Source organism: Vibrio sp. AND4 (genome assembly GCF_000171815.1).
In the GTDB taxonomy this organism is placed as follows: Bacteria; Pseudomonadota; Gammaproteobacteria; order Enterobacterales; family Vibrionaceae; genus Vibrio.
The window spans coordinates 1-57671 of the sequence record NZ_ABGR01000013.1 but is presented as its reverse complement, the minus strand read 5'-3'; the positions used below and the strand labels follow the sequence as shown (position 1 = coordinate 57671).

53 protein-coding genes, 2 tRNA genes, 1 pseudogene and 1 riboswitch (1 of these 57 running past the window's edge) are annotated in these 57671 nt (G+C 44.2%); of the genes and pseudogenes, 24 read left to right on the top strand and 32 right to left on the bottom strand.

Features of this window, described 5'->3' with window-relative positions; all coding sequences use genetic code 11:
- The 9 genes from AND4_RS13340 to moaA all read right to left on the bottom strand — a co-directional run.
- Positions 1–244: the beginning of an ABC transporter ATP-binding protein gene (locus AND4_RS13340; RefSeq protein WP_009843504.1), read on the bottom strand. It extends 728 nt beyond the left edge of the window; only the first 244 of its 972 coding nucleotides appear in the window; the start codon lies at positions 242–244; the stop codon falls past the left edge of the window.
- A 30-nt stretch (positions 245–274) separates the two neighbouring features.
- Positions 275–1177: an oligopeptide ABC transporter permease OppC gene (gene oppC, locus AND4_RS13335; protein WP_009843503.1), complete on the bottom strand. Its 903-nt coding sequence runs from the start codon at positions 1175–1177 to the stop codon at positions 275–277.
- 15 nt (positions 1178–1192) lie between these two features.
- Positions 1193–2113, bottom strand: coding sequence for an oligopeptide ABC transporter permease OppB (gene oppB, locus AND4_RS13330; protein WP_009843502.1), 921 nt, complete (start codon positions 2111–2113; stop codon positions 1193–1195).
- A 104-nt stretch (positions 2114–2217) separates the two neighbouring features.
- A complete protein-coding gene (locus tag AND4_RS13325) occupies positions 2218–3849 on the bottom strand; it encodes an ABC transporter substrate-binding protein (protein WP_043991670.1) in 1632 nt (543 codons plus the stop codon).
- A gap of 569 nt (positions 3850–4418) precedes the next feature.
- On the bottom strand, positions 4419–4874 hold the full coding sequence (gene moaE / locus AND4_RS13320) for a molybdopterin synthase catalytic subunit MoaE (RefSeq protein WP_009843500.1): 456 nt from the start codon (positions 4872–4874) through the stop codon (positions 4419–4421).
- Position 4875: 1 nt separating this feature from the next.
- Entirely contained in the window at positions 4876–5133 is a 258-nt protein-coding gene (gene moaD / locus AND4_RS13315; RefSeq protein ID WP_009843499.1) for a molybdopterin synthase sulfur carrier subunit, read from the bottom strand.
- Complete coding sequence (gene moaC / locus AND4_RS13310) at positions 5133–5609, bottom strand: cyclic pyranopterin monophosphate synthase MoaC (protein ID WP_009843498.1); 477 nt, start codon at positions 5607–5609, stop codon at positions 5133–5135. Before moaC ends, moaD begins: the two co-directional genes overlap by 1 nt.
- A gap of 25 nt (positions 5610–5634) precedes the next feature.
- Positions 5635–6147 (bottom strand): molybdenum cofactor biosynthesis protein B, encoded by a 513-nt coding sequence (gene moaB / locus AND4_RS13305; RefSeq protein WP_009843497.1) that lies wholly within the window; start codon positions 6145–6147, stop codon positions 5635–5637.
- A 99-nt stretch (positions 6148–6246) separates the two neighbouring features.
- Complete coding sequence (gene moaA / locus AND4_RS13300; protein WP_009843496.1) at positions 6247–7236, bottom strand: GTP 3',8-cyclase MoaA; 990 nt, start codon at positions 7234–7236, stop codon at positions 6247–6249.
- Positions 7225–7358: riboswitch (molybdenum cofactor riboswitch) on the bottom strand. It overlaps the preceding gene by 12 nt.
- A 174-nt stretch (positions 7359–7532) precedes the next feature.
- On the opposite strand from moaA, the gene AND4_RS13295 reads away from it, so the two are divergent.
- Complete coding sequence (locus AND4_RS13295; protein WP_009843495.1) at positions 7533–8426, top strand: YvcK family protein; 894 nt, start codon at positions 7533–7535, stop codon at positions 8424–8426.
- 83 nt (positions 8427–8509) lie between these two features.
- On the opposite strand, the gene luxU is transcribed toward AND4_RS13295, so the two are convergent.
- From luxU to uvrB, 3 genes are all read right to left on the bottom strand, one after another.
- Positions 8510–8860 carry a quorum-sensing phosphorelay protein LuxU gene (luxU, locus tag AND4_RS13290; protein ID WP_009843494.1) on the bottom strand — a complete coding sequence of 117 codons (351 nt, stop codon included), beginning with the start codon at positions 8858–8860 and terminating at the stop codon, positions 8510–8512.
- On the bottom strand, positions 8857–10260 hold the full coding sequence (gene luxO / locus AND4_RS13285; protein WP_043991669.1) for a quorum-sensing sigma-54 dependent transcriptional regulator LuxO: 1404 nt from the start codon (positions 10258–10260) through the stop codon (positions 8857–8859). The genes luxU and luxO overlap by 4 nt, the downstream gene beginning before the upstream one ends.
- A gap of 288 nt (positions 10261–10548) precedes the next feature.
- On the bottom strand, positions 10549–12579 hold the full coding sequence (gene uvrB / locus AND4_RS13280; protein ID WP_009843492.1) for an excinuclease ABC subunit UvrB: 2031 nt from the start codon (positions 12577–12579) through the stop codon (positions 10549–10551).
- 558 nt (positions 12580–13137) lie between these two features.
- Here uvrB and AND4_RS13275 point away from each other — a divergent pair.
- Positions 13138–13213: transfer RNA gene (locus AND4_RS13275), tRNA-Asn, on the top strand.
- A 326-nt stretch (positions 13214–13539) separates the two neighbouring features.
- On the opposite strand, the gene AND4_RS13270 is transcribed toward AND4_RS13275, so the two are convergent.
- The 6 genes from AND4_RS13270 to AND4_RS20545 all read right to left on the bottom strand — a co-directional run bounded on the left by AND4_RS13270 (position 13540) and on the right by AND4_RS20545 (position 19721).
- On the bottom strand, positions 13540–13980 hold the full coding sequence (locus AND4_RS13270) for a hypothetical protein (RefSeq protein ID WP_009843490.1): 441 nt from the start codon (positions 13978–13980) through the stop codon (positions 13540–13542).
- A gap of 19 nt (positions 13981–13999) precedes the next feature.
- Positions 14000–15331, bottom strand: a complete 1332-nt coding sequence (locus tag AND4_RS13265; RefSeq protein WP_009843489.1) for a hypothetical protein — start codon at positions 15329–15331, stop codon at positions 14000–14002.
- A gap of 796 nt (positions 15332–16127) precedes the next feature.
- Complete coding sequence (sph, locus tag AND4_RS13260; RefSeq protein ID WP_043991665.1) at positions 16128–17615, bottom strand: sphingomyelin phosphodiesterase; 1488 nt, start codon at positions 17613–17615, stop codon at positions 16128–16130.
- 266 nt (positions 17616–17881) lie between these two features.
- Positions 17882–18403 carry a hypothetical protein gene (locus AND4_RS13255; RefSeq protein ID WP_009843487.1) on the bottom strand — a complete coding sequence of 174 codons (522 nt, stop codon included), beginning with the start codon at positions 18401–18403 and terminating at the stop codon, positions 17882–17884.
- Positions 18393–19250: a winged helix-turn-helix domain-containing protein gene (locus tag AND4_RS13250; RefSeq protein WP_009843486.1), complete on the bottom strand. Its 858-nt coding sequence runs from the start codon at positions 19248–19250 to the stop codon at positions 18393–18395. The genes AND4_RS13255 and AND4_RS13250 overlap by 11 nt, the downstream gene beginning before the upstream one ends.
- Positions 19251–19586: 336 nt before the next feature.
- The gene (locus AND4_RS20545; RefSeq protein WP_009843485.1) at positions 19587–19721 is read right to left on the bottom strand and encodes a hypothetical protein; all 135 of its coding nucleotides are present in this window, start codon (positions 19719–19721) and stop codon (positions 19587–19589) included.
- A gap of 123 nt (positions 19722–19844) precedes the next feature.
- Here AND4_RS20545 and rsxA point away from each other — a divergent pair, with 123 nt between their 5' ends.
- The 9 genes from rsxA to AND4_RS13205 all read left to right on the top strand — a co-directional run bounded on the left by rsxA (position 19845) and on the right by AND4_RS13205 (position 27883).
- A complete protein-coding gene (gene rsxA / locus AND4_RS13245; RefSeq protein WP_005425202.1) occupies positions 19845–20423 on the top strand; it encodes an electron transport complex subunit RsxA in 579 nt (192 codons plus the stop codon).
- Between the two features lie 3 nt (positions 20424–20426).
- Positions 20427–21020 (top strand): electron transport complex subunit RsxB, encoded by a 594-nt coding sequence (rsxB, locus tag AND4_RS13240; protein ID WP_009843484.1) that lies wholly within the window; start codon positions 20427–20429, stop codon positions 21018–21020.
- An 8-nt stretch (positions 21021–21028) separates the two neighbouring features.
- Positions 21029–23764, top strand: a complete 2736-nt coding sequence (rsxC, locus tag AND4_RS13235) for an electron transport complex subunit RsxC (RefSeq protein ID WP_009843483.1) — start codon at positions 21029–21031, stop codon at positions 23762–23764.
- Positions 23764–24810, top strand: a complete 1047-nt coding sequence (rsxD, locus tag AND4_RS13230) for an electron transport complex subunit RsxD (protein WP_009843482.1) — start codon at positions 23764–23766, stop codon at positions 24808–24810. Before rsxC ends, rsxD begins: the two co-directional genes overlap by 1 nt.
- Before the next feature lie 7 nt (positions 24811–24817).
- Complete coding sequence (gene rsxG / locus AND4_RS13225; RefSeq protein WP_009843481.1) at positions 24818–25456, top strand: electron transport complex subunit RsxG; 639 nt, start codon at positions 24818–24820, stop codon at positions 25454–25456.
- A complete protein-coding gene (locus tag AND4_RS13220) occupies positions 25449–26141 on the top strand; it encodes an electron transport complex subunit E (RefSeq protein ID WP_009843480.1) in 693 nt (230 codons plus the stop codon). Before rsxG ends, AND4_RS13220 begins: the two co-directional genes overlap by 8 nt.
- An 81-nt stretch (positions 26142–26222) precedes the next feature.
- Positions 26223–26864, top strand: coding sequence for an endonuclease III (nth, locus tag AND4_RS13215; RefSeq protein WP_009843479.1), 642 nt, complete (start codon positions 26223–26225; stop codon positions 26862–26864).
- A 31-nt stretch (positions 26865–26895) separates the two neighbouring features.
- A complete protein-coding gene (gloA, locus tag AND4_RS13210; protein ID WP_009843478.1) occupies positions 26896–27312 on the top strand; it encodes a lactoylglutathione lyase in 417 nt (138 codons plus the stop codon).
- 136 nt (positions 27313–27448) lie between these two features.
- Positions 27449–27883: a DUF2753 domain-containing protein gene (locus AND4_RS13205; protein WP_009843477.1), complete on the top strand. Its 435-nt coding sequence runs from the start codon at positions 27449–27451 to the stop codon at positions 27881–27883.
- Between the two features lie 133 nt (positions 27884–28016).
- On the opposite strand, the gene AND4_RS13200 is transcribed toward AND4_RS13205, so the two are convergent.
- Entirely contained in the window at positions 28017–28898 is an 882-nt protein-coding gene (locus AND4_RS13200) for an OmpA family protein (RefSeq protein ID WP_009843475.1), read from the bottom strand.
- A gap of 306 nt (positions 28899–29204) precedes the next feature.
- Here AND4_RS13200 and rnt point away from each other — a divergent pair, with 306 nt between their 5' ends.
- Both rnt and AND4_RS13190 read left to right on the top strand, forming a co-directional pair.
- Complete coding sequence (gene rnt, locus AND4_RS13195; protein WP_009843474.1) at positions 29205–29849, top strand: ribonuclease T; 645 nt, start codon at positions 29205–29207, stop codon at positions 29847–29849.
- Positions 29850–29877: 28 nt separating this feature from the next.
- Complete coding sequence (locus tag AND4_RS13190; RefSeq protein ID WP_009843473.1) at positions 29878–31203, top strand: Na+/H+ antiporter family protein; 1326 nt, start codon at positions 29878–29880, stop codon at positions 31201–31203.
- An 89-nt stretch (positions 31204–31292) separates the two neighbouring features.
- Here AND4_RS13190 and AND4_RS13185 read toward each other — a convergent pair whose 3' ends face one another.
- Together AND4_RS13185 and AND4_RS13180 are read right to left on the bottom strand one after the other, a co-directional pair.
- Entirely contained in the window at positions 31293–31922 is a 630-nt protein-coding gene (locus tag AND4_RS13185; RefSeq protein WP_009843472.1) for a DsbA family protein, read from the bottom strand.
- Positions 31923–31997: 75 nt separating this feature from the next.
- Entirely contained in the window at positions 31998–32333 is a 336-nt protein-coding gene (locus AND4_RS13180) for a Grx4 family monothiol glutaredoxin (protein ID WP_009843471.1), read from the bottom strand.
- A 244-nt stretch (positions 32334–32577) separates the two neighbouring features.
- Here AND4_RS13180 and sodB point away from each other — a divergent pair, with 244 nt between their 5' ends.
- From sodB to AND4_RS13165, 3 genes are all read left to right on the top strand, one after another.
- Positions 32578–33162 carry a superoxide dismutase [Fe] gene (sodB, locus tag AND4_RS13175; protein ID WP_009843470.1) on the top strand — a complete coding sequence of 195 codons (585 nt, stop codon included), beginning with the start codon at positions 32578–32580 and terminating at the stop codon, positions 33160–33162.
- A gap of 148 nt (positions 33163–33310) precedes the next feature.
- Positions 33311–33814 (top strand): VC2046/SO_2500 family protein, encoded by a 504-nt coding sequence (locus tag AND4_RS13170; protein ID WP_009843469.1) that lies wholly within the window; start codon positions 33311–33313, stop codon positions 33812–33814.
- 194 nt (positions 33815–34008) lie between these two features.
- Positions 34009–34692, top strand: coding sequence for an SDR family oxidoreductase (locus AND4_RS13165; protein WP_083796291.1), 684 nt, complete (start codon positions 34009–34011; stop codon positions 34690–34692).
- Between the two features lie 147 nt (positions 34693–34839).
- Here the strand turns inward: AND4_RS13165 and adhE are convergent, their stop codons facing one another.
- Positions 34840–37563 carry a bifunctional acetaldehyde-CoA/alcohol dehydrogenase gene (gene adhE, locus AND4_RS13160; protein WP_009843467.1) on the bottom strand — a complete coding sequence of 908 codons (2724 nt, stop codon included), beginning with the start codon at positions 37561–37563 and terminating at the stop codon, positions 34840–34842.
- 645 nt (positions 37564–38208) lie between these two features.
- Here adhE and AND4_RS13155 point away from each other — a divergent pair.
- Both AND4_RS13155 and AND4_RS13150 read left to right on the top strand, forming a co-directional pair.
- Positions 38209–38847 (top strand): YchE family NAAT transporter, encoded by a 639-nt coding sequence (locus AND4_RS13155; protein ID WP_009843466.1) that lies wholly within the window; start codon positions 38209–38211, stop codon positions 38845–38847.
- 62 nt (positions 38848–38909) lie between these two features.
- Positions 38910–39758: an ion transporter gene (locus AND4_RS13150; protein WP_009843465.1), complete on the top strand. Its 849-nt coding sequence runs from the start codon at positions 38910–38912 to the stop codon at positions 39756–39758.
- 274 nt (positions 39759–40032) lie between these two features.
- On the opposite strand, the gene asd is transcribed toward AND4_RS13150, so the two are convergent.
- Entirely contained in the window at positions 40033–41163 is a 1131-nt protein-coding gene (asd, locus tag AND4_RS13145; protein WP_009843464.1) for an aspartate-semialdehyde dehydrogenase, read from the bottom strand.
- A gap of 434 nt (positions 41164–41597) precedes the next feature.
- On the opposite strand from asd, the gene nhaC reads away from it, so the two are divergent.
- Positions 41598–43034, top strand: coding sequence for a Na+/H+ antiporter NhaC (nhaC, locus tag AND4_RS13140; RefSeq protein WP_009843463.1), 1437 nt, complete (start codon positions 41598–41600; stop codon positions 43032–43034).
- A gap of 84 nt (positions 43035–43118) precedes the next feature.
- Here the strand turns inward: nhaC and AND4_RS13135 are convergent, their stop codons facing one another.
- From AND4_RS13135 to yejK, 3 genes are all read right to left on the bottom strand, one after another.
- On the bottom strand, positions 43119–44282 hold the full coding sequence (locus tag AND4_RS13135; protein WP_043991663.1) for a hypothetical protein: 1164 nt from the start codon (positions 44280–44282) through the stop codon (positions 43119–43121).
- Between the two features lie 111 nt (positions 44283–44393).
- Positions 44394–45686 (bottom strand): Hpt domain-containing protein, encoded by a 1293-nt coding sequence (locus AND4_RS13130; protein WP_009843461.1) that lies wholly within the window; start codon positions 45684–45686, stop codon positions 44394–44396.
- 159 nt (positions 45687–45845) lie between these two features.
- Positions 45846–46844, bottom strand: coding sequence for a nucleoid-associated protein YejK (gene yejK, locus AND4_RS13125; protein WP_009843460.1), 999 nt, complete (start codon positions 46842–46844; stop codon positions 45846–45848).
- An 85-nt stretch (positions 46845–46929) separates the two neighbouring features.
- Between yejK and AND4_RS13120 the strand changes: the two genes are divergently transcribed.
- The 3 genes from AND4_RS13120 (at position 46930) to AND4_RS13110 (ending at position 49217) form a co-directional block, all read left to right on the top strand.
- Positions 46930–47157, top strand: coding sequence for a YejL family protein (locus AND4_RS13120; RefSeq protein ID WP_009843459.1), 228 nt, complete (start codon positions 46930–46932; stop codon positions 47155–47157).
- A gap of 21 nt (positions 47158–47178) precedes the next feature.
- Positions 47179–48987: a DUF3413 domain-containing protein gene (locus AND4_RS13115; protein WP_009843458.1), complete on the top strand. Its 1809-nt coding sequence runs from the start codon at positions 47179–47181 to the stop codon at positions 48985–48987.
- A 139-nt stretch (positions 48988–49126) separates the two neighbouring features.
- Positions 49127–49217, top strand: a tRNA-Ser gene (locus tag AND4_RS13110).
- 280 nt (positions 49218–49497) lie between these two features.
- Here AND4_RS13110 and AND4_RS13105 read toward each other — a convergent pair.
- The 3 genes from AND4_RS13105 to AND4_RS13095 all read right to left on the bottom strand — a co-directional run bounded on the left by AND4_RS13105 (position 49498) and on the right by AND4_RS13095 (position 52922).
- Positions 49498–50493 carry a M48 family metallopeptidase gene (locus AND4_RS13105; protein ID WP_009843457.1) on the bottom strand — a complete coding sequence of 332 codons (996 nt, stop codon included), beginning with the start codon at positions 50491–50493 and terminating at the stop codon, positions 49498–49500.
- Positions 50493–51659, bottom strand: coding sequence for a YjgN family protein (locus AND4_RS13100; RefSeq protein ID WP_009843456.1), 1167 nt, complete (start codon positions 51657–51659; stop codon positions 50493–50495). Before AND4_RS13100 ends, AND4_RS13105 begins: the two co-directional genes overlap by 1 nt.
- Positions 51660–51998: 339 nt before the next feature.
- On the bottom strand, positions 51999–52922 hold the full coding sequence (locus AND4_RS13095; protein ID WP_009843455.1) for a histone deacetylase: 924 nt from the start codon (positions 52920–52922) through the stop codon (positions 51999–52001).
- 239 nt (positions 52923–53161) lie between these two features.
- Here AND4_RS13095 and AND4_RS13090 point away from each other — a divergent pair, with 239 nt between their 5' ends.
- Positions 53162–53851, top strand: a complete 690-nt coding sequence (locus AND4_RS13090) for an SDR family oxidoreductase (protein ID WP_009843454.1) — start codon at positions 53162–53164, stop codon at positions 53849–53851.
- A gap of 148 nt (positions 53852–53999) precedes the next feature.
- On the top strand, positions 54000–54206 hold the full coding sequence (locus tag AND4_RS13085; protein ID WP_009843453.1) for a hypothetical protein: 207 nt from the start codon (positions 54000–54002) through the stop codon (positions 54204–54206).
- Between the two features lie 72 nt (positions 54207–54278).
- On the opposite strand, the gene AND4_RS13080 is transcribed toward AND4_RS13085, so the two are convergent.
- From AND4_RS13080 to AND4_RS13070, 3 genes and pseudogenes are all read right to left on the bottom strand, one after another.
- On the bottom strand, positions 54279–56255 hold the full coding sequence (locus tag AND4_RS13080) for a DNA topoisomerase III (RefSeq protein WP_009843452.1): 1977 nt from the start codon (positions 56253–56255) through the stop codon (positions 54279–54281).
- A gap of 101 nt (positions 56256–56356) precedes the next feature.
- On the bottom strand, positions 56357–56905 hold the full coding sequence (locus tag AND4_RS13075) for an NAD(P)H nitroreductase (protein ID WP_009843451.1): 549 nt from the start codon (positions 56903–56905) through the stop codon (positions 56357–56359).
- 165 nt (positions 56906–57070) lie between these two features.
- Positions 57071–57671: pseudogene (locus AND4_RS13070) on the bottom strand (FAD-dependent oxidoreductase); the annotation flags it as partial.

Here is a 57671-nt window from a genome sequence, read left to right as displayed (position 1 = left end):
GCTCTTTCTCTTTAAGGTTGAGGATTTCTCGACCTTCGAACTTCGCGCTACCAGAGATAATACCGTTCTTTGCCAGTAAACCCATAAGTGCGAATACCGTTTGTGACTTACCTGAACCAGACTCCCCTACAATACCCAGGGTTTCCCCTTGATTTAAGGAGAAGTTTAAATCGTTTACTGCGGTCACGATACCATCTTGCGTGGTAAATTCGACGCGCAGATCTTTGACATCTAATAAACTCATCATTGCTTCCTTTATTCTTTCTATTTTTAATTATCTGTCTTTTGGATCCAACGCATCGCGCAGGCCGTCACCAACGTAGTTGAAGCAGAATAGAGTCACAACCATGAATGCTGCTGGAAACGCCAACTGCCAGATTGCGACTTCCATTGTTTGCGAACCTTCTTGTAGAAGTGCGCCCCAACTTGTCATTGGTTCCTGTACACCAAGACCAAGGAATGAAAGAAATGATTCAGTCAGAATCATGCTTGGGATAAGTAGCGTTGAGTATACCGCTACAATACCTAGTACGTTTGGTACGATATGGCGGGTGATGATCTTCCACTTGCTCACACCACAGACGTGTGCCGCTTCAATAAATTCTTTACTGCGTAAGCTTAGTGTTTGACCACGAACGATACGTGCCATATCTAGCCATGCAATCGCACCGATAGCGACGAAGATAAGAACAATGTTACGGCCGAAGAAGGTAACCAATACAATCACTAAAAACATGAAAGGGACTGCGTATAAGATTTCAAGAATACGCATCATGATACGGTCTACTCTGCCGCCGAGAAAGCCAGAAGTAGCGCCGTAAAGCGTACCAATAACAACCGCCACTAACGCACCTAACACACCGACCATCAGAGAAATACGGCCACCAATAAGCGTACGTACGTAAATATCACGACCTAAACTATCCGTTCCGAACCAGTGCTCAGCACTCGGACCAACGTGCATTGAATACCAATCGGTATCGTCAAAAGCATAGGGAGCTATCATTGGCAGGAAAATTACCGCAAGAGTCATCAATGTGAGTATGAATAAACTCACCATCGCTGCTTTATTGCGCATAAAGCGGATTCGGGCGTCTTGCCACAAACTACGGCCTTCAACTTCCAGGTTCTCTGCAAATTTCTCGACCGCTTCAAGGTTCTCTTTTTTCGTTAACATAACCATACTTCCCTGTTAGTAGCGAATTTTTGGGTCAATCATTGCCAGCAGAATATCAACAATCGCGTTAAACAAGATGAATAGGAAACCAATCAAAATGGTGACCCCCATGACTAGCGAGTAGTCACGGTTAAAGGCTGCGTTGACAAACAACTTGCCGATACCGGGCAAACCAAAAATAGTTTCAACCACCACTGACCCGGTAATAATGCCAACAAATGCGGGCCCCATGTAGGAAACAACAGGAAGTAAAGCTGGTTTTAATGCGTGTTTGACAATGATGTAGCGGTAACTCAGACCTTTAGCTCGAGCGGTACGGATAAAGTTACTGTTCAATGTTTCAATCATTGAGCCACGAGTAATACGGGCAAAGGTAGCAACATAAAGCAGTGACATAGCAATGACTGGCAGCACCAAATATTGCCACGAGCCATCATGCCATCCCCCCGCTGGGAATAAATTCCAGTGGAGTGAGAACAGGTAAATCAAAGCTGGCGCTAACACGAAGGATGGCATAACCACCCCGAGCATCGCCGTTGACATAATGGTGTAATCAAGCCATGAATTTTGTTTGAGCGCAGCTATGGTCCCGATCGTGACCCCTAGTATCACAGTGAAGATAAAGGCAATGAAACCCACCTTCGCCGATACCGGCAGTGCTACCGAGATTAGCTCGTTTACTGTGTAGTCTAAGTATTTGAATGAAGGGCCAAAATCGCCTTGAATGACGTTAGTCAAGTACGTGGTATACTGCTCAAATACTGGCTTGTCTAGGCCATATTTGGCTTCAATATTCGCCATAACCTCTGGCGGTAATGGACGCTCGCTCGAGAATGGGTTACCCGGTGCGAAACGCATAAGAAAGAAAGATACGGTGATCAAAACCAACATAGTTGGGATCGCCTCAAATATCCTTTTTGCGATGAATTTGAGCATAAACTCACTCTTTCAGTCTGTTACAGTTAAAATTTGACGATAAGCCCCACACGTACATGTATTAGACGAGTGGGCCTTATTCTATGGTTTTGAACTGACTTTAATTAGTCTGCTTTAATGTAAAGATCTTTTGAGTAGATCTTCTCTTCCGCGTTATTTACGGGGAAACCACCAACGCGCGGATTTAGTAGACGAGGTTTGACATACTGATAAATAGGCGCAATAGGCATGTCTTTTGCCATTAGTTTTTCAGCGTCTAAATAAAGCTTGGTACGCTCTTGTTCTGAAGTTGATTTTATCGCTTTATCGATAAGAGAATCGTATTCTTTGTTGCCCCAGTGCTGGCCACCTGTCGTGTTCGAGCTCACCATAAGGTTTAGGAAAGAAGATGCCTCATTGTAGTCACCACACCATCCAGCACGTGCTACTTCAAAATCACCTTGGTCTTTAGTAGATAAGTAAGTTTTCCATTCTTGGTTTTCTAACGTTACATCCAGACCCAGAGTTTTCTTCCACATAGAGCCGAGCGCTACTGCCAGCTTTTTATGATTCTCATCTGTATTGTAAAGAAGAGAGAACTTGAGTGGATTGTCTTTACCGAACCCCGCTTCTGCTAGCAGGCGTGCCGCCTCTTTATTGCGCTCTTTTTGCGACATCTTGCCGTAATTTGGAAGTTCAGGATCAAAGTGAGCTGTGATCTCTGGTGTTAAGAAGTAAGCGGGCTTCTGGCCTTGACCAAGGATTGCATTGGCGACGATGTTTCGATCAATAGCATAAGATATTGCCTTGCGAACACGAACGTCGTTGAATGGCTCTTTCTTGGTGTTGAATGAGTAGTAGTAAGTGCAAAGATTACCAACAACCGAGAGGGACTCAGGGTGCTCTTTCTTCAGACGCTTATAGTGCTCCACTGGCAGTTGATAACTGATATCAATTTCCCCAGATAAGAATCGGTTCATCTCTGAAACTGCGTTTTCTATCGGTAAAAAAGTCACCTTGCCAATAACTGTTTTGGCGTCATCCCAGTATTCGTTGTTGCGTACAAGCTCGAGACGTTCATTTACGACCCATTTGCTCAGTTTATATGCGCCATTACCTACAAAGTTTTCCGGTTTCGTCCATTGATCACCAAACTTCTCGACTGTTGCTTTGTGAACAGGTTTCATTGTTGTGTGGCCGACCATCATCACAAAATAAGGAACCGCTGTATCTAGCTCAACGACAAGTGTGTGATCGTCAATCGCTTTGACGCCTAGTTCGCTTTTGTTTTTCTTACCTGCAATGATGTCTTTCGCATTTTTCATCTTGGTATATTTCATGTACCAAGAGTATGGTGAAGCGGTACCAGGATCGACAGCACGCTGCCAACTGTACACGAAGTCTTCAGCGGTAACAGGGTCACCGTTGGACCATTTCGCATCTTTGCGTAAGTGGAAAGTAAAAGTTTTGTTATCTGTGGTTTCCCAGCTTTCTGCTACCCCTGGAATGGTGTTGCCATCACTGTCTTGATTGACAAGGCCTTCAAGAAGATCACGAATAACATGCGACTCTGGAACACCTTGAGATTTATGCGGGTCAATGGTCGCAACTTCAGTACCGTTACCACGAACAAGTTCTTGCTTCTCTGCGAGTTTAGTGCCCGCTGGAACGTCTGCAGCGAAAGTGGAAGTAGAAGAGGCAGCCACTGCCAGACCAGCGCCTAGAAGAAGGGCTTTGGTGATTTTGTTCTTATACATGCGTAAAACTCCAAGTTTTTTCATTAGCATCCATGACTTCTTTGTAAAGGGCTGGAATAATCAGCATTTTAGAATTATTTAGCACATTTTTTGAGCAGAAAATTCTAAAACCTTACAAAGACTGCGTCACACACTAGCAACCATTGAAGTAATTTGCCATAAAAGAGCCAGCAAAAAACTTATAATTTTGTAAATAGCACGCTTATTCAGCAGTAAATATCGCAATAAAAGAATTAAATAGAAGAATACTTACTCACTCGTTTATTTGGCGGGTGAAACTTTCGATAAACCTAATTTTAAACTTATAAATAGCATCTTACACTATTAGACCGCAACGAAATTAACATTTATGAAACACTTCGTCTAACAAATAATTGCATATATTTCGTTCGATATTTTTTATTGTGAACAAGGTCACCGAGAGGATGAAGAAAGGAAAGTGGTGATTTTTTTGGGCAAAAAAGCAAAAAACCAGATGCTATTCGCATCTGGTTTTGGAGTATTGATCTCAAGCACAGTCATACCGATCACGGAAAACAGTTTATCGAAATTAGCGTGGAAAAACCTTCCTACTTTTCCCAACGCTGCGCTGCTTGATGATCGGTATCACGCGACTCAATCCAGCGGTTTTCAGTGGTCGTGCGTTCTTTTTTCCAGAATGGCGCTTTGGTCTTTAGGAAGTCCATGATGAACTCGCAAGCGTCAAATGCCGCGCCACGGTGTGCACTGGAAACGCCAACAAACACAATCTGGTCACCCGTATCGAGATCACCAACACGGTGAATGACACGAACACCTAGTAAAGGCCAGCGTGATTCAGCTTCATCACAAATATCGATTAAGCTTTTCTCTGTCATACCTGGATAATGTTCTAGGTGAAGGCCAATCACGTTATCGCCGAGGTTCATATCACGAACTTTGCCAATAAATGTGACTACCGCGCCAGAAGAGGTTCCTTCTGATAAGCGTTGGTATTCTTGATCAACCGAAAAATCTTCTGCTTGTACAGAAACACGAGGATCCATATTAGCCCCCTGTGACAGGTGGGAAGAAGGCAACCTCATCGCCTGCTTTCAATTCCGTCTCTAGAGGGACGATTGACTGGTTTACCGCGGCCAGTAATTTCCCTGGTTCTAACGCTAGATCCCACTTCCCTGTCGTACCGACACCAATGTCGACCAAGTGAGCGCGAATCGCTTCAACATTGTCAAACTGACCATCTAACTCAAGCGCATCAACACCAACTAGTTCACGTGTTTGAGCGAAGAAAAGTACTTTAATCATTATTCCGCCTTAAAGTGACCCGATTTACCGCCCACCTTCTCAAGAAGACGAACTTGACCAATAACCATATCTTTTTGGACCGCTTTACACATATCGTAAATCGTCAGTGCCGCGACAGAAGCGGCCGTTAACGCTTCCATCTCAACACCGGTTTTACCTGCTAGCTTACACACAGATTCAATACGCACTTTGTTTTCGGCTTCGATAGCTTCCAGTTGAACTTCTACTTTAGATAATAGCAACGGATGGCAAAGTGGAATCAGGTCCCATGTTTTCTTCGCGGCTTGGATTCCAGCGATGCGAGCAGTTGCGAACACATCGCCTTTGTGGTGTTGGCCTGAAACAATTAATTGCAACGTTTCTTGCGCCATGTGCACGAATGCTTCAGCACGCGCCTCGCGAACCGTTTCCGCTTTTGCAGAAACATCGACCATGTTGGCCTCGCCAGACGCATTGATATGGGTAAATTGTGTCATTGTTGTTTCTACACTCTTAGGTAAGTTATACAGATAGGTGAGGCATGAAGTTACAAGGACGATGGCTTGCATCTAGCTGCTGCTTAATAATCTTCGTCCACCCCGTACGACACGCACCTGTCGAACCCGGCATTGCGAAGATAACGGTATGGTTAGCAAAACCAGCAATCGCACGAGATTGAATGGTTGAAGTGCCGATCTCTTCATAAGAAACCAAGCGGAACAGTTCACCAAAACCTTCTACCTCTTTATCAAACAGTGGCTTAAGTGCTTCTGGCGTGCTGTCACGCGAAGTAAAACCAGTACCGCCGGTGAGCATGATTGCTTGTACGTTTTCGTCAGCAATCCACTGAGAGACAATCGCACGGATCTTGTACATATCATCGATAACGATTTGCTTGTCAACGACGTTGTGACCCGCTTCTCTGGCCTGTTCAACTAAGTAACCACCAGAAGTGTCGTTTTCTTCAATACGAGTGTCAGATACCGTCAAAACGGCTATGTTTGCAGGTTGAAATTTGCTTTCAGCGTGACCCATGTGTCCACCTATTCTCTAAATTTTCTTTGATACATAAGGTATCGATTCTGGAAAAACCACCGAAAGCTGCAACAGCTGCCGGTATAAATCTGTTTGAGTTTAGCCACCGATAGACGCAAGATTTGGCGTCATACCTGTGTTGCCATCGTGCAAGAAGTGGCTAGCGGATTTGGTTTGCAGTTGTGCCTGAATACGTGCAATCAATTCGCTTTCTTGCTCGTCTCGCTCTAGCAAGTCACGTAATTCAACACCATGATCACCGAACAGACACAAATGCAATTTACCCGTAGCCGATACACGCAGTCGGTTGCAGCTCTCACAGAAGTCTTTTTCATACGGCATGATCAGGCCAATTTCACCCTTGTAGTCAGGATGAACGAATACTTGAGCAGGGCCGTCGTTGTGAGAACGAACTTTAAGCAACCAGCCATTGGCAATTAATTGATTCCGGATTGCAACACCGGATACATGGTGCTTTGCAAACAGATCGTCCATTTCTCCTGTCTGCATTAGTTCAATAAAACGCAGTTGGATCGGACGGTCTTTAATCCAGTGAAGGAAAGCAGGCAGCTTATTGTGGTTGAGGTCTTTCATCAGTACCACGTTTACCTTAACTTGCTCGTAGCCTAATTCGAACGCACGTTCGATGCCATTCATCACCTCAGTGAACTTATTTTCACCTGTGATTTGATGGAACATATGCGGATCTAAGCTATCAACACTCACATTAATGTTCGTTAAGCCTGCTTCACGCCAGTCAGCCAATTGCTTTGCCATGCGGTAACCATTGGTCGTGGTCGCGACTTTTTTGATACCCGGCGTGGTTGCGACTGAGTGGATTATGTCAGTAAAGTCTTTGCGCAAACTCGGCTCACCGCCTGTAATGCGTATCTTTGAGGTGCCGCAATCGGCAAACGCTTTGACCACACGTTTGATCTCAGGAAGCGATAAAAAAGACGAGTTTTTGTTGCCCGACGGTTTATAACCATCAGGAAGGCAATAGGTACATTTGAAATTACATACGTCGGTCACAGACAGACGCAAGTAATAGAACTTACGATGAAATTTATCTTCGAATTGTTGCGCCACGGAACACCTTTCCAAACACGGGAGGCATAATCATTTCCAATTATGCCCTTGTGACAATATGTCACTGGCTCAAAACGCCTATCCTTAGACTTAGCATAGTGAGCTCGGAGTTATGGCAACCAGAGAAAGTAATCCCTGATAGCTTTGCCGTGTAAAATACTTAATATTTGTAATGGAATCCAGACTTGAGTGATAAAAAAACTTCCTGAAAACACATTTTACCGCTTAGTGAGTACCTCTTTTATACTCACTACGTTAAATTGTAGTCGTTACTAGCAGATAATTAGAAGAAGTTAATGAATATCTACACCGATAAAAAAGTAATTGCAGTTGGCGGTGGTCACGGTTTGGGCCGTATGTTAGCGGCATTAAAAGATTTTGGCGGCAATGCGACTGGCATTGTTGCGACAACTGACAACGGAGGATCAACAGGCCGTATTCGACATTGTCAGGGAGGCATAGCTTGGGGTGATACTCGTAACTGTATTAACCAGTTAATCACCGAGCCATCCATCAGTTCAATGATGTTTGAATACCGCTTTAAAGGTGCTGGTGAGCTCAACGGGCATAATCTTGGTAACCTCATGTTGACAGCACTGGACAACCTCTCTGTCCGACCATTAGAGGCAATCAACCTTATCCGCAATATGTTGAAAGTCGATGTCAACATTCTGCCGATGTCTGAGCACCCTTCCGACCTCACCGCTCTATCAACTGACGGACGCTGGGTAACGGGCGAGACTAACGTCGATGAAATGGACGCCGAGTTGCTTCGCCTTGATCTGTCACCAGAAGTCCCTGCAACTAAAGAGGCGGTGACTGCTCTTGCAAAAGCGGATGCCATCATTCTCGGTCCCGGCAGTTTTCTTACCAGCATCATGCCGCCACTTTTACTGCCTGAACTCGGCAAAGCGATTGCGGCAAACAAAAAGGCAAGAGTCATCTTTGTGGCAAACTTAAGTCCGGAGCATGGCCCTGCTGGCCGCATGACGATGAAACAAAAACTTGAGTGGTGTGAGCGTGCTTGCCAAGGTCGTAAAATCGATGTCGTGCTGACTGAAGAAACAGAACAAGCAGTACTTGATAACTGGAACGTAGTGACTGAATCATTGGCTTCATCGAACCGTGACTGGCGTCATGACCGCGACAAACTTAAACAAGCGATTGAAAACCAGCTATTGCCAAGTTAAACGTTTTTTGGAAAGCCTTTGGTTGCAATACCACCAAACAAAAGCCCTCCATATTTGGAGGGCTGATTTCTTTATGCTGTGATTTATGACCAGCTTGTCCACGAGCGGTAGGCTTCACGAGTGATGCACAACAGATCAATCATTGCACTCGTTTCAATCCCCTTCTCACTCAATATATTCACTTTCGCTTTCTTATCGATCGCAATCGCAAGTTCACACAACCGATCGGCACCAAAGCTTGCAGCACTGCTTTTCAGTGCATGACTGATTTCTTTCAAATAACCCAGTTGCGCGGTACCCTGAAGCTCAGATAAGGTGCCGATGTAAATGTCCATTTCCCCCAGAAAAATATCCAACAAAATCGGGACATTTTCGCTGCCAATTTCCTGAGATAATCCTTCAATTTTTTGCTGATTTAATACTGCCGTATTCATGCGTTTTGTTTTTCTTCCTTGCTATTCCAAGCTTGTAACTTACGATAAATCGTTGATGGGCTCACATCTAAGTAGCCAGCAGCACGTGGAATATTGCCATCACATGCCTCAATCGCCTGCTCGATGGCCATTTTCTCAGTCACCCAGAGCGGCGTAATATCTGACACCATTATAACGTTAGGTTCAATAAATTTTGCTACCGATTGACGCACAACAGGATGATTCAGCGGTGGAGGCAACATATCAAGAGTAATCTCTTTACCGTTATTCAGTACCACTATGTTACGCAGTACATTTTGTAGCTGACGAACATTACCCGGCCATTCGTAGCTATTAAACCGTTCAATTACGTCTTGTGCAAAACGAATGAAGCTCTTACCTTCTTCATGAGACATGTAACCCAGCAAAGAGTATGCAATCTCAATGACGTCTTCGCCACGCTCACGCAATGGGGGTAGATGCAGCGGAATAACATACAAACGGTAGTACAAGTCTTCCCGGAAACGACCTTCTTGTACTTCTTTCCAAGGGTCGCGGTTGGTTGCACACACAAAACGCACATCCACGCTCTTCATTTTAGAAGAACCGACTTTTTGGAACGTACCCGTTTGAATAAAGCGTAATAACTTAGTTTGAAGGTCCAAATCCATTTCACACAACTCGTCGAGAAACAAGGTACCGCCATCAGCAAGTTCTGCCGCACCTTGTCGATCATTCGCAGCACCAGTAAACGCGCCTTTCACATGACCAAACAGCTCACTTTCAATTAAGTCTTTCGGAATTGCTGCACAGTTGATGGCGATAAACGGCTTATCTCCGCGCTGACTCGCTGCGTGGATTGCTTCAGCACACACCTCTTTACCCGTCCCACTCTCACCCGTGATGAAAATACTTGCCTTACTGCTTGCCGCCGAGTCAATGGTGCGGTAAACCTGTTGCATGGTTTGACTACTGCCAATGAAGCCTTGGTAATTTTGGTTTCCTGGGTTGTCCGCTTCGTTTTTCAGCTTTGTCGCCTTGCGGATCGCGTTGTTCACTGTGACACGCAGGCGGTCTGCCTCGCATGGTTTGATTAGGAAGTCTTGAGATCCGTGACGCATCGCCTCTACCGCGGTATCGATAGAGCCATGGGCAGTCATAAAGATGATTGGCACATCTGGCTGGCTTTTCTTAACCGCATGCAATACATCCATCCCCGTCATGTCTGGTAGGCGAAGATCAAGCAAAATAAGATCGGGAATACGATGGTTCAGGCTTTCGATGGCATCTCTGCCTGTTCCAACAATATTGATATCAATACCGAGTGGTGTTAGATAAGAGCGGTAAAGCGCCGCAACGGACGCAGTGTCCTCTACCATGAGTAGATATCGAGACTTTTGACCTTCTGTTTTTTGTTGCATATCCAAGCCGACTTTTCGTTTTGTTTTAATAATAATCGCATTACGCTTTGCATTTTGCAATTATTTATTAATTGAAATATGGCGGCCATTCACAAAATGGACCGAATATCAATAGGTTGGATTATGGCATAAACTGTGCTGGATGCTGGGTGACCCCTCGGGTCACCTAGCCAACTGACGTTGTTAGTGAACGATATGTTCACAGAACAAGCCAATAGCTCAGATCTATTGGCTTCTTTTTTATACGCTTACGATCTCTCCCTGCAAAAGACAATTTAAGACTTTAAATTAACTGTTAGTAATGAACTGAGTGCGCAACTGCTCTATTTGGTCACGTTTTTGGGCGGCCAACTCAAATTCGAGATCTTGAGCATGTTGATACATCGCGGCTTCCAAGCGACTGATCTCTCTCTCCAATTGCTGTGGAGAGAGGGCCTCATAAGCTTGAGAGGGCTCCGCTACTTTTGATAATGGCACTTGATTAGTATTACGCTGACGCTTGGATTTAGTAATGTCACCAAGCTCCATAATGTCTTTAATATTGCGCTTCAAGGCTTGAGGCTCTATCCCTATCGCAACGTTGTGTGCCCTTTGTTTCTCACGGCGACGGTCGGTCTCATCCATCGCTTTCTTCATCGACTTAGTGATTGAATCCGCGTAAAGAATCGCTCTACCTTCGATATTCCGTGCAGCACGACCAATAGTCTGGATTAAGGAACGCTCAGAGCGCAAGAAGCCTTCTTTGTCGGCATCTAGAATCGCAACCAACGACACTTCTGGCATATCCAGACCTTCTCGCAACAAGTTAATCCCCACCAATACATCGAATTCACCCAATCGAAGATCACGAATAATTTCGACGCGCTCAACCGTATCGATGTCAGAGTGGAGATAACGAACTTTCACATCGTGTTCGTGAAGGTATTCGGTTAAATCTTCTGCCATGCGCTTGGTTAACGTCGTCACAAGGACGCGCTCATCTTTCACGGAGCGAATTCGAATCTCCGACAATAAGTCATCGACCTGAGTTGTAACTGGACGGACTTCCAACTCCGGATCGAGTAGACCAGTTGGACGTACCACTTGATCCGCTATCTCACCGGCAGACTTCTCAAGTTCATAATTACCCGGTGTCGCCGAGACAAATATGGTCTGCGGAGAGACCGCCTCAAACTCTTCGAACTTCATCGGGCGGTTATCCAGTGCTGAGGGCAGGCGGAACCCAAACTCCACCAGCGTCTCTTTGCGCGAACGGTCACCTTTATACATCGCGCCAATTTGCGGAACCGTAACGTGGGACTCATCGATAATCAGCAAACCATCGTCAGGCAAGTAGTCAAACAATGTCGGTGGCGGCTCACCTTCCGCACGACCACTTAAATATCGTGAGTAGTTTTCTATACCCGAGCAAAAGCCGAGCTCGTTCATCATCTCAATATCAAATTGAGTTCGCTGACTGATACGTTGCTCTTCTAAAAGCTTGTTGTTCTCGAGAAGTTGCTTCTTACGTACATCTAGTTCATCTTTGATATTTTCGATGGCGTCAAGAATACGCTCACGCGGCGTCACATAGTGAGTCTTTGGGTAGATAGTATAACGTGGCAAGTCACGCTGTTTGACGACACCAGTCAATGGATCAAATACACTGATGCAATCCACTTCATCATCAAACATCTCAATACGCACAGCGTCTTGTTCTGATTCTGCAGGGAAGATATCTATTACTTCACCGCGAACACGGAACTGACCGCGCTCAAACGCAACATCGTTTCGCGAATATTGAAGTTCCGCAAGCCGACGCAGCATATCGCGTTGATCAATGACATCACCGCGACACAGGTGCAACATCATTTTCAGATACGATTCAGGATCCCCCAAACCATAAATTGCCGATACCGATGCAACAATAATCGCATCTTTGCGTTCCAATAATGCTTTTGTAGCCGATAAGCGCATTTGCTCAATATGAGCGTTAACCGAAGCATCCTTTTCAATGAAAGTGTCCGTCGTGGGGACGTAGGCTTCGGGTTGATAATAATCATAGTAAGAGACGAAGTATTCTACGGAATTATTGGGGAAAAAGGCCTTCATCTCGCCGTAAAGCTGTGCGGCAAGCGTTTTGTTTGGTGCCAGTAGAATCGCAGGACGCTGAGCTTGTGCGATCACGTTTGCCAGTGTGAATGTTTTACCCGAACCAGTTACACCTAATAGTGTCTGATGAGCCAAACCTGCATCTAGCCCTTCTAGTAGCTGTTTGATAGCGGTTGGTTGATCACCCGCTGGTTGATATTCAGAGACCAGTTGATAAACTTTACTCATGACCTTCCTTAAATTTACTGCACTTTAGCTGTATGTATATACACCTTGCTAGATGAAATCTACGTCTATCTTAAATTTATAGCTCATTATGATCCATTTTTGTGCTTTCTCTATTTCGTCCTAGCCTTAGGCTGATGACTCTGATATATTGCTTCGCCATACTTTGCGGATTGCCTCAATTCACGATGATATGCTTTCCACAACTTTTCCCCAAAAATACCGAACACCACCCCACAACTGAAGAACATCAAATTTTATCCACTTAATGCAAACCCGACCCATTTTAATTAACTTATTGTTTTTTAAAGCTACCCTTCGTGTATCCCCAGCTAACAACTCAAACCATAATCTATAAGTTACACATTAAAGCTCTTTACTAAGATTTGATTAACACAGTTATCCACAAATTTGGTGGATAACTAACTCGAGCCCTTTACAGGCAAGGAGTGCCAAAAAGTAAAGATGATAACGCATTATTTTTTGCTAAAAATGTGTTTTGGGATGTTGACAGAATTAGGGCTGCTCGATACCATTCGTACCGCTTTAAAACAAAGCAATTCCTCCTTAGCTCAGTTGGTAGAGCGACGGACTGTTAATCCGCAGGTCGCTGGTTCGAGCCCAGCAGGAGGAGCCAAAATTCATAAAAGGCCGCATCATTTGATGCGGCCTTTTTACTTTGGTCTTTGCGATTTAGTACTGACAGCACGTACCAATCACAATAAGTAATCAGAATTGACGCAAGAAAAACGTTTGGCGTCAGAGCCAAAACTTTCAATAAGTCGTTGTTTGTCCAACAAGCTTAACGAGCTCTATGACAAGCCAGAATGACTTGCTATTTACTGCGATTGACATAGACAAAAAAGCCACGAAAAAATCCGTGGCTTAGATAAGCTGGAAGGCTGTAATATGAGACTCGTATGAATAATAAGAGTCTCCAACTCCAGCCCCCGTCACATTACACTATTGATTACGAGTGAGCGTATCCATCAGAACCGCCGCAACTTTAACGTCACTGGCTTTATCGCCTTTGCTGTAGGTAGTGATCTCACGCTTAGATAAGTCATGGATATCAGTAATAACCACCACTTCCCTTTCGATACCAAAACCAACTAACTTAACCATCAACTCTTTATTCTTAAGCGCATCTCCAATGATCACGATAGAGTTAAAATCTTGCAATAACTCTTTATTCAGATCTTCAACTTGAACATCGTTACTATCAATAAAAAAGATGTCCCCTGAGTTGGCTACACTGCCCTCTCCGGCTGACTTAAGTTGTATTTGCTGCATTTCATTAAATACACCGTTATCATGAGTTCCGATGGTAGAAATACTCGCAGCATTAGAAGCCAGAGATAATAACAGTGTGCTGGTAAATAACGTACTTTTTACAAAATTCATTTGCTTTATCCTTTGGTGACTAAAGAATTGGATCTATCATTGTGCGGAAAGTTTGACCATTAGAGTCAACAGTACACTGTGTATCTATTGTGATGCCGTAATTTGATTCTCTTTGATAAAGTCTTGTATCTGGCTCATTAATTTTCCAATCTTTATACATGTTGAGATATGCTCGAGAAACAGTAACCGCATTGCCAAAGTGTAGTTGCTGAGATTTACAAGTATTTCTATCAGAGGTGTAATTTTCCTGCCAAGATTCATAGCTCTTAAGGTCATACACTCGATACAGGTCCTCACTCCAAATGTCCATGGCGTTATTTACGTGCCAAGTATCACTTTTCGGGTTATCCGCGTTTGCCCCAGCTTCTCCCACTGCTTTTGCATTAATAGTTTGAACAACCGAGTGACCAATATCGTTGCCCTCATCAACAGAGGCATAGTTTGTAAAGGTGTGTACTTGACTTGACTCCTCGGCAGAGCTAAAACCAAAACCAACACCCAAGCCAGCAGAAGGTCCATCTGATTTACTGGCGTCAAACGACCCGGTAATATCAAAACCAAAAGAAGTACTCTTAGCCAAGGAGATCTCTTTATCCGCATTCGTTGAACTAGGGAAGCTTTGTTGATTTATAAAGAAATTTCCGTAGCCGCGTTGAGGAAGACAGTCAGCGTTTAGTCGATCATCTTCACAGCGCTGAGACAAATACAACCAAGTCAACCTAGATTGCTCTTTTGTATCAAGTGGTGCTTCTTCGACGGCCCTCTTGTGGGCAATATTGTAAGCATCTTCTCCAGAAATGAAGTTAAATTGAGAGTTTTTATGGAATATTTGTCCGATATATCCTTCTCTTTCAAAAAAGTGAGGTGCCACTTTTTCATCGTCCCATTGTCTAAAGTAACCTCGATCATCAATAGTTTGTCGAGTCACATTCATACTTCCATCAACAGCCATAATATAGTTAGTTTTGTTTGACTGAGAAAACATCAACAAATCAATAGTACGTGCAACATCGATCTGCTCTGTCACTGGATACTTATCAGAACCAGGTCCATAAGCCCCATTTTGTGAAGTTATTATAAACTGCTCTTCAATTTGACCGACATCTTTTATTCTCGCATGTTGACATAAATTATCAATTCGACCAGGTAAACCATCCTTTTCCATACTATTATTAATGAAGGCTACATTCGTATTGAATACATCACAGGCTGTCGCCGGATCATCATAAACAACGTACTTATCAGCACCCGTAAAGTACGCATCAGGAATATTTGGAATCGGTGATGCATTTGCATAACCAGATAGTATAGAGATTGTCACCAAGCTTAAGCTGAGACTTTTTGTTTTCATCACTTTTACCTTTCACTATGTTTAAGTTTATATCTGCCTAACGCATTTACATAAATGCCTTGAGCACCCTTCCAAATTAGTTAGAAAAAGGTTTCAAATCACAAAAAAAACACAAAAAAATAATCAATTAAATATTAATGCTGTTAGAATATATTTTTTTATGATTTCATGGATATTTCAAATAAAATAAACACTCCTCCTATATTCATAGCTAACCCCAAAGTTCCTGATTCAGAGAAAATCATAGCATTCGTTGACGCAACGTTGCTTAAGAGGTTAATGGTCCTAAATCAGGAACAAACGACGAGGTAGACGAACCAAGAACTCCACTATTCACGGAGAGTTTCTTTTAGCACTTATTGTTGACATGAGTTCTTTGTTCAGAATATTTTCATCTTGAAGTCATGTATATTCCCTGACTAAACAAGTTGAGGTGTGAACTTTAGTAAAACACTGCAGATCACAAATAAAAAAATTAATCTTAGATAAAGATTTAGTTTTAGAAAATAATGAAAATAAAAGTGGGAGTGAAATAGTTTTAGTTAGAATATTAAAACCATTGCTCTTACGAAATTTCGGTATGAAAGCTGTATGATGATTTATAATACCATCTTACTCAGTTACAATAAGAAAATAGACAGGTAGACAGGTAGACAGGTAGACAGGTAGACAGGTAGACAGGTAGACAGGTAGACAAATATTAAAAACAAAAAATATAAAGCCATGCAAAGCATAGCTTTATATTCAAAAGGTAATCTATTTTTTAACTACGATTGTAAATAGAGAAAGTCTCGAATTATTTATAAATCAATTTGTCTTTCCATTGATCATAATTAGGCTCTGACATCTGAATAATAAAGAGACCATTGTCTCCTACAGGAAGTTTTCTTTCACCTTTAATGAACGAGTTGACTGGTTCGATATATTGCTCAGGAGAAGACCAAAGGGTATGGGCATGATCATACAAATACACGACATCGCCATTTTTAATACAACCTTCTGATTCTGATTTTCGGCTGATCTTCATAAAATCGGAAGCATTACCATCTTTTGTGTAATAACTACTGCCACTATAATTCCAATAGTAATCTTTATAGCTATCAGCTCTAGAAATTTGTACATAATCGTGGTCATGAATACAAATACCATCATATGGATGCCAATTGTCTAACTTAAACAATGCGTTTTCATTTTCGCCATTTTTACTGTATGTGAGCCAACCGTTGGGTGAATTTGGATCGTCAATGACAAATTGGCCAGTCATTTGGTGCTGCAACTTAATTGAGTTATATGGCTTGTTGTTTGGACGAAAACTGTGAGTTTGTGTGTTACCGTCTGCATACTCAAATGCAATAACAGGGAAATGATCAGAATACTCATAGAAATAATATGGTTCCTGCGTGCCTGGTAACTCAACTCTTTTGGAAAGCACATCTAAAACTTGGTTATGCCAGTTTTTAGGTTGTTTGTGGCTACGCTCAACAAGAACATAGTCAAGTAATTGACCTTTTAAGTCAGGGTAGTTGGCATGTGCCAGTCCATTAATACCGGGATCCCATGAATATTTTGCGCCAGAGTAATTGGTCGGTTCGGATACATTTAGTACCTCAAGCATTGAAGAAAATTCTTCGGTTTCTTTCACCACATTTAAATCACCTGAAATAAAAAACATTTCATCAAAAGACCGATCGACTTCTGATATATAACGATTAATTTGTGAAAACTGACTATTTCTGACCACCGAGGGAGGTGTCTTACAACTAGAGTCATCCGCTTGCACATGAGTGCCGATAACATTGTAGTGCTCGCCGCCTTTTTCAATAACCGCATGGAGAAATCCTTTCTGAGATAACTTGTCAGCACCACACCCTTCGCCAAAAATAACCTGCGCTTTATACTCGATCGGGAAACGACTAAGGAGAATAACACCGCCATCATCAAGCTTAGCTGCATTCCAACCTTCCGTTCTATCCCAACCATTTTTGTCACGCCCAAGCACTGGTGTACGATACGGGAATTGGCCACTTAAGCCTTCAATTAAAATGTCACTCGCCTGATTATCAAATACTTCATTGAACACGATAACATCCGTATTATCAAAAACCGAAGAATCTGCCAATAATTGAGCTCTCTTGTTGGGGTTTGTCCCACCAATAAAGATATCTGTGTGGTGATCAAGCATATAAACATTATAGTTCATTATAGCTAGCGATGGGGGCATCCCCTCTGCCTTTAATGCGACACTTGTAAACAAAAGCATTATGAGTAAAAAATATCTATACATGAATATGGCCTCTTTAAAAAATAGAGAGCCATAGTTTCATAGTGTCTTAAGTATCAATAGTGAAATATATCTGAAATTGTTATCAAAATACTGTTATAGCACGATCACCATGGCCTTAGTGCTTTGTTTTAAGAGCATTAAGAATTAATAAGCTCAGTAACTACAGTGCTTATGATAGCTGTGACCAGTAACACCTTCGCAGTGCGTTTGTACGAGTTGAATACCCGGAATGATGAAGTCAATACTGCCTACATACGTTAGGCGACTTACTTAGTCATCGTATCTGGAAAGCTTGAGGAGTGATTACCTTGCCATTTTACCGCAATCATCCTTTTAACGGGGCTATTGGATAATAAGACCAGTCTATAGTTATTGGGTAATTTTTCGACTACCTGTGCAGATTTAAAAAGTGATAACTTTCTCTTTCCATTCAGATATTTATCAGAAAAAAAGCCATTTTCATTATCCATATCCATACTACTTACATAGTCTTCATTTATCCTCAAACTAAAAAAGCCATCTTCTCGATAACAAATCTCACCTCGTGTGTAAATATCAAGAGGAATATCTAATTCAGGCTCATTGATAACCATTACCGCTTCAAATTTATCGTTATGAACAATGGTTTCCATGTATTCTTTCGCTAGACGTTCACCATCCATTGTCACATAAAAAGTGGTCGCATTTACCAGAGCATTTCTCTCCGCTCTTAAACTCAGTAAAATAGAGAAAACCATTAAACAAAGAGCACCAATAAGAAAGTAAAAGCCTTTATTTTTAATGTACATAGCTGCTTAGCTCCAGTTTAACCATACCAACGAGACTTTCATGGGATTGAGGGCCATCAAGCATCACGACAAGATTAGTCGGTGGTGCAAGAGGTTTAAGTATGACAATTGATAGGGTCTCATCTGAATGCGCTAAGATAAGTCGTGATAACTTACCTTGAGCCACTTTTTCCTTAATCAGCGGTGCTAAGCTTCTAGCAACGGTCTGCGCTTCTTGCTCACTTTTGCAGTAAATAGTCATATTCTCAGAGGAGTACATTTTGGCTAAGTGTAACCAACCAGAATAGTCAGGCTCCCTCTGAGTTAAATAAAATGGAAAGATCACGGCAACAACCACAAAAAAGCAACCTATGGCCATGTAAATGTGATTACGATTAAATTTGAAATGATTTTGGTCAGGTATTGTGACTTTTGGATTTGCAACCTTGGAGCATTGTTCTTCAATCTTGATGCTTTCCAAAGTTTCAGTGTCTGGAGCAGGCGCGTCAACCAAAGGTATGGTTTCCATTTCCAATCCATCATCAACCTTTCCTTGAAGTGAAACAGCATCGCTCTCCAGTTTATAGCCAATTTTTGCGACAGTTTTTAGATGTTTCTGTGTTTTGCCATCATCTTCAATGAGATTTCGAATCGTGCTGATAGATTGAGTAAGCGACCCCTCCGAGACATGCTTTCCAGGCCAAGCCCTTGTCAGCAACTCTTCTTTAGTGGTGATCTTTCCTGCATTCTCACAAAGCATCAGGATAACTAAATGATCATGGTAACCAATACGCTTTTCTTCAGATGTCGTCAAATCAGTAACTAACGGGTGATCAGGATGTATTAATATATTTTTGATTTTGTACATGAATAAACCTTAGAGTTACAGTTTACGTTCTTGTTTTATGGGGAAATTTTTGTAACATAAGATTCCATATTAAAAACATTAAAAACTCTATGAAATTAAAAACCTTAAATAAGATCAGATTGGCGGTGTAAAATTGCGATTCACTTCTCAAAATCATTAGCAGACTTAAAAAATAAGAATCTGAAAATTATATAAATCTCATAAAGATTTTATATATAAAAATAGCAAAAATGAACGGTTTCCATCTTTATCACACTGGTACTCCCTCTTTCTGATACATAGCAGATTAAAGGGTAGGAAAAAACATCTCCTACATTTATGAAACAGAATTTATCATTATGCAACCTTCTGCTCCATAACGTTAACACGGTTGAGCGCTAAATGCATCGAGACCTCCTCTCCTTGAGCGAGCAAAGCTGTTTCTTCTGCTAATGAACATTCATGAAAGCTTTCAATTCCCGATTGATTCATCCGGTTTCATCACATACGCGTATAATTTTTAGGTTGGGTGTACAAAACCACATCGTTCTTCTGTTGTTATTGAGGTCACAAAACACGATAATATCGGGATCGGATTTTAAGAACGTAATAATTATGACCGAATATATTTTGTTGTTGGTCGGCACTGTGCTGGTAAACAACTTTGTACTGGTGAAGTTTTTGGGCTTGTGTCCATTCATGGGCGTGTCTAAAAAGCTGGAAACAGCAATTGGTATGGGCTTAGCGACAACTTTTGTGCTAACGCTTGCCTCTGTGTGCGCATACTTAGTGGAAAGCTATGTTTTACGCCCGCTAGGAATCGAATATCTACGAACCATGAGTTTTATCTTAGTGATCGCGGTTGTCGTGCAGTTCACAGAAATGGTTGTTCATAAAACCAGCCCGACACTCTACCGTCTGCTGGGCATTTTCTTACCATTGATCACAACGAACTGTGCGGTCTTAGGTGTTGCTCTGCTTAACATCAATGAGAACCACAATTTTATCGAATCGATCATTTACGGTTTTGGTGCAGCCGTTGGCTTCTCTCTAGTACTGATTTTATTTGCTTCAATGCGTGAACGTATCGCAGCGGCTGACGTGCCTGTGCCATTTAAAGGAGCGTCAATTGCGATGATCACTGCTGGCCTTATGTCTCTCGCCTTTATGGGCTTTACAGGCTTGGTAAAATAAATCATGAGTACGATTTTAATAGCGATTTTCGCCCTAGCCGCACTTGCTGCCGTATTCGGTGCAGTACTTGGCTTCGCATCGATTCGATTCAAAGTGGAAGCAGATCCGATTGTCGATCAGATAGATTCGATTCTTCCTCAAACTCAGTGTGGTCAGTGTGGCTACCCAGGTTGTCGTCCATACGCAGAAGCGATTGCTAACGGCGATCAGATCAACAAGTGCCCTCCGGGTGGGCAAGCTGCCATTGAAAAACTGGCAGATTTAATGGGGGTTGAAGTCGAAGAGTCGGCACACGATCTCGACAACAAGGTAAAAACCGTTGCCTTCATTCACGAAGACATGTGTATCGGCTGTACCAAGTGTATTCAAGCTTGTCCGGTAGATGCGATTGTCGGTGGCACCAAAGCCCTTCATACTGTTATCAAGGACGAATGCACGGGGTGTGATTTATGTGTGTCACCTTGTCCTACTGATTGTATTGAGATGATTCCTGTGGAAACGACCACAGAGAGCTGGAAGTGGAAACTCAACGCCATTCCAGTGGTTAACATTACGGATGCTGCCAACGCAGCGAACGTGACTGATTCAATTAAATAAGGTTTCGTATGTTGTCTTTGATTGAACAAATTCGTACTGGTTCGCTATGGGATTTCCCAGGTGGCGTGCATCCGGCAGAAAACAAGAAACAATCCAACAAAACTGAATTGGTTCATGCCGCCATTCCGTCGGAAATCGTCCTACCTCTGAAACAGCACATAGGCAAAGCGGGTAATCTTTTGATTGCGGTTGGCGACACCGTATTGAAAGGTCAGCAACTGACGGCTTCAGACAGTGGTTTTACCGTTCCTATTCATGCACCAACCTCTGGTCAAGTCATTGCTATCGAGCCACGAACCGTTGCTCACCCCTCGGGTTTAAGCGAGCTGTGCGCAGTGATTGCACCTGATGGTAGCGACTCTTGGGGTAATAAAACGCCAGTGGCTGACTACACCCAAGAGACCGCTGATACCTTAATAGATGTGATCCGCCTCGCGGGTGTTTCTGGCATGGGGGGCGCAGGCTTCCCGACGGCAAAGAAAATCCAATCTGGTCTTGCGCGTACTGAAATTCTCATTGTCAACGCGGCAGAGTGCGAACCTTACATTACGGCCGATGACAAACTGATGCAAGAGCATGCCGACGAACTGATCCAAGGCATTGAGATCGTTGAGCATATTCTTAAACCTAAATTAACCATCATTGGTATTGAAGATAACAAACCGGCGGCTATCAAGGCTTTGGAACAAGCAGCGATAAAAAAAGATATCGTGATCCGCGTTATCCCAACCAAGTATCCTTCTGGTGGTGAGAAGCAGCTCATCAAGATTTTGACCAACAAAGAAGTGCCAAGTGGTTCTATTCCCGCAGATATTGGTATCTTGGTACAAAACGTGGGCTCTTTATATTCGATTAAGCGTGCGGTGATCGACGGCGAGCCTATGGTAAATCGCATAGTGACGCTAACGGGAAAAACCTTCAAGCAACCGCGTAACGTTTGGACGCTACTTGGTACACCAGTTCAGGCGCTGTTGGACGAGTTCGGCTACAAAGCTGATAAAAAGCTGCAACGTCTAATCATGGGCGGACCAATGATGGGCTTTACCCTCCCCCACACCCAAGTTCCCATCACTAAAACCGCCAACTGTATTCTGGCACCAAAACGCCGCGAGATAGCTTCTGACCAATATGAAATGGAATGTATCCGTTGCAGCCAGTGCGCGGAGGCTTGCCCTGCCTCACTATTGCCGCAGCAGCTTCAGTGGTACTCGAAAAGCCAAGAATACGAAAAGCTGGAAGAGCTCAACCTAAAAGATTGCATTGAATGTGGCGCATGTGCGTTTGTGTGTCCAAGTGAGATCCCACTGGTTCAATATTACCGTCAAGCAAAAGCCGAAATCCGTACTCGTGCTCAAGAAACGGCAGCAGCTGAACGAGCTAAGCTGCGGTTTGAAGAAAAGAAAGCGCGCATGGAGCGCGAAAAATTGGAACGCGAGAATCGCTTTAAGAAAGCCGCAGATGATCGTCGCAAAGACATGAAAGCCTCTGGCGGTGACGATGCAATTGCCGCCGCAATTGCTCGCGTGAAAGCCCAAAAAGAAAATACCGAGGCGAAAGTAGAACCCGCATTGAAACCAGCAGTCGCCGCTGCGATTGCCAAAGCAAAAGCCAAACAGGCCGCGGCGGCTCAATCAGGTGCAGGTGAGCCTGATAACTCAGAAATGGCAAAGCTACGTGAAGAACGTAAACGCCTTGCTCGTGAACGCAAAGCGCAAAAAGAACACGACGACACGCCCACGGTCAATGCTGATGATAAAAAATCAGCGGTTGCTGCTGCCATTGCCAGAGCTAAGGCGAAGAAAGCTCAGCAGGAAAATGATGCAACACCTGTTGAGGCCGGTGATAAGCAAGCAGCCGTCGCGGCTGCTATCGCCAGAGCTAAGGCGAAAAAAGCACAACAAGAAGATTCAACCGAAGCTGTAGAGTCAGAAATGTCTCCGCAGCAAGTCGGCGATCCGAAGAAGGCCGCGGTCGCTGCTGCCATTGCTCGCGCTAAAGCACGTAAAGCTCAGCAAGAGGAACCCGCAGCAGCAGAAGCGCCTTCTGAAGAGCCAGAAATGGATCCGAAGAAAACCGCTGTCGCTGCTGCTATTGCTCGCGCTAAAGCACGTAAAGCTCAGCAAGAGACGCAAGTTGACCCCGCAGCAGCAGAAACACCCTCTGAAGAGCCAGAAATGGACCCGAAGAAAGCCGCGGTCGCTGCTGCTATTGCTCGCGCTAAAGCACGTAAAGCTCAGCAAGAGACGCAAGCTGAACCTGCAGCAGCAGAAACACCTTCTGAAGAGCAGGAAATGGATCCGAAGAAAGCCGCCGTCGCTGCTGCCATTGCTCGCGCTAAAGCACGTAAAGCTCAGCAAGAGACGCAAGTTGATCCCATAGCAGCAGAAGCGCCTTCTGAAGAGCCAGAAATGGATCCGAAGAAAGCCGCCGTCGCTGCTGCTATTGCTCGCGCTAAAGCTCGAAAGGCTCAACAAGAGACGCAAGTTGAACCCGCAGCAGCAGAAACACCTTCTGAAGAACCAGAAATGGATCCGAAGAAAGCCGCCGTCGCTGCTGCCATTGCTCGCGCTAAAGCTCGAAAGGTTCAGCAAGAGGCGCAAGCTGAGCCCGCAGCAGCAGAAGCGCCCTCTGAAAAGCCAGAAATGGATCCGAAGAAGGCCGCGGTCGCAGCTGCTATTGCTCGCGCTAAAGCTCGAAAGGCTCAGCAAGAAGAGAATAAGAATAATACTGAGGAGAGCAAGTAATGTCGTTTTTTATTGCCAGTTCACCACATGCTCATAGCCGTCGCAGCACACCAGATTTGATGAAGTGGGTAGCCCTGTGCGCCATTCCTGGCTTAGTAGCCCAAACCTATTTCTTCGGTTGGGGCACCATTATTCAACTCGTGTTCGCAATTGCGGTCGCAATGTCACTTGAAGCATTGGTTATGCTTGTTCGTAAACGCTCGCCAAGACGTGCACTACGAGATAACAGTGCCATTGTCACCGCGTGGCTATTAGCTGTGGCAATCCCACCATGGTCACCTTGGTGGATCATGCTCATCGGTTTGATTTTTGCTATTGTCATCGCGAAGCACTTGTACGGTGGTATTGGCCAAAATCTATTTAACCCTGCGATGGTCGCATACGTTGTATTACTCATCTCCTTCCCTGTACAAATGACAAGCTGGAGTGCGCCTACTTCATTAATGTCCGACCACGTAAATTTTGCAGACGTGTTGTCTCTGGTTTTCACAGGCTATGACTTTGATGGTTTGTCGCTACAGCAAGTTCGTGCTGGTGTAGATGGCGTCACAATGGCGACCCCATTAGATGCATTCAAAACTGGTATTCACAGTGGTGCTACGCCAAGTGAGGTATTTTCACAGCCGATATTTTCTGGTCTTGCTGGAATTGGTTGGCAATGGGTCAACCTCGCCTATTTAGCGGGCGGCCTAGTGATGATTAAGAAACGCATCATCCAGTGGTACATTCCTGCTGGTTTCCTTGGCAGCTTAGTACTATTTAGCACCGTGTTTAGCCTGCTCGCTCCGGGAGAAACTGCGTCACCTATCTTTAATCTGCTCTCGGGTGCAACCATGTTGGGCGCGTTCTTTATCGCAACCGACCCAGTTTCCGCATCTACCACTGTAAAAGGTCGTCTGATTTTTGGTGCTCTGATCGGTGCGCTGGTATTTGTTATCCGGAGTTGGGGTGGCTTCCCAGACGGTGTCGCGTTCGCCGTTCTGCTTGCCAATATGTGCGTACCCTTGATTGACTACTACACCAAACCAAGAACTTACGGTCACTGAGGTAAACATGTTAACCGCGATTAGAAAAAATGGTCTCTCATTGGCGATCTTCGCCTGTGCCACGACTGGTCTTGTGGCACTGACTCAGTTCCTAACGAAAGATCAAATTAGGTTTCAGGAACAAAAGCAATTATTGTCAGTTCTTAACCAAGTCATTCCGGAAGATATGCATGACAACAATCTTGTTGCGGCATGTACCATGGTGAAAGCATCCGACTTAGGTACAGTTAGCTCGATGCCAACTTACCTTGCCACCAAAAACGGCCGGCCTACTGCCATGGCGATTGAATCCATCGCACCAGATGGCTATAACGGTGAAATCAAAATCATCACAGGCATCGATAACCAAGGAAAGATCCTTGGTACCCGTATCCTAAGCCATCAAGAAACGCCGGGGTTGGGTGATAAAATTAATCTACGCGTGACGGATTGGATCCTGAACTTCACAGGCAAAGAAGTGACGGAGAGTAACTGGAATTCCTGGCGCGTACGAAAAGATGGTGGCGATTTCGATCAGTTCACTGGTGCAACCATTACGCCTAGAGCAGTAGTGAAAGCAGTCAGAAATACAGTAAACTACGTTAACAAGTCTCGTGATGAGATTCTGAATCAGCCCCTAGATTGTTCAGGAGGCAACCATGAATGAAAATAAACAGCTAATGAAAAACGGCATGTGGAGTAACAACCCAGCCCTAGTACAACTCCTAGGATTGTGCCCTTTGCTTGCGGTTTCCTCTACCATTACTAATGCGCTGGGTCTAGGTATCGCTACTCTGTTGGTGCTTATCGGCTCAAATGTGACTGTTTCTTTGTTCCGAAACCACGTACCAAAAGAAATTCGTATTCCGGTTTTCGTCATGATCATTGCCGCTTTAGTAACTTGTGTTCAACTATTGATGAACGCTTACGCCTACGGTCTATACCTATCTCTTGGTATCTTCATTCCACTGATTGTCACTAACTGTATTATCATCGGCCGGGCAGAAGCTTACGCGTCAAAAAATGACCCACTACCCGCTGCCTTAGATGGTTTCTGGATGGGGCTTGGTATGACGACTGTATTGGTTGTACTTGGTGCCATGCGCGAGTTGATTGGCAATGGCACGCTGTTTGATGGCGCGGATCTGCTATTGGGTGATTGGGCTTCAGCACTGCGTATTCAAGTTTTCCACTTCGATAACAGCTTCCTACTCGCAATGTTACCGCCGGGGGCCTTCATCGGCGTCGGGCTTTTGATTGCATTGAAAAATGTCATCGACAGCTCAATTCAGGCTCGTCAGCCGAAAGAGGAAAAACCGACGATTGAACGCGCTCGCGTAACGAATACATAATATTAAAGAATTATAAAATCAAAGCCCTACCACACGCATGGGCTTTTTCATAAACCGCAAAGACGGGTTTGGAAGTCAGCAATGAACAAAGTCAAAAGAATTGAAATTCTCGAGCGACTAAGAGAGAACAACCCCAACCCTCAAACGGAGCTTAACTGGAGCACACCGTTTGAGTTACTAATCGCCGTTCTGCTCTCTGCGCAGGCTACAGACGTAAGTGTGAACAAAGCAACAGATAAGCTTTACCCTGTTGCAAACACGCCACAAGATATTCTTAATTTGGGTGTCGATGGTTTAAAGAAATACATCAAAACCATCGGTCTATTTAACTCGAAAGCAGAAAACACCATTAAGACTTGCAAGCTCTTGCTAGAAAAGCACAACGGAGAAGTGCCCGAAGATCGCGCTGCGCTTGAAGCCTTACCAGGTGTCGGCCGTAAAACGGCTAACGTGGTACTGAATACCGCATTTGGTTGGCCAACCATTGCGGTAGATACGCACATCTATCGAGTGTCCAACCGTACAAAGTTTGCAATGGGTAAAACCGTTGACGACGTAGAAGAGAAACTTCTCAAAGTAGTACCAAAAGAGTTTAAGCTTGATGTACACCACTGGTTAATCCTTCATGGGCGGTATACTTGTGTGGCAAGAAAACCTCGCTGCGGTAGCTGTATTATCGAAGACCTGTGTGAGTTTAAAGAAAAAATATACCCAGAAGAATAACCCCATCTGAAACCATCGCTAGGAGCAAATAATGTCAAACGGTCGAATTCTTCACACCATGCTGCGCGTGGGTGATCTAGACAAATCAATCAAGTTCTACACTGAAGTCATGGGCATGCAACTGCTTCGTACCAATGAAAACAAAGAATACAAATACACTCTGGCTTTCCTAGGCTACGGTGATGAATCACAAGGTGCCGTGATTGAGTTAACGTATAATTGGGGTACAACCGAGTACGACCTTGGCTCTGCATTTGGCCACATCGCAATCGGCGTAGATGATATCTACTCAACGTGCGATGCAATCAAAGCCGCTGGCGGTAACGTGACACGCGAAGCGGGCCCAGTTAAAGGCGGAACGACTCATATTGCTTTCGTAAAAGACCCAAACGGTTACATGATTGAACTGATTCAAAATAAGCAAGCATCAGCGGGACTAGAGGGCTAACTAAGCCTCTCCTACTGAAATTCGCTATTATTCATAGGCCGGTCAATTACTGGCCTATCTTTTATTAATAAATTACTTTACTTGATAATGGTTATCGTTTAGATTCACATTCAAAATAGACATGTGGATAACAATAATGATCAGTGAATGGGAAAGACACACGCTTCTAGCCGATACAGCACTTCAACTAGATGACCCTGTTCGCAGTATTCTTCATTACCAGCAAGCCCTTAGCCTGAGTGAAGATATTAGTGAATGTGTGGAGATTGAAGCCGACGAACGATTATTGATTTCGGTGATCTCATGCCATAACATCGCCCAATTTTGGCGCTGGGCAGGCGATACAGATTATGAACTTAAATATCTTCAACTCGCCTCTGAGAAAGTGCTTACGCTGATCCCTCAATGCCCAAATAAAAATTGCGCAAGCTTTATAGATTCGATCGGCTGCTGTACTAAAGCCTTAATTGATTTCATGAAACGCCACCCAAACCCAATCATTGCTCAACAAGTCGAAAAAATAGACACCGCAACCAATTGCGAAATCATCGCTAAGTTCCGTTTAAACTAAACGAGTGAGATGCCTCAAGCGGCAAGTAACACAAATAAACAACCTCAAACACAGACAAAAACGCTAGAGCAATACCAAGCTCTAGCGCATACCTCTTTTTACTCTGATCTGCTGACGACTGCTGTGTTAGGTATTAAAACTGAGTACGCCCCAGTGAAATGACCACGCGACGGTTCTTATCTTTACCAATTGGTGAGCCATTATCGGCAATTGGGCGACGTTTACCATAGCCCTGTACTTGAATGCGATCTTCTGACAAGCCCAAAGATTCAAAGTAAGTGCGTAATGACTCTGCTCGACGTTCAGATAAATTTTGACTCGTGCTCTTACCATCAGTCGAATCCGTGTAAGTCGAAACCAACACCAAATCGATGTCTTGGTTATGGCGAACGTAGTCAGCAATTTGTGCTAAACGTTTCTTCGAGGTTTTGGTTAACTGGTCACCTTGGCGTTCATAGTGAAGAATCGTAAAGGCTATATCTTCGAAACTATACTTGAGCAAACCAGCAATACAGGTGCTAAAGGCATTGTATTTATGTCGGAATAACACCGAGGATAATGCGACTTCGATACGCGAATCCCTGCTTTGCCAGTCTTGGTAGCTAAATGTCGGATAACGCCCCTTTTCTAGCTCGGAGAGAATACCCCACGCGGTTTGCCCGCCAACATAACCATCGAACTGTTTGAAGAATTTAAGGTTAGTGATACGATCAGCATTCTCACCCGGACGCCAAGATGGTGGCATAGAAATCAAACTGACATCACGCGTTTCGCCCATAGGACGAAGCATCTTCAATTCAAAATCCAGATTTATCTTTTTACTTGCATGAGACGAAAACACCGCATCACCAAACCCAGGGATGGGATGCACAAGCCGACACTCCAGCGGCGTATTAATCACCATCTCCCACTGTGATTGCTGCGGAGTGGCAGCGTAGCGCTTAGCCATTGACGCAAAACTGTTTGCGCTGAGTAATAACGTCACGACACCACTGGTTATTAGCCATCTATTCATCTAGGTACTTCTCTCAAGCGGCAGTCTATTGCCGCTTATTTGAATCAATTGAAAACATCTAAACAATGCAAAAAGCCCGCCAACATCGAATTGACCTGAGTAGCTAAGGTGTTAGCATTCACTTTGATAGCCCTGTAACAAGTTAGAGTTTATCGCGATGAACAACAGATCCAAATGAACCTAGTTTTCTGTGACCACCTCGCCTGACTGATGGAAAACGGAATTTTATATTTCTCCCAAATTGCGGTTTTTCTCATCGATAGAATCTGCAATAATGCAGCCTTAGACACACAAAAATAAGCCAACATGACAATAGAAAATGAAGCTCTAACCCTGAAAAAGCGTTTTCGTGGTTATTTTCCAGTGGTAGTTGACGTTGAGACCGCAGGTTTCAATGCTCAAACTGATGCACTTTTAGAAATCTGTGCCGTTACTCTTAGCATGGATGATACTGGTAATCTGCATCCTGCTTCGACCATTCATTTTCATATCGAACCGTTCGAAGGCGCAAATTTAGAGAAAGAGGCGCTTGAGTTCAATGGTATCCGCGACCCTTTCAGTCCTCTTCGCGGTGCAATATCAGAACAAGAAGCTCTCAAAGAAATCTATAAACTGATCCGAAAAGAGCAAAAAGCAGCAGACTGTTCACGTGCCATCATGGTGGCACATAATGCCGCTTTCGACTTAAGTTTTGTTAATGCAGCCAATGAGCGCTGCAAACTCAAAAGAGTCCCTTTCCATCCATTTGCCACTTTTGATACCGCAACATTAAGTGGGCTCGCTTATGGTCAAACTGTTCTCGCTAAAGCATGTAAAGCTGCAGGGATGGAATTCGACAATCGTGAAGCGCATTCTGCCCTTTACGATACACAACAAACTGCAGAATTATTCTGTGGCATCGTCAACAAATGGAAGGCCCTAGGCGGTTGGCCGCTTGTCGACGAAAAATAATAAATAAACACAACATATTAGGAAAAGTATGAATCCTGTCGTTATATCTGTGTGCGTCATGCTTGTTTTAGCATTGATGCGCGTAAACGTGGTGGTTGCCCTCACGTTTAGTGCCATCGTTGGCGGCCTTGTCGCTGGCATGAGCCTTGGGGATACAGTTACCGCATTTGAGAGTGGCCTAGGTGGCGGTGCAACTATCGCGCTAAGCTACGCCATGTTAGGCACTTTCGCTGTTGCGATTTCTCGCTCTGGCATCACTGACCTTCTGGCCAAAAGTGTCATTAAGCGTCTAAATGGTAAAGAAAATTCTGCGTCGACTACGGGGCTGAAATACGCAGTATTGGTTGCTCTAGTTCTTGTTACCATGTCATCTCAAAACGTGATCCCGGTGCATATCGCCTTCATTCCGATTTTAATTCCACCTCTTTTGGGCGTATTCGCTAAGTTGAAGCTGGACCGTCGCTTGGTTGCTTGTGTGTTGACCTTTGGTTTAATTACTCCGTACATGATTCTACCAATCGGCTTTGGTGGTATCTTTCTAAACAACATTCTATTGAAGAACTTGCATGAAAATGGTCTGACCGATGTTGTCGCAAGCCAAGTTCCGACTGCAATGCTATTGCCTGGTGCTGGTATGTTATTTGGTCTTCTTACGGCAATCTTCTTTAGCTACCGTAAACCTCGCGAATACAAAGAAACGGAGCTGACCGTAGTTCAAGAATCCGAAGCAAAACTGAATAAAAAGCACATCCTGGTTGCTGGCCTAGGTATTATCGCAGCGTTAAGCGTTCAGCTTTATACTGGCTCGATGATCATCGGTGCATTAGCGGGCTTTATGGTGTTTACTTTCGGTGGCGTTATCGCGTGGAAAGAGACGCACGATGTGTTCACTAAAGGTGTTCACATGATGGCAATGATTGGCTTCATCATGATTGCAGCGGCAGGTTTTGCAGCAGTAATGAAGCAAACTGGCGGTGTTGAAACGCTAGTACAATCGCTAACAACCAGCATCGGTGACAACAAGCCTCTTGCAGCACTATTAATGCTAATCGTTGGACTGTTGGTAACAATGGGCATAGGTTCTTCTTTCTCTACGATTCCTATCCTAGCTACCATCTATGTGCCACTAGCGCTAGCATTTGGCTTCTCACCTATGGCGACGGTTGCACTGGTAGGGACTGCGGCGGCACTAGGTGATGCGGGTTCCCCTGCTTCTGACTCAACCTTAGGCCCAACATCGGGTCTCAACGCAGATGGTCAACATGAGCACATTTGGGAAACCGTTGTACCAACCTTCATCCACTACAACATTCCGCTGATCATCTTCGGTTGGATTGCTGCAATGGTACTTTAATTGCGCCGTTAACTGGATACTAGTCATGACGAAAAGGCCGCTCAATGAGCGGCTTTTTATTGTCTGGTTGTCAGAAAGTCGGTTTCAAGTTACTGCGCAGGCATGTTATCGATAATACGCTCGCGAATAAGCTTCAATGTATTTTCTGTTGACTCATAATCGACTTCAATCGGGAAGTAAGCATCGTTAATTTGCAGTACCAAACTCGGGTAAGAATTAACGCCTAAGCTCTTAGCAAGACTCAGTTGGTCTTGGAAAACACCTTCCAGCAAAGTGCCATCCATATCGTTCTTAAACTGCTGAACGTTTAAACCGATCTCTCGTGCTAGTTGCAAGTGTGTTGCTTCTTCATGAGGTGGCATCGCACGTAAGTAGTAAGCATGTTGAATCGCTTCGAGCATCTGCTCATAAGAATCTTGGAAACCTGCGGCGATAACAGCACGACAAGATTGATAAGTGCTGCGCACTGGCGTACACAACATCCAAAAGTCGTAGTTAAACTTGGTGCCAAGCTGACTCTCAATTTGCTTCCAAATCTGCTCTATTTTTTGCTGCATTTCCGGCGGCATCGGCAGATTAGTATCTGGCGCAAGCCCACCCAAAACGTATTCGAATTGAATCACACCCGGTAGTTGCTGCTTCAATTTTTCGATGGTTGGTTTGTAGCCCCAACACCAGCTGCACATTGGATCGTGTACGTAATAAAGCTTCAAGTTCATTCCAATAACCTAAAAAAGAAAAAGGAGCCAATGCGGCTCCTCTCTATTCTATCGCCAATTGTAAGTATTTACGAATTACTCGGCGTCACCATCAACACGTGCTGCAGCTTCTTTGATAAGCGGCTGAAGTTCACCTTTTTGGAACATTTCCAAAATGATGTCACAACCACCAATCAGCTCGCCTTCAACCCACAGTTGTGGGAATGTTGGCCATTGAGCGTATATAGGTAGCTCAGCGCGAATGTCTGGATTTTGCAGAATGTCTACGTAAGCGAACTTCTCGCCACAAGCCATCAGAGCTTGTGAGGCTTGAGAAGAAAAACCACAGCTAGGCAGTTTCGGTGAACCTTTCATGTACAGCAAGATTGTGTTTTCAGAGATCTGCTGTTTGATTTTATCGATAGTTTCCATCGCTTCCTCATTCATGGATTTGAACTTTAGTTATTGCCACATTCTACTCAATAACCACAGAATATAAACCATATAATTATTAAGTTTTTTAACGTTTCTTATCTTAAAATATTTTCATATCGGGGTTTTAATAAAGTAAAAACTTGCTAAAATACTCATCAAGTCAGTAGTAGTGACTACATATAAATAAAAACACTGGAAGCAATCGAAAGGTAACCCTTTCATATATATGGAGAATCGAGCAATGGCATTTGAACTACCAGCTCTTCCTTACGCAAAAGACGCACTAGAACCACACATCTCTGCAGAAACACTAGAGTTCCACCACGGTAAACACCACAACACTTATGTTGTTAAGCTAAATGGTCTTATCCCTGGCACTGAATTTGAAGGCAAAACACTGGAAGAAATCATCAAGACTTCTACTGGTGGCGTATTCAACAACGCAGCACAGATCTGGAATCACACGTTCTACTGGCACTGTCTTGCGCCAAAAGCAGGCGGCGAGCCAACTGGTGCTGTCGCTGAAGCAATCAATACCGCATTTGGTTCTTTCGATGAATTCAAGGCGAAATTTACTGATTCAGCAATCAACAACTTTGGCTCTTCTTGGACTTGGTTGGTGAAGAAAGCCGACGGTTCTCTAGACATCGTTAACACTTCTAACGCTGCAACTCCTTTAACAGAAGAAGGGGTTACTCCACTTCTCACTGTTGACCTATGGGAACACGCTTACTACATTGATTTCCGCAATGTTCGCCCTAACTACATGGCTGCATTCTGGAGCCTAGTAAACTGGGACTTCGTAGCTGAGAACCTAGCGAAGTAATCCACTTCCCCATAAGTTTTTTTATACTAAAGCCCGCGTCAATGCGGGCTTTTTTTTGCTTACCTGACTTATTTCTTCAATTAATTCCCTCTTTTTCCTTAAGTTCTTAGTTTTGGTGCCGTTAAAAGTGCATCAACCGAGGAATATCATGCAAATCCATACTTTAGACAAAGCAGCAATCATCAATGAACTTCAGTTCGGTAATGGTATCAATCATGCCGTACACGAAGGTCGACGTGCTGATTTCTCGCTCATTCTGTCTATGTTCTCGAATGATGTTCGTGATGTTATCCCGGTTGAAGAAGTACAGGAGGTCGTCACCAGTGACGATATCCTTCGCCAACAATTTGGCTTGTCTCAACCTCAGGCACTTTGCTCAAATAGCAGCAGCTATGAACTCGCTGCGGAACAAGCGAAACAGTTCCATAACTCAGGCCTCCCATCGGCAAAGTTAAGCCATTACCTAAAACCCGATGCATTAACATACCTCCCTGAAGATACCTTCAAATTGCCAGAAGAGGTTTATCACAACCTTTCGGGGCATGAACGTCGCAGCCTGGGCGAACGTAATAAGCAATTAATTCCTGATGCAGGCTTATACAATCAGTTGGTCTCAGCCCAGCGTAAATATCAAATTCAATTACAAGCTTAACGTACTTGTTTTTGCGCTGACATTTACATCTGCAGCACGTAAGAAATGTGATTCCTTACAAATTCCTAGATAATAATTACGGCTTATCGGCGTTACTTTGAAGCTTTTCACACAGGGCTAGAAGAAACTCATCCATGCTGTTAGTGCCAACCACTTATGTATCCTTTAACACAAGATATGACAGCGAAGGTGCTATGGATATCAAAGAGTCAATTATTCTCGTCACGTCCGCAGGCTCGGCCCTGGGTAGTACTTGCTCTAGCCATTTTGCCCACCTTGGTGCAACGCTGGTGCTCTGCGACCAGAACCCCCAATCCTTGAAGGCGAGTTACGAGCAGATCAGCGCTTTCTCCGACAAGGTTTATGCAATAAATGTCTTCAGTGATAACACGACATCTATTAACCTGCTATTTGATCAAATTGAATCACAACTCGGGGCGACACCCGACGTTATCGTAAATTGTTGGACCAGCTCTCCAATGCCAAGTTTAATGTCCCCTGAGCCGATGAGTACCTATATTAATCAGATTGCTTCTGCGGCTCGTTTCCTCTTCACCTACGGACAAGTCGGTGCTGAATGGTTTCGTGCCAGAGAAAAGAAAGGCGTGATCGTGAATGTCATCTCCCATGACGATCATAAGGATCTGACGGGGGTAGAGAGCATGACGGCTTTGGTAGCTGGCTTTACACACAGCTGGGCGAAAGAGCTGACACCGTTCAATATTCGTGTGGGTGGCGTTATTCCATCGTTGAACCACTCCACTGAGGATGTAGACAAACGACAATGGGCACAGATTCAAGATGAGCTGGTTAGAAATACCGCTTACATCGTCACTAATGATTACTTTAGCGGGAGAGTCGTGACCGCCGAAGTCTGAACAAGTCGTCTGCCCAAAATTTCCTACCAAACAGAACTGCTCTAAATTTGAAAATCATAAAAAAGCCTCAGTCTTTCGACTGAGGCTTGAGTTTACCCTATTGCAGCTCTGCGCTAACGAGAGCCTACCTTATAACTAACGTCGTGCTTATACACTCGCTTTTTCTTTCTTTGCTTTTGGCGTCGCTTCTTTCGTTGTTTTGTTTGCTTCTTTCGCTAATTGGTCTGCTTTCTTCTTAATAACGGTCGTGCCTTCGAAAGTTTCACCTTCCACGAAGGCTTTGCCGTAGTAAGAAGCCATTAGAACTTCTTTTATTTCTGTGATTAAAGGATAACGTGGGTTAGCCGCCGTACACTGATCATCAAACGCTTCAACAGCCAGTTCGTCGAGTTTCGTTACGAAGTCAGCTTCCGAAACACCTGCTGCTTGGATAGACATTGGGATGTCTAGGTCACCTTTCAGCTCATCAAGCCATGCGAGTAGACGTTCAATTTTCTGGGCAGTACGGTCACCTTCTTGGCTTAGGCCTAGGTGGTCAGCAACTTCAGCGTAACGACGACGCGCTTGTGGACGGTCGTATTGAGAAAACGCCGTTTGTTTAGTTGGGTTGTCGTTCGCGTTATAACGTACAACATTCGAAATCAGTAGTGCGTTCGCTAAACCGTGAGGTAGGTGGAACTCAGCACCAATCTTATGCGCCATAGAGTGACAGACACCTAGGAATGCGTTAGCAAACGCGATACCAGCGATCGTTGCCGCGTTGTGCACTTTCTCACGAGCGATTGGGTCGTTTGCGCCGTTCGCGTAGCTTGAAGGTAGGTACTCTTTAAGCATCTTAAGTGCTTGTAGAGCTTGACCGTCTGAGTACTCGTTCGCAAGAACAGATACGTAAGCTTCTAGAGCGTGAGTTACTGCATCGTAACCACCGAATGCTGTAAGAGACTTAGGCATGTTCATGACTAGGTTAGCATCAACGATAGCCATGTTTGGCGTGATTTCGTAGTCAGCTAATGGGTACTTAGCACCAGTCTTGTCATCTGTAACAACCGCGAATGGCGTCACTTCGGAACCCGTACCAGAAGTAGTAGTGATACAGACAAGCTCAGCTTTCTTACCCATTTTAGGGAACTTGTAGATACGTTTACGGATGTCCATAAAGCGCATTGCTAGTTCTTCGAAGTGAGTTTCTGGGTGCTCGTACATTACCCACATGATTTTAGCAGCGTCCATTGGAGAACCACCACCTAGAGCTAGGATTACGTCAGGTTGGAAGCTCTTCATCGCTTCTGCACCTTTCTCAACAACAGATAGTGTTGGATCCGCTTCTACGTCGAAGAATGTTTGAACTTCGATGCCTTGCTCTTTAAGCAGTTTAACTACTTCATCAGCGTAACCGTTGTTGAATAGGAAACGGTCAGTGACTAGGAATGCGCGTTTCTTACCTTCTAGGTCGCTCATTGCGATTGGAAGGCTACCACGACGGAAGTAAATAGACTTGGGTAGTTTGTGCCACAACATGTTTTCAGCTCGCTTAGCTACAGTTTTCTTGTTGATAAGGTGCTTAGGGCCTACGTTTTCAGAGATAGAGTTACCCCCCCAAGAACCACAACCTAGAGTGAGAGAAGGTGCTACGTTGAAGTTGTAAAGGTCACCAATACCACCATGAGTAGTCGGGATGTTTACAAGAATACGTGCAGTCTTCATCTTGTCACCAAAGTAACGAATACGATCTGCGTTGACGTCTTGGTTAGTGTAAAGGCCAGATGTATGACCGATACCGCCGATTTCAACCATAGTTACCGCTTGAGCAACGGCGTCTTCGAAGTCGTCCGCACGGAATAAACCTAGAGTTGGCGATAACTTCTCGTGAGCAAACTCATCATCGACCGAGACCTTACCTAGACCTTCACCTACCAAAACCTTAGTGTCAGCAGGCACTTTGACGCCTGCCATTTCAGCGATTGCCGGCGCTGGTTGACCGACAATTTTCGCATTTAGCGCGCCATCGATAAGCAGCACTTTACGTACTTTCTCTGCGTCAGCTTTAGATAAAACATGCGCCTTGTGGGAAGCGAAGCGCTCTTTCACTTCGTCATACACTTCACTCACTACGATGGCTGCTTGCTCTGAAGCACATACTACACCGTTATCAAAAGTCTTAGACATTAAGATAGACGCTACGGCACGTTTGATATCGGCGGTTTCATCGATAACGACAGGAACGTTACCTGCACCTACACCGATTGCAGGCTTACCAGAAGAGTAAGCGGCTTTAACCATGCCTGGACCACCAGTTGCAAGGATAAGGGCGATGCCGTCGTGTTTCATTAGAGCGTTAGAAAGCTCTACAGATGGTTGGTCGATCCAACCGATAATGTCTTTTGGAGCGCCAGCTGCTACTGCTGCGTCCAGAACGAGTTTCGCGGCATCATTCGTTGAATTCTTCGCACGTGGGTGTGGCGAGAAGATGATGCCGTTACGAGTTTTTAGAGAGATTAGAGATTTGAAAATTGCAGTAGAAGTCGGGTTGGTCGTCGGGACAATGCCACAGATAATACCTACAGGCTCTGCAATTGTCATGGTGCCTAGGTTGTCATCTTCTTCCAGGATGCCGCATGTTTTTTCGTCTTTGTATTTGTTGTAGATAAATTCAGAGGCGAAGTGGTTTTTTATTACCTTATCTTCAACAATACCCATTCCGGACTCAGCAACTGCTTGTTGTGCTAGTGGAATACGAGCATGGTTAGCTGCAAGTGAAGCGGCACGAAAAATAGCATCTACTTTCTCTTGAGAAAATGTTGCGAACTCTTCTTGCGCTGCTTTAACGCGTGCTACTAGAGCATCTAGTTCAGCTAAGTTAGTTACAGGCATGGTGGATCTCCTAAAATAATAAATGTTAAAAACTTTTTAGTAAGGCTATTGTTTTTCGTTTCTTCTGCTAATCAGCGACTTATCTAATAACCACCTTAGTAAATTGCTTTCAGTACTGAGTATAATATTTCAGAGTATGAAAGAAATTGACTTAGATCAGGTCTCACTGCTGAAATACCACTAAAGTAGTGCACCCTCACAAAAGTCAACATAAGCAACTGAAAAAAATGAAATTTAATTCAAAATGACAATATCAATTAAACATAACCGTGAAATAAAAACTAAAACAAACGCAAACAACCTGTAAAAAAGTTTCATTATTACCAAACAAAATTACATACAAGCCCAAACACGATAGCAATTGCATGCATATTGAGTATGTCTTGCTTCTCTACAAACCACCTTTCTTTGTAAGAAAAATGTGCGAGTGTTAACACTTATAGGAAGCAATACGAATTTACCCGTATTTTACGTAACACTTAGCCTTCAGATTTGTTACATTCCCCACAGTGATTAGTTTTTCTCACAAATACCAGCCCAAACACGTTAGTTTTTTTCATTTCTTTCTCGCAGTCTTTTGCCTTACATTACCGCCTAAAATGATCCTCTCCTTTTAACTATTGTGAACGTTTACGAGTAAGCCACATGCAAACTTTAGAGTTAGCTATTTTCCTACAGTTTTTCTTAGGTTTGGTCGCAGCAGTAAACCCTGTTGGTATCATGCCTGTGTTCGTTTCCTTAACCGGACATATGACACAAGAGGAAAAAAATAAAACCGCAACGACAGCAAACGTCGCGGTCGCCGTGATATTGGTAATTTCTCTTTTAGCTGGCCAGCTATTACTAGATATGTTCAGTATTTCTTTGGATTCATTCCGTGTTGCTGGCGGCTTGCTCCTTTTGAGTATCGCATTTTCAATGATGAGCGGTAAGCTAGGTGAAGATAAGCAGAACAAACAAGAAAAGACAGAATCCGTAAGCCGTGAACAATTTGGCGTAGTGCCGCTTGCAATGCCTTTGATGGCAGGTCCTGGAGCAATCAGCTCAACCATCGTTTATGGAGCGCGCTATCCGACGGCACTCGACACCGTAGGTATCAGCGTAACTATAATGCTGTTTTGTTTCTGCTCTTGGCTGTTGTTCCGCTCTGCGCCTTTGATCGTGCGCTTCCTTGGTCAAACAGGCATCAACGTCATCACCCGTATTATGGGTTTGATCCTTGGAGCCCTAGGGATCGAGTTCATCGCAAACGGCCTCAGAAACCTATTCCCAGGCTTGGCCTAAACTTGTAAATTTCTGGTATGATGTTGCAATTCGTTTAATTTTTACGCTGACAATGCAACATCATGCCTCGCAAGTCTATTAAGCATCATTTATACGTCATCATCTTCGGTACACACACTCGTGCTGGGCGCATCTTCGATATTGCGCTAATCGTCGCGATCATTTCGTCTTTACTAATCTTCATCTTAGAATCGTTGCCATCAGTCATGACCGAGTGGTCACGTCAACTGCGTTACATTGAGTACACCTTCACTGCCATATTCACTGTCGAATATCTGCTAAGACTGTATTGCTCTCCAAAACCCAAGTCTTACGCCACCAGCTTTTATGGTGTGGTCGATTTGTTGGCCATCCTGCCTACCTATCTAGCAATATTTTTCCCTGGCGCATCTTTTTTAGGCGTGGTGAGGCTACTGCGTGTGATGCGTATCTTCCGTATCTTGAAGCTGGTTCGCTACCTGCAAGATTCTAATATTTTGTTGCGCTCGCTTTTGATGGCACGCCGTAAAATTCTTATTTTCTTTAGCACAGTCGGTATTTTGGTGACCATTTTTGGTGCACTGATCTTTGTCATTGAGGGTCCGCACAACGGCTTCACCAGTATCCCTAAAAGTATCTACTGGGCGATAGTAACGATTACCACTGTTGGTTATGGTGATATGGTGCCCCAGACTCACTTAGGGAAGGCCATCGCATCATTAACTATGCTGCTCGGTTATTCGATACTTGCCGTACCAACCGGCATCATTACCGCAGAACTGAGTAACGAGATGAACGCGCACAAGCAATTAGTCAAGTGCCCAAACTGTAACCGCTCTGGCCATGATTCCGATGCGATGCACTGTAAACATTGCGGTAGCGAGTTAGCGGAGCCTGATCATCGCGTTGTGAGCGCGGATGAGGAAGAATAGAATCGGGAATCGGGAATCGGGAATCGGCGATATTTTGTTTTTCTGGGGATAGATTCTATCAACGCGTTTAGAACCTAGTTTCTTTCGCTTGCCTTCCAACGAAGCGCTTCCGATTATTGGAGCGTAGCATTCTGAACGCCCTTGTATGCCAACTCCACGATCAAAAAAGCCGATGTTTCACATCGGCTTTTGCATAGCTTTCGGCTTTTACCAAGCAAAGCATTCCCGAAGGACGAAATCCCTTCGCGCTGCTCAAGGCGCGGCGTTCACTCTTTTATGCTTTTTCAGCAAGAATGATTCGTAGAGTGCGACGTAATGGTTCTGCGGCACCCCATAACAACTGGTCGCCAACTGTGAACGCATTTAGGAAATCGTCGCCCATTGCCATCTTACGCAGGCGGCCGACAGGAATAGAAAGCGTGCCTGTTACTTTAGCGGGTGTGAGCTCTTGCGCCGTAATATCACGATCATTTGGAATCACTTTCACCCAATCGTTGTGCGTCGCGATGATTTCTTCAATCTCATCCATTGGCACGTTTTGTTTGAGCTTAATCGTCAATGCTTGAGAGTGACAACGCATTGCACCAATACGAACACATGTACCATCAATTGGCACTGGTGAATCTTGGAAACCAAGGATCTTGTTCGCTTCTACACCTGCTTTCCATTCTTCCTTGCTCTGACCGTTGTCACGTTTAACGTCGATCCAAGGAATCAAAGAGCCCGCTAGCGGCACACCAAACTTATCGGTTGGGAATGAAGAGCTGCGCATTGTATCCGCAACTTTTTTATCGATATCCAGAATAGAACTTGCTGGGTTTGCCAATTCAGAGCTTACAGAGTCGTTGATTACGCCCATTTGGGAGATCAGCTCACGCATGTTTTGTGCACCTGCACCGGAAGCCGCTTGGTACGTCATCGCACTTGTCCACTCAACCAAACCTTTCTCAAACAAACCGCCGAGCCCCATAAGCATCAAGCTCACCGTGCAGTTACCACCAACAAAGGTGTTCGTGCCGCTATGAATGCCTTGTTGAATTTGGGCTAAGTTCACAGGATCCAGAGTAATGATGGAATCATCTGCCATGCGCAGTGTAGAAGCCGCATCAATCCAGTAGCCTTTCCATCCCGCTTGGCGAAGTGCTGGATAAACTTTCCCCGTATAATCTCCGCCTTGGCATGTAATGATAGCATCGAGCTGCTTTAGGCTATCAATATCAAACGCATCTTGAAGCAGGCCCGCATCTTTGCCAACCTGATTGTTCACAAATAGAGGCGCAGGAATCCCCACTTGAGACGTACTGTAGAAAACTGGCTCTATTAGATCAAAGTCTTGTTCTTCTGCCATACGCTGCATCAGGACCGAACCAACCATACCACGCCAGCCAACTAAACCAACTCTCATCACATTAACTCTCCATGTATATTTAAAACTTTATCCATAGTTCAATTTCTGACACAAAATCTCAAGAACTAATTTGCAAATAAACGCAACTTTTTTAACGTTTACCGTGCTTTTTCTGATCCAAATTTTGCTCTTGTTTTTTCTTCTTGTTTAATCCCTCACCCCTTACTGATAAAGCGTTCACTCCATGATGGCAGGCCTTACCAACTAGTGACACACAACATAATGAACACACGAAAATCACATTAAACAAACATTTCAAACCATTAATCTTAATCTTTTTTAGTCATTAGCTTCACAAGACGACATTTTTGCGGATTAAACTCAATATAAAGCACCAAATATTCGAAATATAATTTTTGTTAATGTATGTTAGCTGCGATTACAACAAGGAGCGTCCTTCCTCTATTGCTCCGTTAACGACAGAGGCACATATGAAGCAAGTTACAACACGTCTTCCTAGTCTGATACAGGTACTGATCTCGCTAGGTTTGTTTCTTCTTTTGGCATTTTCATTTACTGCCAAATTAGATCTTCCAATACAGCTCGCGCTGTATATCGGTTGGTTCATCATTATGGTATTGGGTCTAAAATTAGGTCACCAATACAAAGACCTTGAAAAAGCAGCCCTCAATGGTATTTCTAACGGCCTAGGTGCTGTGCTTATTCTACTCGCGGTTGGCGCGTTAGTCGGCACGTGGATCTCGGGCGGTATCGTACCAACCATCATCTATTACGGTTTGAAAGCCATCCATCCTTCGGTCTTCTTGCTAGCGACAATGATCATCTGTTCTTTGACTGCACTGGCAACTGGCACATCTTGGGGTGCTGCGGGTACAGCTGGTATTGCCATGATGGGTATTGGTCAAGGTCTTGGTGTTCCAGCACCTATTACTGCCGGCGCAGTCCTATCGGGCTGTTACTTCGGTGACAAAATGTCTCCGCTTTCAGATTCGGTCATTCTCGCTTCGTCAATGTCGAACGTAGAAGTCGTCGAGCACATCAAAGGTATGCTGCCTGTCGCACTGATCAGCTACATCATCACTGGTGTTATGTTTACCGCATTTGGTTTCCACTTTGCTGGTAAAGTTGACATGAGCCAAGTGGACTCGGTTATTCAGGCGATGGAACAACAATTTGTCATTACACCTTATTCCTTTATCCCTGTGTTCATCGTTTTAGCGCTACTTGCGATGCGTATGCCTTCTTTCCCTGTGATTAGCTTTGGTTCTTTACTGGGTATTATCTGGGCGGTAATGATTCAGGATGTGGACTTCCTTACTGCCTTTAACACGGCGTGGGCACCATTTGCGATTTCTTCAGGGGTTGATTTCATCGATTCGATTCTAAACCGTGGCGGCATGTCATCCATGTTAGGTTCAGTTGCGGTGATTGTATTCGGCCTTGGTTTTGGTGGTCTACTAGACAAAGTGGGTGTACTTGAAACGATTGCAAAACTATTCGAACGACGCGTTCAGGGCCCAGGTTCCCTAGCAACAAGTACGATTGGTACTGCTTTCATGGGCAACGTTTTTGGCTCGGCAATGTACGTATCCCTGATCCTTACTCCTAAAATCTGTGCGAAGAACTACGACCGCCTTGGCTACAAACGTAAAAACCTATCTCGTAACGCGGAGTTCGGTGGCACGCTAACATCCGGTATGGTGCCTTGGAGTGATAATGGTATCTACATGGCAAGTATATTGGGCGTGGCTACGTTCTCTTACGCACCATTCATGTGGCTAAGCTTTGTATGTATCATCGTCACTATCTTCACTTCTTACATGGGTTGGTTTGTCGATAAATGCGCTCCAGTTACGTCAGAAGTACAAGAGCAAGCAGAAAGCGAAATCAAGCCACAAACGGCTTAAGAACCTCGCTTCAATAGATGCAAAAAGGACCGATAAATCGGTCCTTTTTTATTTCTTGTTAATCTAGGTTTTTCTTCTGAGCGATTACGCCGATTTGGTATTGGTTTTGCCCGTCGAGCGTTTACCCAGAGCATAACCAAGCGCAAGAGGAGCAAAGAATATTACTAGGATGAATAGAATAAAGTAGATGATGGTACTCTTTATTAGCTCAATCAACTTTTCCATCGCTAGGCTCACAACTTCCTGCGAAACCTGATCCAGATCTTGAGCAAATTTCTCACGCTCACTGGAAATAATTTGTGCGATTTCTTGACGCTCTCTCGCCACCATTTGCTCTAGCGCCTGACGCTCATCGCTCAACTGAGACAAACGTTCCTCTGTCTTCTGGTCTATGTCTTCCACCAAAGGTTGAAGTTGAACAGCCATCTCCTCAGCAAGGTTGCGCATGTACTCAGGGTTGTTGTCAATAAAGTCTTTCAATGACTCAGAAGTCACCTTTAAGCTGTTTAGCGCTGCATTGACTTGTTCAATACTTGCTGAGCTGTTCAGTGCCAATAACTGCGCTTTCCACGTCATGATCTTTGGCGTTTGTTTAGACACTAAGCTCAAACGGTCAGACACATCACCGATGGCCTCTGGCATCGTACCCAATGTTGTCACCGCTTCTTCTTCACTGATTTGATTCGATTCTAGCCAAGCACGATAAGCAGGCGTACGTATCATGCTTAAATCCGCCAACGGGTTGTTATTGACAAAATCAGCGACAAATACTTTCGTGTTTTCGTAGACCTCTTTTTTCAATAGAGACTTGGCAAGATGGTCGACCTCATGCGCCAAATGTATCGAAACTTGTTTAGCTTCACTTGTCGCAAATAAACCTTTACCTGCTCCTTCGCTGTAAAACTGGTTGATTTGGTGGGTGAATACCCACGTATCTATCAAAGCAGCCATAGGGGATGCTTGGTAAGCCGCAGCTTGAAGCCCTTCTTCTGCATTGATCTTCCAAAGTAAGACATAAGATTGATTTACTTTGTCACTTGGCTCGTAATTGTCATGCAGCATATCGGCCGCTTGCTCAACTTGAGCAAAAAATTGCTGAGCATATTCACGCGTCATAATACGCATGTTCAGCTCTTGCTTGGTAAGGGGTACTGTTTGGCTGTCGATTTTCACTTCCAACAGGGAGCACCCTGAGAGACTTAAAACTAAACAAGCTGCCAGCAATGAGGACAGTCGGCGAATGGACATGAAATTACCTATGGTCAAAATATTTAGAACAGGAACATTAACGAGCCACAACATCCGGCCCGCGAGCGCAATGTGATACCTCAATCCCTAGTATTTTAAGTCAGGAGAATATCAATCTATTGATACTTTTCGCACATTTTCACTATGGAGAGCTTTTTCTGCGAATAGTATCGTTTCCTGCAATACCTCTTCTAGCAAATCAAACTTATTATCAATAACCTGCTCTTCCTGTTTTATCAAAGATTCGATATACCCAGAAATATAGTGTAGCGGCATAGCTCCAATGCTACCGGAGACCCCCTTCAAGCTATGAACAATTCGTCGTGCCTGTTCTTTGTCTTTCCCCTCATTCATCAATACTCGAAGCTTTTTGCCATCTTCAGTGTGGTCTTGAATAAACACTTCTAGAAGCATGCGAACCGACTCTTCGTCGCCAGACAAAGAGTCCAGCATCTTCTCGATATCAATATAAGGTTCATCGAATTTATGGCCATCGCCCTCTTCAATCGCGTTGTCCACTGATCGCCCTGTATCGTCCCGCACTTTCGAGCCAAGAGAACCGGCATTAGTGTCTCGCTCACTTTCACCGCTAGCAGTAGGTTGCACCTCTTTTGAAACGGGTTCACGCTGACATGAAATCGAAAGTTTCTTCTCCATCACAACGGGCGTTGATTCTGAAGCTAGCCCCTTTCTGACAAAGGCAACCCACGAAAAAACCGCAAGTAACGAACCACTCACTAGTATAAGGAAGGTTATATAAAACGTTAACTTACGTTCAAGGGAATCAATAATCGATGTTAATTGGGTTGGGAGTTCAGGGTTAAGCAGTTGATCAGAAAGATGGCTGCCCTGCGCATGAGCGGCGAGCAAGCTGGAGGCCTGGTCCAGACGACGTTGAAATAAAGCTTGTTCTTTTTCATCAAGATTTTGGGATGCCGTGAACAACAAATCTAACTCTTGATAGGTCTCTGTACTGGTTGCTGAGTCGCTAAACAAAGCCTCCAGCACCATTGCGCCCAGCCGGTAGTACATAGTTCGGAGCTCGAGCGAGTTACTGCCTGACTCACGGCTGTCGTGCAGCTGACCAGATAACGCAATCATCTCGCTATCACTGACAATGAAGGTTCTCGCACTTTCAAGAAACCGATCGGTTAAATAGAAGAGTTGCGTCAAGTCCGGCGCCCCCCTTCGATGAGCGTGTTCACTCTCTAACTGTAAACGTATGGCATACACAAGTTGAATTTTGAGAGACGCTTCCTCAACATGTTGAGCACGGTAAGGAAGTTCAAAATTGAAGATGTGACGGACTTCATCAATTTTACTGTTGAGTTTATCAACCGTCGAGATTGTGTAAGCCGTTTGTTGCGCTTGCATCCAAATACCAAGAGCTAGGACGCACCACATGGTGAATAAAATCCAAGCCCATCGCCTTACTCCCTCTTTGAATTTCAGCAACGCTTGCCCCTTCAACTATTCTCTTATTAATATCAAGCATATACCATGAGTCATGCGCCATACGTGTGCACTTCACAGAAAAAAGAGCGCATCGCGCTCTTTTTGGGATTAGTTACGACTTAACTGATCTTTTAGGTTTGGAGGCGTGCCTTTTATCGTCAGAGTGTCAGTCTCGGGATCGTAAAAAACACGTTCACCAAGCAACAGGCTATCAAAGCTAATATTCAAACCACCACCTGCGCCAACGTACTTTGTAAGCTTGCGTACTGTTGAACGGTCACCAGGAAAAGACTCCTCTAAATCGTAGCCCTGCTCTTTGGTAAAGTCCATAAAGCTTGTTCCATCTTGGCTCGGTGGCAATTCACCAGACAATTCAGAAATTTGCACTTCATCGCCGGATTTAATTTGCTCGTTACAATAGTTGTATACCTGTTTCTTGTACTCGTTCTTTTCTTGTTTCTCTAACTTAGAGTCGGCACAAAAGTCTTCCACCGCCTGCATCAGCACTTGGTTTTGCTGCTTAGTGTCTAAACCAACATCCGCCTGCAGGAAGTCTAAGAAAAAGTCCGCGACTTTTCTGCCAACACGACCTTTAATGTAAGAAAGATAACGATTTGACTCGCGGTCAGTATCGTAACTTGAAAGGTCAATACGTGCTGCAATGTCCATCTTAGTAATATCAAGATAATCCGTCGCATCGATATCTAAGCCCTCTGTGACTTTGAGGCTTTGATTCATTGGTAAGATACCAATAAACAGATAATCCGTTGCTAAACTCTGGTACTCGGCAAATACTAAAATACCCTCGTCAGCAAATGGGTATTTGATCAGTTCTTCTTTCAGACGATTTGCACTCATTTGTGAGAAATCATAGAAGTCTTTTTCCCCTTTGCGCATTTCTTGTAGCCAAAATTGAAATTCGCTGTCTGATTGGAAAGAGCCGAAACCTTTACCTGCTTTAGAATGGAACACACGATGCAGTTCTGCGACGAGGTTTTCAGTAGAGGTGTCGTTTTCTAATGACGCCGGACGAAGTTTAACAATCAGTTCGTCCTGATCGTTTTTGCACAATTGATGCAGAATAACGTTTGAAAGATGAAGGCTCATAGTGATTTTATCTTGCGACAAGGTTTAAGTTGTTGTGCATTGTAGGTTATCATAAGTCGTTTTTACTATCATTATTAGAGTCTTTATGCCGATTACATCAAAATATACTGACGAACAAGTTGAGAAAATTCTCGCTGAAGTAGGTGCTGTTCTTGAGAAACACGCAGCCTCTCCTGAATTGACGCTAATGATTGCGGGAAATATCGCAACCAATGTCTTAAATCAACAAGTTGCTGCTTCACAACGCAAAGTTATTGCTGAAAAATTTGCTCAGGCGCTGGTCTCTTCTCTTGAAGTACCAAACACACACTAATAACGGATAATAGAACAGTACATGGTAGACAGCGGAAACTCATACGGCGAACGCGTATCTCGACTGGTAGGTTGGGGTCACTGGTTTGCATTCTTCAACATCGTTGCTTCGTTGTTGATAGGTACACGCTATATCGTTCAATCCCCTTGGCCAGATACCCTAATGGGACAATTCTATTTGGCTGCATCGTGGATTGGTCATTTTGGCTTTCTTGTTTTCGCCCTGTACTTATTGGTTCTATTTCCACTGACATTTATCCTGCCATCTCGGAAACTATTTCGATTGGTGGCAGTGGTATTTGCAACAGTTGGTCAAACCCTTCTTCTGGTCGATACCCAAGCATATCAATCCATCAACTTGCACCTGAACCCTGTCGTTTGGGAGCTGTTGTTTAGCGAAGATAAGAACGCAATCAGCTCTGACCTTCAGCACCTTTTCGTGGTGATGCCACTTATCTTTCTCGTTCAACTTGCTCTTTCTGAATGGGTCTGGCGTAAACAACGCAAACTATCCCACAAGCACGTAGGTCGACCATTAGCGGCCGTGTTCTTCTTGAGCTTTATGACCAGCCATTTGGTTTACATCTGGGCTGATGCTTATTTCTATAACCCGATCACTAGCCAACGCTCCAACTTCCCGCTGTCTTACCCAATGACAGCGAAAAGCTTTATGGAAAAGCATGGCCTTCTTGACCGTGAAGAGTACCTTAAGCGCCTAGCAGAAAACCGAGGTGATGTCGATTTAGTCAACTACCCGCTTGAGACACTGGAGTTCAACCGTCGCGGTAGCAAGTTAAACGTACTGATGATTAGCGTGAATAACCTACGGGCAAGCGCTTTGAATCAAGACGAAATGCCAAACTTATACAAGTTTGCAGAAGATAATCAGAATTTTACTAACCATTACAGTTCGAGCAACGATACGTTTGGTTCGTTTGGTTTGTTCTACGGTCTGCCAAGCAGCTACGCAACCAGTATCAAAGCACAAGGCAGTGCTCCGGTACTATTGGATGTATTGAAAGATCAGGATTATCACTTTGGGCTATTCAGCGGCAATGGCTTTGAAGACGATTTGTACTCGGAAGTTATCTTCCGCGGCTTAAATCTGGCCAATGATCTCGACGGCACGCAAGCTCACACCGACAAACAATCTATCGCAGCTTGGAATTTATGGCTGACTGAACAAGCGAAACAACCTTGGTTCAGTTACATCGAGCTCACCACCGTTGACAACTTTGACTCCAAGCCTGTACCTAAAAATAAAGAAATACCTGCGAGTGAACGTTTCAAAGAAGCTTACGAGCAATCAGTAAAGGCAGCAGATAACACAGTTGCGGAGATCATCGCTGATTTGGAAGCAAAAGATTTACTGACAAACACTATTGTGGTCGTAACCTCAAATCACGGCAGTGAGTTTAACGAAACCAACACCAACAGCTGGGGCGCAAACAGCAACTACAGTCGTTACCAGCTGCAAGTACCCATGGTCATTCACTGGCCAGGTAGGCTGCCTGAAGTGTTTACCCACAGCACCAGTCACCTAGATTTTTCTGTGACACTGCTACAAGACATGTTGGGCGTCTCTTCAAACCCATATGATTACAGCAGTGGCCGTAATCTGTTTGACGAAAGCCGCCGTCGTTGGATCTTAGCGGGTGATACTCGTGAAATAGCAATGATCACTGACTCGCAAACAACCGTTATCGACAAGTTTGGTAACTACAAACTTTATGACAATGATTACAAGCGCTTACGTGAAACATCGCCTAAGCTACCTGTCCTAATGCAAGGGTTAACAGAGCTTCAGCGCTTTTACACTAAAAGCAACTAATTGAACAATCGCTCTCCAACACGAGGGCGATTTTGATTGCCTTCTCTGCGAACGACACAAAATCGTACAGTAAATATCCAAACAATTCATTTTGGGGTTTACATGGTTTTCAAAGCCTTATATCATTCGCAACAACAAAGGAGAGATGGCTGAGTGGTCGAAAGCACCGGTCTTGAAAACCGGCAACCGTTAATAGCGGTTCTAGGGTTCAAATCCCTATCTCTCCGCCATATTCAATACAAAAAAGCCGTTGACTATCAACGGCTTTTTTGTTTCTGGGTTGATTTTATTTCTAGGTTTCCGCTTTTTTTCTTGTTACGTTGAGCATCAATTTGATGTTTTTCTTAATATTCTATTACGACTTTTCGTTGAGCTTTGAATTTAGTTCCCCTGAGTTGCGCAACAAAGCCTTATATCAAAAAAGCCTAATTTCTTCGCGCTTTTCGATACGCAAGAAAAAGCCCACTAATATTTAGCGGGCTCTCATTAGTTTAGGCTGAAACAAAAAAGTCAGCTTCCCTTTGCTGCTTCAATCCTTTTATCAAGGTCTGGATGGGTGCTCAACCACTCAGGTAACTCTTCATAATCTTGGCTACGAAATAATTCCAGCATTTCAGCCATCGGCTTTGTGCCGCCATAAATTTTAATCATGGCCTCTCTCGCAAATGCATCGGCTTCTATCTCTGCTTCTCTCGAGTAGCTGCTAGATAATACAAACACACTTGCACCGGCGAGATTATCGATGATGCCGGAGCTTTCACCCGTTAAAAGAGCGACGCCAACAGAAATTAGACTCGAATACACCAATTTTTTTAGCATATGTTTATGGTGAATATGACCAAGTTCATGAAAAATTATACTATCCAATTGCTGCTGATTTTTAGAAAGAGTGACTAATTCATCGAGCAGAACCACCTTCCCGCCGGGTAAAGCAAACGCATTCGCACCTATATCAGAAGAGCGAAAAACAACCTCGACGTCGTAAGGCAAAGCCCCCAATTGCATCAAATGCGTCTCTACCCTACTCCGAATCGCATTTTGTTCGGCGATATCTAAATCACTTGCTTCCAAGCGATAGTCCAAACTTTCTAATACCGTGTCGCCAAGTACAACAGAGACGCTATCAGGAATAGCGTAGGCTACCTTGTCACTCACCCAAGGTAGGGCGTAGTAATAACCACCGAGTACAAAGGCAACACATGCAAATGTCGACACTATCCAAGCCAACCAGTTTGATTCTATTTTATCAACAAGGCTTGACCTTTTATTTGCCTCGAGCCACTGGGACACTTCCTCCGTTTTTTCAGTAACAAAGACCCAGCCATTAGGAAGTTTAACTCTGACTGGCAAGTTCCCGACCGGAGCAGAAATGTTCGCATGTTGCTGCTCACAGCTGAAAATAGTGTCAGCAACAATCAAACTTAACGCGTTACTCTGAGCGACATCCAGTGTAGCGTGATGTCGCTCAGAGCTTTTGGGTGGAAATGCATTTCCTTCAAATTGCATTAACCGATCCCAATGCCCAGGTCGAATGCTTGCGCAACTTCATCAGAAATCGCAGATTTCACTTTTGACTCTTGATCGACCGCTTTAAGCTGGCTCATATCGCCGACGACAACGGTCTTGTCAGCAACGTAACGGGATGTACGAACCATAACCCATGGTCTAGCGATACCAAAGGACACAACTTGTAAGAAGAAGTTTGACACAATTAGCCACATGTAGCCGTCAACCGTGTAGTTAGACTGAAAAGTAAAGCTCGTTTCTCCTTGCTCTAGCTCCATTTTAGAGAACAGGTAGTTCCGAGTTCTGGTTGCCGTATATGCCATTAATCCAACGATTAAACCAGCCATAGAAAGGTAAAGTAAGGCAAATGCAACAAAAGGGCTTGATTCATTCAATGAGGCAACGTCTCCGGTTAACGCCTGCATTAATCCTGAACTGCCAACCAGTGCAATTACGCATACAATGACAATCGCAACAGCGGTAAGAAAACCAATAACATTGGCTTTCAAATAGGTTTTCACAAAGAAACTGGTTTCTAGTTCCCCACTAAACTGCCAATCACCATAACGGTAGCCGTTCACAAAATATCGCTGTACGCCGACAACGACCCAACCATTGAGGGCAGCCATTAGTAACATCGAGCACAAACCTAAAACCACTGCTGCTGCTTGCGAAAAACTTGCTAAGCCGATACACAGACCAACGAGAGCCATGATCGCTAGTGACGCAGCAAAACCGCGACCAAGTAGGGTGATATACGCGTCTTTCAATGATGAATTAAAAGAGAAATGAACATTGCGGTAGCTCGTCATAGCTGAGTCAAATCTTGCGTTACTCCAAAAAATCCAAGGAATAGCAGCATAGAATAGGACGAGCATCACCAGTGAAAGCAGGGGAATAAATGAGTTGGCGACACTCCATACCAAGACAATAGATAACGCGACTAAACGTCCTTTTAAAATTTGCATCGGCTCAGCATGATACTCAAAGTTATCACCGTCAATATAAGTATTACCATAGAAATAACGTTTGGTTCTTACTTTAGCCCATGCAGAATATATTCCTAGTGTAATAACAGAAAGCAGAATATTGACGATCCAGATGCCAAAAAATTCTCCTCCTTTGCCTTTAAAAGAAATCGTGTTGGAAATTTGTTGATGGTTCATATATAGCCTAAATAGATAATTTAATTTTCTAAATTTAAACCCGTTATCCTATCTTATTTAGACATTGATAAACTTGATTTTCATAAGCACTCTGAATGCCTTTTATTTACAAAATACACACTAAAAACAAGTAAAAACTCTGCACAAAATCACTTTAAATGGCCATTTAGGTGAAATAAAGGTACACATGGTGATAAAAACGCAGCATAAAGTGAATTTAATTAACAATGATGCAATATAACTAAAAATCGATGGCTTATCGGCTCTGGTCGTCGACTTGTCCCCCTACAAATAAAAAGGCGAGGCATCAAATCCTCGCCTTTAACAAGCAACGGGCATTTAACGGCGTTTATAAACACTTTCTGCTGCATCGATAAGCTGCATATGAATCGGTACCAAATCCGCATGTTCACTTCGGTACCCACCACCAACGACGGCTGCAACGGGAATATCTTTGTCTTTCATCAGCTGCATTAAGAAGCGATCTCGCTCAAATATCCCCTCGGTCGAGACCTTGAAATAGCCTAATTCATCGTCGGTATGAATATCGACACCTGCATCATAAATTACCATGTCGGGACGGTGTATGTTCACCGCCATTTCAACGACCTCTTTAAATGCCTCTAGGAAGGTTTCATCGTTGGTGCCACGACCGAGAGGAACATCAAGGTCGGAATCGGGTTTTCTTGCCGGGAAGTTCTTATCACAATGAAAAGATAAAGTGATGATATCTGATTCGTCCTGACACAAGGTTGCGGTGCCGTCCCCGTGGTGAACATCGCTATCGATAATCATCACTTTATCGATAAGCTCATGACCAAGCATCCGCTTTGCTGCAATGGCAAGATCATTGAAAAGACAGAAGCCGCTGCCAAAATCTTTGTGTGCATGGTGATATCCCCCACTCAGGTGAACAGCGATGCCATGCTCCAATGCCTTCTCTGCTGTTAACACCGTACCCGCTGTTGAGGTCAGCGTTCGCGTGATCAGCGCTTCACTCCAAGGAAAGCCAATCCTGCGCATTTTTGCCGCAGGTATTGCACCACTGACTAATAAATCAACATACTCTTCACTGTGAACACGTTTTACTTCATCCACGCTCAAAGAGGTTGGTTGGAAAAATTCAACTTGCCTACCCCAACATCCAAGCGCTCGTTTCTGCTCTACCGCTTGGTAAAGATGGTGGTATTTCATAATCGGGTAACGATGACCTTTTGGCAGATCAAGTTGTGAGTATATTGGATGATAAATCAGAGGGAGCATGAGGGATTCTTTTTATAAATCGTTGCGAAATAGTATCAATTTCCAGCGTTAATTTCTCTCTACTATCACTAAAATCGACTCTACCCAAGTAACCTTGTGACCCTTGCTCCAACGAATATTGTCTCGCTTGCAGACATGGTAACTTGCAGACATGGCGCTGGTTGATTTTGTTGCTTTGAACTAACACAATGGTTGAGCTTTTAATACCCCCCCACTGAATCAGAAAGATAGGTGCGAAAATGAGTCAAACAGTCTTTATTACTGGTGCAAATCGCGGTATTGGCCTCAGTTTAGCAGAGCTGTATTTACAGCAAGGTGATCAAGTGCACGCGACGAGCCGGAACCTTGCAGAAAGCAAAGAACTGCAAGCATTAGCATCGGCCTTCACTAAACTGACGATACACGAACTGGACGTAACCAATTACCAACAAGTCGCCCAACTAGCAAACCAACTTCCTGCAATCGACCTGCTGATCAATAATGCAGGTTACTACGGCCCCAAAGGCAATGGTTTCGGTAACACCGACATCGAGGAGTGGCGACAAGTTTTAGAGATAAACACCATTGCGCCACTAAAACTAGTCGAGGCCTTTTATCCACTTCTACATCAAGCGAAGTCAAAGAAGATTGCCTGTATCTCGTCTAAAGTTGGCAGCATGACAGAAAACACCTCCGGCGGTGGATACATCTATCGCTCTTCCAAAGCGGCACTTAACTCTGTTGTGAAAAGCTTAAGCAATGACCTAACAAGCGAAGGCTTTATCGTATTGGCGCTTCACCCTGGTTGGGTCCGTACTGCAATGGGAGGGCCTAATGCTCTGATCGATGCTCAAACCTCAGCCGCTGGATTAGCAAAAATCATTGAGCAAAGTAGCCAAGAAAACTCCGGTCAATTTATTAATTACGATGGCACTCAATTGCCTTGGTAGTCTATATATATCAATGATTTATATACATTAATGACAAGTGTTTGGGCTGAATGGGCTGCTTTACTTATCATAATCCCATGACTTTACTTGATTTTCGCCACTTTCAGACCAGACTTATTGAGAATATTCACCGCAAAGGAGAACGGTAATGGCTGCAGATAAAGATCTGGTCAATTTCAGTGAAGAACATGAGCTCAACTACTGCCTGAGAAGCGCAGGTAAACGTCAAACTCAAGAAAATAGAGACGCACTTGTCAACTTAGGGCAGAAAGTGAAAAAGGATCTAGGAAAGCGCGTTTTGACGCAAGACGACGTGCGCGGTGCGATCCAAAATAATGATGGCTTGTTTGACTAACAGCGAATAACCCAACTGAAACATAAAGCGGCGCTCTTTTTTAAAGAAAATGCACTAAAGCGCCGCTTTTGTTTAACCTGATGACTGAGAAGGCTTTCGTGCACTTGAGCGAGTCTTTGTGGCACCAGATTTAGTGTAACCGCGTTTTTTACGTTTGAATGCCGGACGTTCGACTTGAGGCAAATGACGTAACGAGTCAGGAATTGGACCTGATTTTACCTCTCCCATCAATCCATCAATACGCTGCTCTAAGGCTTGCATAAAAGGTTGATAAGCTTGATTTCGCTCTGCCATTCCCTGCAATTGGTGCTCCCAATTTGCCGTCATGTCGGGATAAGTTGCATCCGTTGGTAGTGCCTGTATCAAACCACGCCCTGCTGGCGAGCTCAAAATCGATTTCCCTTGACGAGTCAGTAGCTGGCGCTTGAACAAGGTATCCAAAATACCTGCTCGAGTCGCTTCTGTTCCCAAGCCATCAGTCTCACGCAGGATCTTCTTTAGTTCTTTATCTGCGACATAGCGAGCAATCCCTGTCATGGCTTGAAGCAGCGTCGCTTCAGTAAAATGTTTTGGCGGCTCAGTCTTTCGATCTTTAATTTCGCCTTCTCGGCAGGTCAATACTGCGCCTTTTGTGAGCGGCGGAACAGCATCGATGCCATCGTCCTCTTTGTCCGTTTTCCCTATTAAAGCTTTCCAACCTGGGGAAACGAGCTGACGACCTTTAGCGACAAACATACCACCAGCAATATCGAACACCAATTTAGCTTCAGCATAAACCGCAGCTGGATAAAACTGCATTAAATATTGGCGTGCAATCAGTTGGTAGACTTTCATCTCGTGGCCAGACAGCGCATTTACATTTGCTTGTTTCGGTGTTGGAATAATTGCATGGTGAGCATCCACTTTTTTGTCATTCCACGCCTTAGACTTAATCGATAAATCTGCACCTAGCACCGCGCTTTGTAGATCTTTAGTGTTATAAGCGATAGCAGACGTTACTGAGCTCGCTTGCGAGTAGTGCTCCATTGGCAAGTAGCGACAATCCGAGCGTGGGTAAGTGATGAGCTTATGTTTCTCATACAGCGCCTGACAGGTGTCTAATACTTGCTGAGCACTCATGCCATAGCGTTTCGCGGCATCAATTTGTAGTGCAGATAGTGAATACGGAAGCGGGGCCGATTGTTTGGTTTGCTTTTGTTCTGATTCAGTGACCGTTGCAGGTTGATTGGCAATACGATTCGCCACGTTCTCGACCAACTTTCTACTCAGTACCCGCCCTTCTTCATCTTGCCAAGGTTTACAGGCTTCGCTTGGTTTCCAACGAGCACGAATATCGAATGCGCCATTGTGATCCTGATAAGGAATTAAAGCATGTAGAGTAAAATAGTCCTTCGGTATAAAGTTTTCGATTTCTTCATCACGACGGGCCACCAAACCAAGTACAGGCGTTTGAACGCGTCCTACCGATAGAACGCCTTGATAACCCGCTTTTTGACCCAACAAGGTGTAGGCTCGCGACATATTCATTCCGTAAAGCCAATCAGCACGAGAACGCGCCAGAGCCGAGATAGAAAGAGGAATAAAATCGCGATTACTGCGCATCGAGCTTAAAGCACGCTTTACTGCGGGTAAGTTCAAATCTGAGATAAGTAGACGCTGCGTCGCTTCTTTTTTGGTTTTAGAAAGCTTGCAGTAATCCAGCACTTCATCGACCAGCAATTGCCCCTCTCGATCAGGGTCTCCCGCGTGAATCACTTCCGTAGCATCTTTGAGCAGTTTACGGATCACGGTAAGTTGTTTACTGGCACTTTTTCTCGGCCTTAATTGCCATTGCTGCGGAACAATCGGTAAGTCCGCCAAGTTCCATTTTTTATAGCGTTCGTCATATACATCAGGTTCGACTTGCTCTAACAAGTGACCAATACACCAAGTCACCACATCGCCATTACCACAACGAATAAAGCCTTGGTCTTTCTTTTGAGGATTTGGCAATGCCGCCGCAATCGCACGGCCTAAACTTGGTTTTTCAGCAATAAAGAGACGAGACATAAGGTTTGGGGAATCATAATAATTTGAGCTACATTATCTAATGTAGCCCTTATAAATCAAGAAAAACTGTACAGATAAACAGTAACCATCGGCAGCCAGTGTTATAGGAACTCGACAAATTTTGACAGATCCCGCTCTGGCGCCTTCATCGGTGTGCATCCCGGCGTGCCCAGATACAAGAAGCCGACGATCTGATCTTCGCCTTGAAGGCCAAAAGCTTGGTGCACTTCTGGATGAAACATCCACTTACCAGAACGCCAGAAGCCCTGGAACCCCTGCGCAACTGCGGCCATTTGCATCGCTTGTGCTGCACAGCCTGCCGATAGGTATTGCTCTAACGCTGGGACGTTCTGATGCTCTGTCACTTTAGCAATAACCGTGATCACCATTGGAGCTCGGAAAGGCGCGTTTTTCACTTTTTCGATCACCGCTTCTTCACTGTTTTCTGCTTCGGCCGCTCTAACAAGAATATCTGATAGTTTTTTTAACCCATCACCTTGTGAAATGACAATACGCCAAGGTGTCAACCCCGCATGGTCCGGAGCACGAAGGCCAGCACGGATGATGTTTTCAAGCGCTTTACCTTCTGGTGCAGGTTCAGATAACTTAGCGATAGAACGGCGATTAAGCAAAAGATCGAGAGCTTCCATAAGTGAGTCCTTATTAAACTGAATTATTACTTTTACGTCGCTCACTGTAGCACAACCCACATTGGCAATTAACACTCTGTTTTATGGGGCTTTAAAACAAAAACGCTGCGCACGAGGCGCAGCAGTTCAGTTAACAGCGATGGGATTCAAAGTTTAGGTTTTGCATTAGAGTTTTACTGCGAGCTCGACGCCTTGGCGAATTGCGCGAACCGCATCAAGTTCACCCGCGTAATCAGCACCACCGATAATATGCAGCTTGTCGCCCAATTGGTGCCATTGATCTTCAAAGGGACGAACGGACTCTTGCCCTGCACAAATCACGATTTTGTCAGCTTCAAGCAATTGCTCTTTACCGTTCACATGGATGTGCAGGCCTGCTTGATCAATCTTATCGTAAGAAACACCACCACAAAGGTGCACGCCGCGTTTCTCTAGCGTCCGCTTGTGGATCCAACCTGTGGTTTTACCCGGCCCTTTACCAACACGACCTTTACGACGCTGAAGTACCCACACTTCTTTTTCGCTCACTGCATCTGGATAAGGGTACAAACCACCTGGTTGAGACATTTCTTTGTCAATCCCCCACTCGTGCAGCCAATCATCCAAGGTTTGATCGACAGGCTCCGTGATCATGGTGGCAACATCAACACCGATACCACCAGCACCGACAATAGCAACTTTCTCGCCGATAGGCGTTTTGTCACGGATCAGCGTTTGGTAGTCGATCACTTTCTCAGGTTATCAATGCCATCAATGTTTACTTTGC

What these genes read in the sequence shown, in the direction of transcription:
- oppC (WP_009843503.1), bottom strand. Translation starts at nt 1,177, where the DNA reads ATGTTAACGAAAAAAGAGAACCTTGAAGCGGTCGAGAAATTTGCAGAG.
- oppB (WP_009843502.1), bottom strand. Translation starts at nt 2,113, where the DNA reads ATGCTCAAATTCATCGCAAAAAGGATATTTGAGGCGATCCCAACTATG.
- AND4_RS13325 (WP_043991670.1), bottom strand. Translation starts at nt 3,849, where the DNA reads ATGTATAAGAACAAAATCACCAAAGCCCTTCTTCTAGGCGCTGGTCTG.
- moaE (WP_009843500.1), bottom strand. Translation starts at nt 4,874, where the DNA reads ATGGATCCTCGTGTTTCTGTACAAGCAGAAGATTTTTCGGTTGATCAA.
- moaD (WP_009843499.1), bottom strand. Translation starts at nt 5,133, where the DNA reads ATGATTAAAGTACTTTTCTTCGCTCAAACACGTGAACTAGTTGGTGTT.
- moaC (WP_009843498.1), bottom strand. Translation starts at nt 5,609, where the DNA reads ATGACACAATTTACCCATATCAATGCGTCTGGCGAGGCCAACATGGTC.
- moaB (WP_009843497.1), bottom strand. Translation starts at nt 6,147, where the DNA reads ATGGGTCACGCTGAAAGCAAATTTCAACCTGCAAACATAGCCGTTTTG.
- AND4_RS13295 (WP_009843495.1), top strand. Translation starts at nt 7,533, where the DNA reads ATGAATATCTACACCGATAAAAAAGTAATTGCAGTTGGCGGTGGTCAC.
- luxU (WP_009843494.1), bottom strand. Translation starts at nt 8,860, where the DNA reads ATGAATACGGCAGTATTAAATCAGCAAAAAATTGAAGGATTATCTCAG.
- luxO (WP_043991669.1), bottom strand. Translation starts at nt 10,260, where the DNA reads ATGCAACAAAAAACAGAAGGTCAAAAGTCTCGATATCTACTCATGGTA.
- uvrB (WP_009843492.1), bottom strand. Translation starts at nt 12,579, where the DNA reads ATGAGTAAAGTTTATCAACTGGTCTCTGAATATCAACCAGCGGGTGAT.
- AND4_RS13270 (WP_009843490.1), bottom strand. Translation starts at nt 13,980, where the DNA reads ATGAATTTTGTAAAAAGTACGTTATTTACCAGCACACTGTTATTATCT.
- AND4_RS13265 (WP_009843489.1), bottom strand. Translation starts at nt 15,331, where the DNA reads ATGAAAACAAAAAGTCTCAGCTTAAGCTTGGTGACAATCTCTATACTA.
- sph (WP_043991665.1), bottom strand. Translation starts at nt 17,615, where the DNA reads ATGTATAGATATTTTTTACTCATAATGCTTTTGTTTACAAGTGTCGCA.
- AND4_RS13255 (WP_009843487.1), bottom strand. Translation starts at nt 18,403, where the DNA reads ATGTACATTAAAAATAAAGGCTTTTACTTTCTTATTGGTGCTCTTTGT.
- AND4_RS13250 (WP_009843486.1), bottom strand. Translation starts at nt 19,250, where the DNA reads ATGTACAAAATCAAAAATATATTAATACATCCTGATCACCCGTTAGTT.
- AND4_RS20545 (WP_009843485.1), bottom strand. Translation starts at nt 19,721, where the DNA reads ATGAATCAATCGGGAATTGAAAGCTTTCATGAATGTTCATTAGCAGAA.
- rsxA (WP_005425202.1), top strand. Translation starts at nt 19,845, where the DNA reads ATGACCGAATATATTTTGTTGTTGGTCGGCACTGTGCTGGTAAACAAC.
- rsxB (WP_009843484.1), top strand. Translation starts at nt 20,427, where the DNA reads ATGAGTACGATTTTAATAGCGATTTTCGCCCTAGCCGCACTTGCTGCC.
- rsxC (WP_009843483.1), top strand. Translation starts at nt 21,029, where the DNA reads ATGTTGTCTTTGATTGAACAAATTCGTACTGGTTCGCTATGGGATTTC.
- rsxD (WP_009843482.1), top strand. Translation starts at nt 23,764, where the DNA reads ATGTCGTTTTTTATTGCCAGTTCACCACATGCTCATAGCCGTCGCAGC.
- rsxG (WP_009843481.1), top strand. Translation starts at nt 24,818, where the DNA reads ATGTTAACCGCGATTAGAAAAAATGGTCTCTCATTGGCGATCTTCGCC.
- AND4_RS13220 (WP_009843480.1), top strand. Translation starts at nt 25,449, where the DNA reads ATGAATGAAAATAAACAGCTAATGAAAAACGGCATGTGGAGTAACAAC.
- nth (WP_009843479.1), top strand. Translation starts at nt 26,223, where the DNA reads ATGAACAAAGTCAAAAGAATTGAAATTCTCGAGCGACTAAGAGAGAAC.
- gloA (WP_009843478.1), top strand. Translation starts at nt 26,896, where the DNA reads ATGTCAAACGGTCGAATTCTTCACACCATGCTGCGCGTGGGTGATCTA.
- AND4_RS13205 (WP_009843477.1), top strand. Translation starts at nt 27,449, where the DNA reads ATGATCAGTGAATGGGAAAGACACACGCTTCTAGCCGATACAGCACTT.
- AND4_RS13200 (WP_009843475.1), bottom strand. Translation starts at nt 28,898, where the DNA reads ATGAATAGATGGCTAATAACCAGTGGTGTCGTGACGTTATTACTCAGC.
- rnt (WP_009843474.1), top strand. Translation starts at nt 29,205, where the DNA reads ATGACAATAGAAAATGAAGCTCTAACCCTGAAAAAGCGTTTTCGTGGT.
- AND4_RS13190 (WP_009843473.1), top strand. Translation starts at nt 29,878, where the DNA reads ATGAATCCTGTCGTTATATCTGTGTGCGTCATGCTTGTTTTAGCATTG.
- AND4_RS13185 (WP_009843472.1), bottom strand. Translation starts at nt 31,922, where the DNA reads ATGAACTTGAAGCTTTATTACGTACACGATCCAATGTGCAGCTGGTGT.
- AND4_RS13180 (WP_009843471.1), bottom strand. Translation starts at nt 32,333, where the DNA reads ATGGAAACTATCGATAAAATCAAACAGCAGATCTCTGAAAACACAATC.
- sodB (WP_009843470.1), top strand. Translation starts at nt 32,578, where the DNA reads ATGGCATTTGAACTACCAGCTCTTCCTTACGCAAAAGACGCACTAGAA.
- AND4_RS13170 (WP_009843469.1), top strand. Translation starts at nt 33,311, where the DNA reads ATGCAAATCCATACTTTAGACAAAGCAGCAATCATCAATGAACTTCAG.
- AND4_RS13165 (WP_083796291.1), top strand. Translation starts at nt 34,009, where the DNA reads ATGGATATCAAAGAGTCAATTATTCTCGTCACGTCCGCAGGCTCGGCC.
- adhE (WP_009843467.1), bottom strand. Translation starts at nt 37,563, where the DNA reads ATGCCTGTAACTAACTTAGCTGAACTAGATGCTCTAGTAGCACGCGTT.
- AND4_RS13155 (WP_009843466.1), top strand. Translation starts at nt 38,209, where the DNA reads ATGCAAACTTTAGAGTTAGCTATTTTCCTACAGTTTTTCTTAGGTTTG.
- AND4_RS13150 (WP_009843465.1), top strand. Translation starts at nt 38,910, where the DNA reads ATGCCTCGCAAGTCTATTAAGCATCATTTATACGTCATCATCTTCGGT.
- asd (WP_009843464.1), bottom strand. Translation starts at nt 41,163, where the DNA reads ATGAGAGTTGGTTTAGTTGGCTGGCGTGGTATGGTTGGTTCGGTCCTG.
- nhaC (WP_009843463.1), top strand. Translation starts at nt 41,598, where the DNA reads ATGAAGCAAGTTACAACACGTCTTCCTAGTCTGATACAGGTACTGATC.
- AND4_RS13135 (WP_043991663.1), bottom strand. Translation starts at nt 44,282, where the DNA reads ATGTCCATTCGCCGACTGTCCTCATTGCTGGCAGCTTGTTTAGTTTTA.
- AND4_RS13130 (WP_009843461.1), bottom strand. Translation starts at nt 45,686, where the DNA reads ATGTGGTGCGTCCTAGCTCTTGGTATTTGGATGCAAGCGCAACAAACG.
- yejK (WP_009843460.1), bottom strand. Translation starts at nt 46,844, where the DNA reads ATGAGCCTTCATCTTTCAAACGTTATTCTGCATCAATTGTGCAAAAAC.
- AND4_RS13120 (WP_009843459.1), top strand. Translation starts at nt 46,930, where the DNA reads ATGCCGATTACATCAAAATATACTGACGAACAAGTTGAGAAAATTCTC.
- AND4_RS13115 (WP_009843458.1), top strand. Translation starts at nt 47,179, where the DNA reads ATGGTAGACAGCGGAAACTCATACGGCGAACGCGTATCTCGACTGGTA.
- AND4_RS13105 (WP_009843457.1), bottom strand. Translation starts at nt 50,493, where the DNA reads ATGCAATTTGAAGGAAATGCATTTCCACCCAAAAGCTCTGAGCGACAT.
- AND4_RS13100 (WP_009843456.1), bottom strand. Translation starts at nt 51,659, where the DNA reads ATGAACCATCAACAAATTTCCAACACGATTTCTTTTAAAGGCAAAGGA.
- AND4_RS13095 (WP_009843455.1), bottom strand. Translation starts at nt 52,922, where the DNA reads ATGCTCCCTCTGATTTATCATCCAATATACTCACAACTTGATCTGCCA.
- AND4_RS13090 (WP_009843454.1), top strand. Translation starts at nt 53,162, where the DNA reads ATGAGTCAAACAGTCTTTATTACTGGTGCAAATCGCGGTATTGGCCTC.
- AND4_RS13085 (WP_009843453.1), top strand. Translation starts at nt 54,000, where the DNA reads ATGGCTGCAGATAAAGATCTGGTCAATTTCAGTGAAGAACATGAGCTC.
- AND4_RS13080 (WP_009843452.1), bottom strand. Translation starts at nt 56,255, where the DNA reads ATGTCTCGTCTCTTTATTGCTGAAAAACCAAGTTTAGGCCGTGCGATT.
- AND4_RS13075 (WP_009843451.1), bottom strand. Translation starts at nt 56,905, where the DNA reads ATGGAAGCTCTCGATCTTTTGCTTAATCGCCGTTCTATCGCTAAGTTA.